This window comes from Winogradskyella pacifica (assembly GCF_003386275.1).
Taxonomy (GTDB): domain Bacteria; phylum Bacteroidota; class Bacteroidia; order Flavobacteriales; family Flavobacteriaceae; genus Winogradskyella; species Winogradskyella pacifica.
Window position 1 is genome coordinate 865,071 of the sequence record NZ_QREI01000001.1, and the last position, 57,671, is coordinate 922,741.

A 57,671-nucleotide genomic window follows, 5' to 3' on the forward strand; every position below is an offset into this window, starting at 1 on the left:
ACCTAATACAGAACTTAAACCTTCTGTAATGGTAAAGTCTGCATTTGATGCACCAACATCGTTTGATGTTAACGTCAATGCAAGATTCTATAAGAAATTTGAAATTGGTGCGTCTTATAGATTAGACGACTCATTTTCAGGTTTAGTTAATTTTGCTGTTACACCTTCTTTGAGAATAGGTTATGCTTACGACGCTATATCGTCAGATATTAAAGCGTACGCACCAGCATCTCACGAGGTCATGCTATTGTTTGATCTTAATTTTTCGAAACGTGTTTCTCGTTCACCTAGATACTTTTAATCAGTTAAGCTAAAACAATTATGAAAAACTATAGAATATTATTATTAATTACTCTGATGAGCGGCTTTTACTTAACTGCTCAGAATAAAGATACTAAAAAAGCAGATAAGCAATTTGCTCAATACGAATTTGTAAAGGCCATAGAAAGCTATAATAAGCTCGTAGATAAAGGTGAAGCTGATGCTTATGTTTACGCACAACTTGCTGAAAGTTATTACAACATCTTTAATACTGAAGCTGCTGAACGCTGGTACGCCAAAGCATTGGAGACATCAGATAAACCAGAGATGGTATATAAGTATTCACAAATGCTAAAAGCAAATGGAAAGTACGAAGCTTCTAATGTACAAATGGAAAAGTTTGCATCTATGCGTCCTTCTGATCATCGTGCTGCTGCATTTAGAAAAAACCCTAATTACCTTCCTAAAATATTAGAACAAGGTAAAAAGTTTAATGTTCAGAATGCTGACTTTAACTCTGAGCAGTCAGATTTCGGTGGGATTATGAACGATGGTAAATTGTACATTACATCGGGTCGTAACGATAGTCGTAAAACTTATGGATGGAACGATCAACCATTTTTAGATATTTATACAATTACTAAAAATACAGATGACACATTCCAAGAAGCTGAGTTAGTGAATAACAAAATTAATACGAAATACCACGAAGGTTTAGTATCATTTTCACCAGATGGTAAAACCATGTATTTTTCTAGAGAAAGCTTTTATGAAAAAGATTTTCAAAAAGATTCTTTAAGTAACAGAAAATTTAGTCAACTTTATTTATTTAAAGCTACTAAATTAGGTACGGATTGGGATACTGTTGAAACGTTATCTGTTAATAGCGAAAACTACTCAGTTAAAAATCCAGCGGTAAGTGCAGAAGGTAAAACTCTATATTTTGCTTCAGATATGCCAGGAGGTTTTGGTGGTTTTGATATTTACAAAGCACCAATAAATAACGACGGTACTTTAGGTGAAGCAGTAAATTTAGGTCAAAAAGTAAATACAGAAGGACAAGAAATGTTCCCTTATGTTAGTAGTAATAATACACTTTACTTTTCATCTACAGGTCATTTAGGTCTTGGTGGATTAGACGTTTTTTACACAAAAGAAATTGATGGAAAAATGGCACCTATCCGTAACCTAGGAATTCCTATCAACAGTAACGGAGATGATTTTGCATTCACTATTGACGAAGATAAGGATGAAGGATTTGTATCTTCTAACAGAGACGGCGGAAAAGGTAGTGATGATGTATATTCATTTAAAAAACTACAACCACTATGTGACGTATTAATCACTACAACAGTATTAGACGATAAAACTCGCGAACCTCTAAGTGGAGCATCTGTTTCTTTATTTGATGCTGAAGGAAATAAAGTAGTTTCAAAAACAACTAACGCAGAAGGTGTTGTAGAATTCATTGTAGAATGTGAAGAAGACACCGAGTTAGAAGTTGTTATGGACGGTTTTGACAGTAAAAAAGTACAAGTAAAAGGTACTAACGAAGAAGAAAATAATGTTCAGATTTCTTTAGATCCTATTGAGAAGTTAATTGCAGCTGAAACAATTGATTTAGCCCCAATTTTCTTCGAGTTTGATCAGTCTAACATCACAGCTCAAGCTGCTTTTGAATTAGATAAATTAGTTCAAATAATGACTAAGTATCCTGAAATGGTTATTAAAGCAACATCACATACAGATAATAGAGGTCCAGATTCTTATAATAACGCACTTTCTGAGCGTAGAGCAAAAACTACCGTTCAGTATGTAATATCTAAGGGAATCGATGAAGCTCGTATCTCTGGTGAAGGTAAAGGAGAAACAGAACCTAAAGTAAATTGCGCAACAGGTTGTACTAAAGAACAACATGCAGAAAACAGACGTTCTGAGTTTATTATTGTTAGCGGAGCACTTGCTGCAGAATAAACACTATTATTATTGAATGAAAAAAAGCTCTGAATTATTTCAGAGCTTTTTTTATTAACGCAATTTATAACCTTTAGCTGCCCACCACGGATGCATTTCAATGATTAAACGACCTGCCTTAACCATTGGGTCAGAATTAGCTAAACTATCCGCCATTTTTTGTGTTGGCACATTATAAATAGTAATGCCTCTTATATCACCATCATCACCAAAGGGTCCTGAAATATCTGCATAACCTAAATCGTACATTTTGCCCAAATGAGCCAAATGCTCTTCTTGAAGAATAACAACTTCTTCTTCATTTTGGTTTCGGATTGGTCCATCTTTAAGAAAGGCCATAAAATATTGTTGCATTAATACAGTATCATTTGTTTTCTCATTTACATAATCAAAAACTTTAAAGCCTCTTGTTGTTAATTCCTCTTTAAGAGCCGCGATAGATTGTTTTTCTAATTTAGGAGCTTCAGGTTCTTCAGTAACTTTGTCCATAGGCTCTACAACAATTGGTTCTTCCGTAATGATTTCTGATTTAACTTCCTCTTTACATGAGACAATGCCAAAAATAAAAACCAATAAGACTAGTACTCGTTTTAATGTTTCCATAGTTTATAAGGGGTTTTAATTAATAAAGAATTATAATATTTTAGATCTCCAGTGACTTCTTTACCAAGCCAATATGGTTTTTTATACGATTCATTTTCAGCATTTAATTCAACTTCAGCAACAATTAAACCTTCATTATCACCATAGAACTCATCAATTTCAAAAACATGATTATTAGACTTTACTTCATATCGCGTTTTATTAATGATTCCAGGTTCGCATAGTTGCAATAAGGCTTCAGCTTCAGGTTTTGAAATTTCTTTTTCCCACTCAAAACGCGACAAACCATTCGCTGTAGACTTACCTTTAACCGTTAGATATCCTTTGTCATTTTTTAATCTTACTCTAACTGTTCGCGCTTTATCACTATTTAAAAAACCCTGTTTTATAACGTAGGAAGTATGTGCTTCTGTTTTAAAAGCATCAGAATTTACCAAAAATTTTCGTTCTATTTCAATCATTACAAGTCTTAATAATTACAATTTAAAAGGCATTTAATGCCTAAATTTACAGTATGATTAACGATTTACCAATAAGAAAGATAATTCATGTAGATATGGATGCATTTTATGCCTCTGTAGCGCAGATGGATAATCCCGAACTTAAAGGTAAACCTATTGCTGTTGGAGGTGGTGGAACACGAGGTGTTGTTAGTGCTGCGAGTTATGAAGCTCGTAAATTTGGAGTAAAAAGTGCGATGTCTGGTCGGTTGGCTATAAAACTATGCCCCGAACTTATTTTTGTAAAAACAGACTTTGAACGTTACACTGAAATTTCTAAGCGTATTAGAAAGATTTTTTTAGAATACACAGATTTGGTAGAGCCTTTATCGCTAGATGAAGCTTATTTAGACGTCACAGAAAATAAAATAGGATTCCCTAGTGCATCATTAATTGCAGAAGAGATACGACAACGGATTTTTAATGAAGTAGGCTTAACGGCTTCCGCAGGTATCTCTATTAATAAATTTATTGCTAAAGTAGCTAGCGACTATAATAAACCCAACGGACAGAAAACAGTAAATCCAGAAGATGTCTTTCAATTTTTAGAAGATTTAGACATTCGCAAATTTTATGGTGTAGGCAAAGTCACAGCCGAAAAAATGTATCAAAAAGGCATTTTTACGGGTAAAGATTTAAAAGCAAAATCCTTAGAGTATTTAGATAAAAACTTTGGTAAATCTGGACGCTACTACTATGATGTTGTACGCGGTATTCATTTCAGTGAAGTTAAACCCAACCGGATTAGAAAATCATTAGCAGCAGAACGTACGTTTAGCAAAAATCTATCATCAGAAATTTTTATGCTCGAAAAATTAGAGCATATATCAGAAGAGGTTTCAAAACGACTTACTAAAAGTAAAGTCTCGGGTAAAACCATAACTTTAAAAATAAAATATAGCGACTTTACGTTGCAAACACGAAGTAAAACGTTACCCTATTTTGTAAGTGATCAATCTATTATACTCGAAACCGCTAAAGATTTACTTTATCAAAATAAGTTGAATAATTCTGTTCGGCTTTTAGGCATCTCTTTATCTAATCTAAATACCGAAAAGCCTAAAAAGCCCAAGTCATCAGATCAAGAAAAAAAAACCGTTAGTGTTCAGTTAAAATTTAGCTTTTAACTTTTATATGATTTTATACAACCGAAATTAAGATTAAACCATACATTTTTCAACATAAAAAATGCAGTATCGTTTAACAACAATACTGCATTTCTTTTATCTTAATTATTAAGGCTAGTCTCTAAAAACTACAACTTTCAATTTCTGAAACTCGTAATGTATTTACCATTCCTTTATCTTGTATTGGCATTGCTGCTAAACTAATTAACATGTCACCAACTTCTAAATATCCTTTTTTACAAGCAATTGCGTTTACATCTTCAATCGTTTCATCTGTACTTACAAATTTGTCATAATAGAACGCTGTAACACCCCAAAGTAAACTTAGTTGCGTTAAAATACGTCTGTTTGATGTAAATACTAAAATATGAGCAGATGGTCTCCATGCCGAAATCTGAAAGGCTGTATAACCACTATTTGTTAATGTAGAAATTGCTTTTGCATTTATCTCATTTGCCATATTAGCCGCGTGATAACAAATAGCTTTAGTAATATATCGCTTTGTACGAATATGCGGTGGAGATTGTGGCACTTCAATAAGTGGAGAATCTTCTACACTTCGTATGATATTTGACATTTGACGAATAACCTGAACCGGATACTGTCCAACAGATGTTTCACCAGATAACATTACAGCATCTGCACCATCCATAACAGAATTGGCAACATCATTAACCTCTGCACGTGTTGGTGTTAAGCTTGTAATCATGGTTTCCATCATTTGGGTCGCAATAATTACAGGAATTCTAGCGCGTTTAGCTCTTAGCACTAACTGCTTTTGAATTAACGGCACTTCTTCCGCAGGAATTTCAACACCTAAATCACCACGAGCTACCATTAAACCATCACAATACGCAACAATTTTATCGATATTCTCAACAGCTTCTGGCTTTTCAATCTTAGCTATAATTGGAATTTTATGATCACTATGTTGAGAAATCAACTGTTCTAATTCCATTAAATCTTCTGCATGACGCACAAATGATAAAGCAATCCAATCCACTTTTTGCCCAATGGCGAAAATAGCATCTTCAATATCTTTTTCTGTTAAAGCAGGTTGCGAAATATTTGTATTTGGAAGGTTAACTCCTTTTTTAGATTTTAAAGGACCTCCTTGTATAACTCTTGCTTTTACTTCAGAAATTTTATCTGTAGAAACAACTTCAAAAATTAATTTTCCATCATCTAATAAAATACGTTCACCTGGTTTTGCATCTTGTGGAAACTTATCATACGTCATATAGACGCGTTCTTTAGTTCCTTCGAAACGTTCGCCTGTAGCAAAAATAATTTCGTCGCCAGGATTTACAAATACTTCACCTTTCATGGTTCCGACACGTAATTTAGGACCTTGAAGATCTCCTAAAATTGAAGCATTGTACCCAAACTCTTCATTGAGTTCTCTAATCATTTTTATACGTTCTTCAACGTCTTTATAATCTGCATGAGAGAAGTTAATTCTAAATACATTACACCCTTCATCTAGCATTGCTTTCAATACTTCTTTGGTGCTCGTTGCAGGACCTAGTGTGGCTACTATTTTTGTTTTCTTGTTTGACATCAATTCAAAAAATTAGATGGTCTTTCGACCTTATTTTTAACGGATCTACCGTATAACTTGTTATAATTTGCGGAATGGCTTTTAACTTATTTAGAATAAGATTTTCGTCTACATTCTGTATTTCGTCTGAAATTTTAATGAAATAGTCTACCTTCTTAAATTCAGGAATTAGGTGAAACGTTTTAAGTACTTTTTCAGTATCGCTAAACAATGTTCCTGTGCTGTGCAAACTATCTTCCTCCTTCTTACAGACGTTAGAAATTAAATTCCACATCACGTATTCTGTCTCATTATCCCATTCAAAAATACTGTATGAGGACTCTAAATATTTAAAGTCTATATCTGCATCCTTACGTTCTAACTTAAGCTCTAAATGCTTGTTCAGCAAATAGGCCAATCGATAATCTTCTACCCTACAATGAATCGCAATTAGTTTATAGGAATCATCGTAGAAATCATCTACCTGAAGTTTGTGTAAAGCCATACAATTATAACTTTGAAGTGTAAATATAGTATAATAATAACTTAAGTTTATTAAGAAAATGCTAAGATTAGCTCTTAAAATCTACGAAAACGTTATAGTTCTATTGATTTAATTTTGTTGAGAGATTAAATACTATTGAAGCTTGGTTATTTGATTTTGTAAAGCAAAAAATGCGCGTTTAGAGGCTTTTTCTTCCGCTTTTTTCTTAGATGTTGCTCGTGCCTTAGAAACCACTTTATTATTTATGGTAAGTTTTACAGAAAAATGCTTTAACTCATCCTTACCTGTATCTTCATACACATCGTAATCGAAAGTATTTTTCTCTTTTTGGCACCACTCTATTAGTAAACTTTTATAGCTAATAACTTTTCCTTCTAAAGATTCAATATCTACATGTGGATTAATAACTCGCTTATAAATGAATTTTTCGCAAAAGCGATAGCCTTTATCTAAGTAAATAGCCCCAACTAAAGCTTCAAAAAGATTGCCATGAATATTATTTCCAAAATTAGATGTTGGTATTTTACTTTCAACAAGATTGATAAGTCCTAACTCTTCACCCAACTTATTAAGATGTTCTCTACTAACAACCTTAGAACGCATTTTTGTGAGATAGCCTTCATCTCCATGCGGTACTTTTTCAAATAGATATGCAGCAATTACAGATCCTAGTATGGCATCCCCAACAAATTCTAAGCGCTCATAATTAATGGTATTACCTTTATCGTCCTTTAAATTCATAGAACGATGGGTAAAAGCAGTGATGTAGAGTGCTTTAGTCTTAGGTTTAAACCCAAGGATCTCCTTAATTTTTAAAAAAAAATTCCCGTCTTCTTGAGAGCGGGAATTTAATATGTTACGAATGAAACTCATTCAGGATTAATCTAGTTTTTTAAATAATACACAGGCGTTGTGTCCGCCAAATCCGAAGGTATTACTCATCGCGACTTTAATATCTCGTTTCTGAGCTTTATTGAGCGTTAAGTTTAATTCTGGATCGATGTTTTCGTCAACCGTTTCATGATTGATTGTTGGTGGTACAATACCATGTTGCATAGCTAATATAGAGGCAATAGACTCAATAGCACCAGCAGCACCCAACAAGTGACCTGTCATCGATTTTGTTGAATTAATATTAATGTTTTTAGCATGACTGCCAAATACTTCAGATATAGCTTTTAACTCCGCAACATCACCTAAAGGTGTTGAAGTTCCGTGTGTATTAATATGATCTACATCTTCAGGATTTAAACCAGCATTTTCTAAACAATTTTTCATTACCGCAACAACACCAATTCCGTCAGGATGTGGAGCTGTCATATGATAAGCATCTGAAGATAAACCTCCACCTACAACTTCTGCGTAGATTTTAGCTCCTCTTGCTTTTGCATGCTCGTACTCTTCTAAGATAATCGCACCAGCACCTTCACCTAATACAAAACCGTCTCGGTTAGCATCAAATGGTCTAGAAGCTGTTTGTGGATCATCATTTCGCGTACTCATGGCATGCATAGCATTAAACCCTCCCATACCAGCGATAGTAACTGCAGCTTCACTTCCTCCTGTAATAATCACGTCACAAGTACCTAAACGAATTGTGTTTAAGGCATCGATCATTGAATTTGCAGAAGACGCACATGCAGAGACTGTAGTATAATTAGGCCCCATAAAACCATATTTTATAGATATGTTTCCTGGTGCTATATCAGCAATCATTTTTGGAATGAAGAATGGGTTAAATCGAGGTGTTCCGTCACCAGCAGCAAAGTTTAACACTTCGTCTTGAAATGTTTCTAAACCACCAATACCAGCTCCCCAAATGACTCCGACTCTTAATTTGTTTACAGCGTCTAAATCTAGTTTTGAGTCTGCAATTGCTTCGTCCGAAGCGACCATTGCATACTGTGAAAACTTATCCATTCGCTTTGCTAACTTTCTATCAATAAAGTCAGTAACCTCAAAGTTTTTTATTTCACAAGCGAACTTTGTCTTGAACTTTTCAGGGTCAAAATGTGTCACAGGAGCAGCACCACTCTTTCCACTTATAAGAGCTTCCCAATATTCGTCTTTGGTATTTCCTATTGGCGTAAGTGCACCTAAACCCGTTACTACGACTCGCTTTAATTCCATAAAATTTGAGTTATTATTTTGCTCCTTCTATATAAGAAACCGCTTGACCAACTGTAGCAATGTTCTCAGCTTGATCGTCTGGTATTTGAATATCGAATTCTTTTTCGAATTCCATTATTAATTCTACAGTATCTAATGAATCCGCTCCTAAATCGTTTGTGAAGCTTGCTTCAGTTACAACTTCGTTTTCATCAACACCTAATTTATCTACGATAATCGCTTTTACTCGTGATGCAATGTCTGACATAATTTTTTAATTTTAAGTTTTAATTAGACGGCAAAAATAAAAAACTTTATTTGAATATTCATCTTTACCGATAAAATGTGTTTTTAATTTAGTAAAAATAAACAGAAGTATTTTAAGTTATACCTTAATTGTTAATTATTATTCTTTTTTTTGTTTGAATAATTTGAAGAAATATACCTGTAAATGAAACGTGTTGTAATTTTTGCGTCCGGAAGTGGCTCTAATGCTGAAAATTTAATTAAGTTTTTTCACAACAGCGATAATGCGTCTGTTATCCAAGTACTAACTAACAATCCTCATGCCAAAGTTTTGGATCGCTGTAAAAAACTAAATATTAGCGCCTTATCCTTCAATAGGATTGCGTTTTCTAAGTCTGAAGATGTCTTAAACATCCTAAAAACGTCTCAACCAGATCTTATTGTATTGGCTGGTTTTCTCTGGAAATTTCCAGAGTTCATACTTAAAGCATATCCTAATAAAGTGATAAATATACACCCTGCATTACTCCCAAAATATGGAGGAAAAGGCATGTATGGTATGAATGTTCATAACGCTGTTGTAGAAAATAAAGAGACCGAAACTGGCATTACAATACATTATGTAAACGAAAATTATGACGAAGGAGCCATTATTTTTCAAGCAAAATGCACTGTTTTGTCTTCCGATTCAGCAGAAGATGTCGCTGAAAAGATTCATTTATTGGAAATGGAGCACTTTCCTAAGGTGGTTGAGAAAATATTAAATCAATAATTCAGATGTCGTACTAAGCGAGTTGAAGCATCCTTTCTAGATGCTTCATTTCATTCAGAATAACATAAAGAGACTCCCGTTTTCACGGGTGGTAAACATGAGTAAAAAGAAAAAAAAATACTATACTGTTTGGCAAGGCCATAAAAAAGGAGTCTATAATACTTGGAATGCCTGTAAGGCCCAAATTAAAGATTACCAAGGCGCACAATACAAATCATTCGCTACGCGTGATGAAGCCGAAAAAGCATTAGAAGGAAATTACTTTGATTATATAGGAAAGAATAAATCGTTTTCGAGTGGACTTTCCGAAGCTGAGCTAAAAAAAATAGGACAACCTAATTACAATTCCATATCAGTAGATGCCGCATCAAGCGGAAATCCTGGTATTATGGAATATAGAGGTGTAGATACAAAGACAAAAAAACAACTCTTTATTCAAGGCCCTTTTGAACAAGGCACTAATAATATTGGTGAGTTTTTAGCTTTAGTTCATGGCTTAGCTTTTTTAAAACAACACAATAGCGAGCGTATTATGTATACGGATTCTAGAACGGCTATGAGTTGGGTACGTAAAAAAACTTGTAATTCGAAGTTAAAACGTAGTGCTAAAAATAAACCGGTTTACGACTTGGTAGATCGTGCTGTAGAATGGCTAAAGACTAATGAATATTCTACAACTATAGTGAAATGGGAAACTAAGGCTTGGGGAGAAATTCCTGCGGATTTCGGCAGGAAATAAATCTATTTTGTATTGCATTAATTGATGTTTCACAAGGAATAAATTTTACGTAAATTTGCACTTTAATCCAAACTACTTTTATGAGTAAATTAGTAATTGTTGGCACTGTAGCCTTTGACGCCATTGAAACACCTTTTGGTAAAACCGATAAAATCCTTGGTGGTGCAGCAACATACATAGGTTTATCTGCTTCAAATTTTAATGTAGATTCTGCAGCAGTTTCTGTTGTTGGTGGAGATTTTCCTCAAGAATATTTAGATCTATTAAAAAACAAAAATGTAAATATTGAAGGTATCGAAATTGTAAAAGAAGGCAAAACCTTCTTTTGGAGTGGCAAGTATCATAACGATATGAACTCTCGTGACACGTTAGCAACTGAGCTAAATGTCTTAGAGCATTTTAATCCTATTGTTCCAGAAAACTATAAAGACTCAGAAGTTGTGATGTTGGGTAATTTACACCCACTTGTACAGCAAGGTGTATTAGACCAAATGTCTAAGAAGCCGAAGTTAGCCATTTTAGACACTATGAATTTCTGGATGGACATCGCTTTAGATGATTTACTTTCTGTGATTAAAAACGTCGATGTTATTACCATTAATGATGAAGAAGCAAGACAATTAACTGGAGAATATTCTTTAGTGGTTGCTGCGAGAAAGATTCATGAAATGGGTCCGAAATATGTAGTTATTAAAAAAGGAGAACACGGAGCATTATTGTTTCATGATGATAATGTATTCTATGCTCCTGCTTTACCTTTAGAAGAAGTATTTGACCCAACAGGTGCTGGTGATACATTTGCTGGTGGTTTTGCTGGTTATTTAGCTAAAACAGGTGATTTCTCTTTTGAGAATATGAAAACAGCAGTCATCTACGGCTCAACTCTAGCCTCCTTTTGTGTCGAAAAATTTGGCACCGAGCGCATGCAAAATTTAACAGATAAAGAAATTTACAAACGTCTAGACCAATTTAAGAGTCTGACTCAATTTGATATAGAATTAACATAAACTAACGCGCTCAGAAATTGAGCGCGTTTTTTATTTCACATAAAATAAATAGCGGAAAAAATTAATCATGAGCGATGCGTTAAAACATGAGTGCGGAATTGCACTTATTAGACTTTTAAAACCATTAGAATACTATAAAGAAAAGTATGGAAGTGCTTTTTATGGTGTTAACAAAATGTATTTAATGATGGAAAAACAGCACAACCGTGGACAAGACGGAGCTGGTTTTGCAAGTATTAAATTAGACGTAAAACCAGGTGAACGTTACATCAGTCGTGTGCGATCTATTGCTCAGCAACCGATACAGGATATTTTTGCTCAAATTAACGAACGTATTAACCACGAGCTCACTACTCACCCGGAATACCAAGACGATGTTGATTTACAGAAAAAACACATTCCGTACATTGGCGAAGTATTATTGGGGCATGTGAGGTATGGTACATTTGGTAAAAATAGTGTAGAAAGTGTTCATCCGTTTTTAAGACAAAACAATTGGATGCACAGAAACCTTATTGTTGCTGGTAACTTTAACATGACTAATGTTAATGAACTTTTCGATAATCTTATTGAAATCGGTCAGCATCCAAAAGAGAAAGCAGACACCATTACAGTAATGGAAAAAATAGGTCATTTTTTAGATGATGCTGTTTCAAAAATTTACAAAGACCTTAAAAAAGAAGGCTACAATAAAAATGAATGTTCCCCCTTAATTGCTGAACGTTTAAAAGTTGGTAAAATATTAAAGCATGCAGCCAAAAATTGGGATGGTGGTTATGCTATGGCAGGTTTATTAGGCCATGGTGACTCTTTTGTATTAAGAGATCCGTCTGGAATTAGACCAGCTTACTATTATAAAGATGATGAGATTGTTGTCGTAGCATCAGAACGTCCTGTAATTCAAACCGTTTTTAATGTTCCTTTTGAAGCGGTGAAGGAATTGGATCCAGGCCATGCTATTATCACAAAAAAATCTGGTGAAACAAAAATTAAGAAGATATTAGAGCCTTTAGAACGTAAAGCTTGTTCTTTTGAACGTGTTTATTTTTCTCGTGGTAGTGATGCTGAAATTTACCAAGAACGCAAAATGCTTGGTCGTTTATTAATGCCGAAAGTACTTGAAGCGATTAATAATGACACCAAAAATAGTGTGTTTTCATATATTCCTAATACGGCGGAAACGTCATTTTATGGTATGATTGAAACCGTTGAAGATCACCTCAACGAAAAGAAAACAAAATCTATACTTGATGGGAATGGAAAACTATCTTCGGATCGTGTTACCGAAATTTTATCTGAACGGCCAAGAATTGAAAAAATAGCCATTAAAGATGTGAAGCTAAGAACCTTTATTACCGAAGATAGTAGTAGAGATGATTTGGTTGCACACGTCTATGATGTTACATATGGTGTTATAAAGCCTACAGATAACTTAGTGATCATTGATGATAGTATTGTAAGAGGTACAACGCTTAAAAAGAGTATCATTAAAATGATGGACCGATTAAACCCTAAGAAAATTGTCGTGGTTTCTTCTGCTCCTCAAATTCGTTATATTGATTGTTATGGTATAGACATGGCAAACCTTGAAACACTAATCGCTTTTAAAGCTGCTTTAGAGCTATTAAAAGACAATAACCAATACCATATTGTCGAAGAGATTTATAAGAAATGTGTAGCGCAAGTCCAAATGAAGGACAAGAATATTGTAAATTATGTAAAAGAGATCTATGCTAATTTTACAGATGAACAAATTTCTGATAAGATTTCGGAATTATTAGGTGGTGAAGATATAAAAGCAGAAGTTAAAATTATTTTCCAACCTGTTGAAAACCTGCACAAAGCATGTCCTAAGAATTTAGGAGATTGGTATTTTACAGGAGATTATCCTACACCAGGTGGAAATAGAGTTGTAAATAGAGCTTTTATTAATTTTTACGAAGGAAATAAAGAACGCGCATACTAAAACCGAGCACAAAAGGCCTTTTATCCGATAAAACATGTATTTTATCGGATAAAAACGCACTTAATCCGATTGTTGATTCGTTTTAACAAATTAAATATACATTGGTATCACCATAACATAAGTAGGTTAAGTTCATGGTAGATTTGGGGCAAAAAAAGGTGAACTTCGTTCACCTTTTTTTATGCCCTTTACTGAAATAACACTTTAAGACCTATATTTATACATAATGTGTATTTATACAGTTATTTTCTTATAAACACTGCACTTTCCACGCTTAGACTAATATATAGGTCGTTTATCCAAAAAATGCAATACTTACAATATTGTCCGCTTATATTTGACTCACCATAACATAAGTAGGTTAAGTTTATGGTAGATTTGGGGCAAAAAGGATGAACAACTGTTCATCCTTTTTCATTTTTAATAATCTCATAATCAGCAACTTTAATAACGACCTCTCCTTTTCATTAAAAAAAAAGCAGACCAACCGAAGTCAGCCTACTTTTTATCCCTTTCTACGGTTTACTTTCTATTTCGTTTTTTCTTCTCTCGTCTTACCTTCCAAGGTGCATTCTTTTGCCAATCGCCAGCCATAATACAACCATAAGGCATAACTTCGTCAATGACTTTACCTAAACCGTATTCTTCCATTTGATTTCTTACGTTTTGTGCATTTTTATAAGCAGATGGCAACTCGGTAATATCAATTTCTTTTGAGAAAAATCGGATATCTAATCCACGCGTTTCCTCTTTAAAGATTTGCATTGTAGTTCCCGTTTTACTTTTTCTATGTTGTGTTCTACTCACGTTTCTACCTGCACCATGTGGTGCAAAACCTAAATTGGTATTTGTGGTATTACCTTCAACAATAAGTACAGGTTCAGACATATTCAACGGAATCAATCGTGGTCCTGTAATGTCTGGCATAAACCTCGCATCCAAAGGTGTTGCTCCTTTGGCATGGTAAAATAAATCACCATCTTTAAAGACAAAATTATGCTCGTTCCAGTAGCGGTTTTCAATAGCTATTTCTAAAGATTCTGCAACTGAATTATGCAACACTTCGTGATTTGTTTTTGTCCAGTCTCTTATAATTTGAAGTGCCTTCCAATACGATTGTCCTTCTTCAGTTTCAAAAGGAATCCACGCATTTTGTTTCTTAGTATCTGGAGACAACTCTTTTCTGAATCGTTCCGCGATTTTCATACCTTTGGTATACAAACGTGCTCCAGGTCCTCTAGAGCCATGATGTGTTACTATCATTGTGTTTCCTGTTTTTTTAGAAGTTCCAACGAATAAAAAATGATTACCATCTCCTTGAGTTCCTAAGTGCGATCGTGCTATTTGAATCATATTACCATCATTTAAGAAGTAATTAGATTCAAAAGCTTCTAACAATTCCTTCGGAAACCTAAACTGCGAATCTCTATCCCGTCCTCCAGGACCAAAATGAGTATTAGCATGTGCTGTATCTAAGATATCTTTTGGATCTGCTTTTCCGAAATCGGTTAGCATTACAGAACAACAAATATCAGCACTATGCATTCCTGGATGAATTGCATTTTTTGCTACTGCAACACCACCTACAGGGATTGTTCCGTCTGGACCAGCTGGGCAAGCATCTGGCATAATGGCGCCATCAACCAATGTTGGTGTTTTCATCAGTGTTTGCATTGAGTTAATCACTTTAGCTACGTTGTCTTTTTCTTCTTCGTTTTCTGCTTTGATGTTTATAGAAAAGTCAATAGGTGTTTTATGTAGGGCAATAGGATCTGGTGATTTAAATTGCTCTAAATACGTTTCCATTTCTTCTCCTTCTAATTTGTTGTCGTTAATATAAGTAATGGCTTCTTTCATCCATTTCCCTTGCGTAAAACCTAAGGCTTTTAAATCGTGACCTGTTATTCTAGTTTTCATGTTTTCTTTCTTTTGTGAGATTCTTCGCTTTGCACTTCGACTGCGCTCAGTGTGACACCCTGAATGACATCTTAATAACACTACAAATATTATAGTGTGCTACGCAATATTTTTGCGTACTTGAATTTTATTTATCCTGCAAGGTCTTTTTTTTGACCTTGTAGGTTTGGCTACTTATAATACCTACAAGGTTTTTGAAACCTTGCAGGATTATAGAATTTACTTATTCACAGAGAAAATATCTTTTAATTGTTCAATCACATTACCGTTACCAGCAACTGTGATTTCGCCAATTTTATCAGCAATTTTCTCAACATATTCCATCTCTTTTAATTTAAACAACATGTTGTTGTCTTCCATTAATTTCGCTGTATTCAACAAGCTACGAGTAGAAGCTGTTTCTTCTCGTCTGGTTACTACATTAGCTTGTGCTTTTTTCTGAGCAATCAAAACTTGGTTCATGATGTCTTTCATATCACCTGGTAAAATGACGTCTCTAACACCTGCATGCAATACATTAACACCTAATTTGGTGGCTTGTGTTTTTACGTTTTTCAAAACAGCTTCGGCAATCGTTTCCTTTTGCTCTAACAATTCGTCTAAAGTGTAAGCGCCAACAAATGCTCTTAATGCCAATTGCAAAATTGTGTACAATTGCTTTTCGAAATCTTTGTTTTGCATTAACGCCGTTTCAATATCTGTAACTTGGTATTGTGCATAAAAGTTAATACGAACGGTCGCTTTGTCTTTGGTCAATAATTCTTGACCAGCAACTTCTAATTGCAATTGACGCATATCGGCTTTTGCGATTTTAATGGTTTGCTCGTTTTTCCAGAAATGGTAAGTCCCATGTTCAAGAATTTTAACAAACGTATCATTAACAATCATAATGGCTTTTTCAAAAGCGGCAACTTCAAAAGTTCTAATATATTGGCGCAATTGCATATTGCTATACAAGGCTTTACTGATATCTTCTGTAATTTCGATTTTACTTAAATCGGCAGTTACAAATTTGTAGTCAATTAAGCTGTTCCAAAATGTATAACGACCAGCAGTTAAGATGCGTTTAAAGTTTTTGTTTTCGTAAACCAAAACAATCTCATTATCCTTTACATCAATTAGAGTTAACATTGCTGCTAAAACCTCATCTTTAAGCAAGATTTCTAATGCTTTTGGCGCACTGAAAGCTTGTGACAAATCGCATCTTAAGACTTGCTCGCTAAATTTTATCCAATGTTTTCCTTCTGTAATAACACGCGTGTAATTACCATTTTTAAACACCAAACCTACTGTACCTGCATGAATTCTTTCTCTATTCATTTGTTCTGCTTTATTGTTATTTAATTATCAAATGGTGCATCCATTTAATCACCTGAACCAGACGACTAACTTATAGTTATGGATGGTTCATGATTTCTAATTTTTTGTCCTTTAGTTTTTTTTTTACTTCAGAACGGTTATACATTTATAATAGAATTCCGTTTTCCGGAATGACTATTCAATTAAAACAAAGCGAAAGAAAACCATCTTTCTAACTACGGAAATACAATAGATTTTAAGTGTTTTAAGACTTGTTTTGCAGATGATTTATCAATACAGAAACGACTATTTCCGAAACGTTTATTGAAAAATGAATCTTTAAAAGAATACCTAAAGCGACCTATAATACATTTTGTATGTCAAGGTGTTTTCTAGACTGCGCTAACAACAAGTTGCTATTGCGAGTTTTAGTTCACTTTGTTTTTGCCATTTAAAGTGTGACGCACTTGGTGGTCCTTTTTGTGAGTTGACCAGCTCTGGGATATGGATTATGAGTCCATTACATACTATCTAAAAGGGTAGAGTCTTCGACCACTCGACCATCACACATTTGTGTGAGTAGGATTCGAACCTACGATGTTTCTATTGTTCTAACCAAACTGAACTATCTCAAGCGAATTGAGAATGGGATTCGAACCCATGACCTATAGAGGGGATTATTATTTGGCTAATAACCGAAGCCTTCAAGTCAAGTTGCATATAAAAACCTCATACTAAACAGTAAGGATTTATACAATAGTGCTATACAGAAACACTTAACAAGACTTGCTTGATGTGGAAGCAGTAGGACTCGAACCTACACGTTCATTATGAAATCAGATTTTAACTCAACAATTTTTATTTTTATAAATAAGATTCGTTGAATGCGTAAAAACGCATTTCAGTCAGGCGAGCCAACCAATTGCTCAATGCTTCCGTTTTTTATTATGTTAAAGAACTTTTATTAAGCTCTGCTAGATTCCTTTTCTAGCAGAGCGCTACTTTTAAAGTCTGATTCCAAAAGACTTCTAATTAATTACACTGCAAATATTTCAAGCTATTACGCAATGTTTTTGCGCAGTTAAATTATTTTTTATTTTTATTCTTCTTTTTCTTCTTGCCCTTGGTTTTTATAGTCTTTTTAGGCTTCATTTTGTTTTTGATTCTTTTCATTTCAGAATCTATAAAGCTGATGTAACTGTTATTGTAACCTAATCGCTTTGCGAGCTTTAAAGCCTTTAATGCTTTCTTATATTTCTGAAGACATTCAAAAACGCAGCCTTGAAATAGTTGGATTTCACTTTTATAAACTCCTTTTACAGTCAATGCGAAATCAATTAATTTTTGAGCTTCGTCGTAATCTTCATTCCATATTAAAACTAAAATGTAGTGCGCATACACTTTGTGAAAATCTAGTTTGCTTGCCAAAGCCTCTGCATAATACTGCTTGGCTTTTTCGTAATCGCCAAATTGTTCGGCTTGTAAACGCCCCATTAAATACAAAGCATAAGCATTGTTAGATTCATAGGATAAGGCGTAGTTTAGATTTTCTACAGTTTCTTCTAATTCGTATGGATAAGCATCTATGGCTTTAAGCACGTAATTGTTTAACAAATTCGTGTCCATGGTTTTCATTGTCCTGAACTTGATTCAGGATCTTTTTTAATTATTAATAAATTCGTTTGAACTATACATGAGATTCTTCGCTGTGCTCAGAATGACATAATGTTCGTTTTATAATTACTGTTTGTGGAAATGTGTTTAGCAGAATCGCTAATAGTGGAAAACAAAAAATCCGAAACAGTGTTTAACTGGCTTCGGATTTTTCATTTATAAATTTGAAAAGTTTATCTAACGATAATCACGAAGCATCACAAAAGGCAGAATTCCTTTTGGATCGTTTTGATATGTTATACATAAACTCATAGTTTCTAATTTTTAATCTGATTTTGGTTGCAATTTAGCTCACTTCGACTTCGCTCAGCGGCCAAAATATTAATTTATTGCGATGCAAATATTTAGCTTTTTTTTTGACTTTACAAAATTTATTTTTCAAATCGCTTGAAATTGAGCACCATAATACGAAGTATTATATTTTTTTGAGAAATGCAAATAATTTTTGAACTAAGGTTAATTTTTTATTGCTTTGTAAACTTTTAAACTCTAAAACATTGATATTTTCCTCGTCATTTTCGGGTTCTTTTTTAAGCTTAAGCGTTTTAATTTTTTCCTCAATACTATTACAATTTTTCAAGCTTTTTAATAGTGAATTTGCTAAATGTTTGGTTTTTGAATTTAGATTATTGGATGATATGTTTTGATATTGATTATAATCATAACCATCAAAAGAGTAGTAGATATAGTAAAACTCCCCAAAGCCTTCAAAGTCATTGTCAAATTCAAAATCCTGAATTATGTTTAGAACATATTTTTTATAGTTTTTAGTATCTTCCGAGTTAACTATCTTGTAACAATTATATTCTAATTTAAAAATTAAAAGTTCTTCTTCTGAAAAATTTTTTAAGCTCAAATTTTTTAGGATTTTCAAAGAATTTTCGAGTCTATAATTAATATTTATGACATCAAATAATAATGAATCTGCTTTGATTTCAGTTTTCATATATTCAGAATTATATAACCAATTTTCAAATTCTGAAATGGTTATTTCTTCTTTTAATACATCGTATATTTTAAGTTTTAAAGTTTCCATTGATTTAGTATTTGAGACAAATATTTGATTGATATGCGCAATGTTTTTGCGTAGTGAATATTTTCTTTTAAATTTAAGGATTGAAACCTTACAGGAACTTTAGCTCAAATTAATAAAATGGCAGTAAACAAAAACGCATTAATACGCTATAAAACCATTGATAAATGTCTTCAAAACCAGTTTAGACAATGGACGCTTAACGATCTAATTGAAGCGGTATCGGATGCTTTATACGAATACGAAGGCAAAGCTGTTGATGTCAGCAAAAGAACTGTTCAGTTAGATTTACAAATGATGCGAAGCGACAAGCTGGGTTATAATGCACCCATTGTGGTTTATGATCGTAAGTTTTATAAATATGAGGATGCTGATTATAGTATTATTAATATTCCTGTAACCGATAAGGATATAAAAGTGATGAATGAGGCGATTCAGTTACTGAGACAGTTCAAAGATTTTTCGTTATTTAAAGAAATGGATGGTGTTTTACAACGTTTGGAAGACTCCGTAAATTCATCACAGAAAGACAAACGTGCTATTATTCATTTAGATAAAAATGAACAGCTAAAAGGGCTTGAATTTATCGATGTTTTATACGATGCTATTCAAACTAAAAAGGTGATTGAAGTAACTTATCAATCTTTTAAAGCTCGTAATGCTAGTGTGATGATTGTACATCCACAATTACTAAAAGAATTTAATAACAGGTGGTTTTTATTAGCTAATCAGAAAGGAAAATTTATCACTTTGGCTTTAGACAGAATGACTGAAATTGTATCGCTTGATGATGAAATTTATGAAGATTTCAAAATTGATGGTGACGTCTATTATAGAGATGTTGTTGGTGTTACGGTTTCAAATTCTAGAGCTGAACGGATTCAATTTAAAATAGATCATAAAAACGCTCCTTATGTCATTACAAAACCTTTTCATCCGTCGCAGCGTATTATTGAAGAAAAAGAGGACGGTGTAATTTTCAATATTTTTGTGCAAATTAATTTTGAATTGGAACGTCTTATTTTAGGCTTTGGTGATACTATTGAAGTTTTAAAACCACTAAAATTGAGGAACAGAATGCTAAAAAAACTAAAAACTTCATTAAGAAATTATGAAGAGATTGAAAATTGAATTTCCGCATCTTTTTTTAACTCCAAATTATGCTCAATAAATATTGATTCAGATTTATAATCCGCTTCAATCAACCACGAACTTCCATTAAAATAAGACGTTTTCACAACAGCTTTTAAATCTGAGTCGTCTACAATTTGAATCTGATTAGCATATACAATCCCATAAGATTCTATAACATTAAATTCGCCAAAAAATGAGGCGATTAATGGTTGCTTAGGATTTTTATATAAATTTTGAGGTGTGTCTTTAGCTATGATTTCAGCCTCATTAAGCACTATCATTTCATCAGCAAAGCCAAGCACATCATTTCTGTCGTGAGTCGCAACAATACACGCTATATGTTTTGATTTTAAGTAATTAAAAACATTACGTCGCAAACCTTGTTTTTGAAAATTATCAATATGACTAAACGGTTCGTCTAGTAATAAGATTTCAGGTTCTTTTGCTAATGCTCTAGCAATGGCCACACGTTGTTTTTGTCCGCCACTTAAGAATTTTACTTTGGTATTTGCAAAGGCTTCAAGTTCTACCACTTTTATTAATTCCTCAGTGCGTTTTTGTTTTTCTTCAGGGTAAAAGCGTGATAAGTGTTTACCTATATTTTCTTCAACTGTAATCACCGGCATTAAGTCGAATTCTTGGGTCACGTATTTCATAAAATCGTAACCCACAACCAGATTATATTTTGGACCAAGAATCTCTTCATCTTTCCAAAAAATCTGCCCTTGTTTTAAATCGTACTCGCCGTATATAAGTTTTAACAGCGTGCTTTTACCAGAGCCACTTTCGCCAATAATAGCAAGGTTTTCTCCGGCTTTAACATTAAAATAAATAGCTTTTAAAACCTTAGTTTTAGAATACCCGAAAGTGACATTTTTTACTTGAAGCATATTACAAAAATACTACATCGTTAAAGAATTGTCATAAAAAAAACCGCTTGATTTCTCAAACGGCTTTAAACTATTTATAGTCTAAAATTATTTTTTTATAAACTTTCGTTTTATAATTTTCCCTTCAGATTCTAATCTTAAAAAGTAAATTCCACTAGTTAGATTTGAAACGTTAATAGTATTTGAATCTAGTTTTTGGCTAAGAATACGTTTCCCATTAATATCAAAAACTGTTGCGATTTTATTAATAACGTTTGCAGAAGTTTTGATCGTAAGTTCTGCTTCCACCGGATTAGGGTAAATAGAAACATCTACTAAAGTTTCATCTATAACGGTCAAGGCAGAACCTTCAACAATAGTATGTGCTGTATTTATAGCCGGATTTGAAATAAAATCTACAGTACCAGACGGCCAGTAAATAGTGATATTATTAATACTTGTTGAATTACCAATTCCGAAATGTGTGTTTAACGAACTCATATACTCAAAACCTTCTCCACTCCTCACATCTCTTATTTGTGTGCCGTTAGATGTTTGTATTTCTACTCTAGCACCAATACCATTGATATTACTTATTGTTCCTACGGTATTTATCTTTATCCAATTATTGGCATTTGTATTGTTTAAATAAATATTTCCATTCCGAAAAACATCTAAAAAGCCATCATTATTTACATCTCCAATAGCACCACTTGGGGGCATATTAGAGGAGTGATTAGTAAATGTGAAATCCCCGTTATTAAATAATATGTCTCCATTACTTAAAATATCTACGTAACCATCATTGTCAAAATCCGCCGGCGCATTTTCTATTCCCATTGTTGCCGATAGAACCCCAGAGCCAGCAGTTACATCTGTAAAAGTGCCATCTCCATTATTCTGCATCAACTTAGAATACCCGTCAGAAGTACTACTCGCCCCAACATAAACATCCATATCTCCATCGTTATCAAAATCTGCCCAAGCAGAAGACCATGTTTGTACTAAGTCTCCTAAATTAGAAGAATTATCGTGACCTACACTTGGATAATTTGTGTCGTACCAACCATTACTATCTGCAATATTTACAAAGACACCATTACCGTCATTTCTCCATAGTTCATTGATACTAATTGAAGACCCCCCTCTACACTTTGCAATAAATAAATCCATATCTCTATCATTATCAAAATCGATCCAAACAGTACCATAATTACCACCACCTGGCACTAAACCTATTCCGTTTGGCAATACGGCACTTTGACCTTGATGGAATGTTAAATTTCCAGATCCGTCATTAATATAATAGACATTGGGATCTACATCATGACAAACAAAGGCATCTAAGTGACCATCGTTATTAATATCCACAAAATTAGAACGTTGAGAGAACACATACTCTGATCCTGATATTGGACTATAGCCTGTACCTGTATTATTGGCTTGTAAAAAAGTAACACGCGCACCACCTCCGTATAAAAGGTCATTATAGCCATTACGATCAAAATCACCTGCAGCCAAACTCCAATTTGGTCCACTAGTAACACCTGGCGTTGGTATATTTGTCATATTAAAACCACCAGAAGCCACTTGATAATGTATATTTAAACTATTAGTACTTACAGAAACAACATCGTCTAAAAAATCCCCATTTAAATCTACAAGTGCAATATCATATACACCTATTGTATTTATCGGGTTGGTAGTGAATGATACTGGATCTCCCGTATTATTTGTTCCAGTCGTAAAACTTACGGTTTCCCAATAACTATAACCATCAGCAACACAATTTGCTCTAATATAAATCCTATAAGCTGTTCCTGGCGAAAGGTTGGTAAAGCTATAATTAGTAATTGCCGATGTCGTACCAGATGTTGGCACTCCATCTGTAGCTAATTGAATTACTACTTCCCATGACGTTTCTGACCCACCAGCAGTCCAACTAGCCATAGCACTAACCGTATTGATATTGCTTAGAGAAATCGATGAAACATTTGGACAAGGCAACAATGCAGAAGAACTTATCGTAGGAGAATCAATACAAAAGCCCCATCCGAAAGAATCATTATCGTCATATAACATGCGGTACTTAAACCCTGTTAATTGCGTGTTTGAAAACCCAGAAATATCTAATAATTCGCTAGAATAGTTTGTAGAACTAGCATTGCAAAAATTGCCTTGAGTTGATGAATTAGGCAAAATTTCGGTCCCCCAATTAACCCACTGACTAGTACTATTATCCCAGTATTGTAAGAATAAAGATTGATCATTTTGATATATATTATAAACATATGCAAACTCCACTTTTATTTCAATTTCATTGGCATTAAAAGCGTTAGTTAAGTCTATAATAGGAGATTCAGCAGCAATGGTATTATCAGAAGCTCCTCCTGCTTCATCATCATTAAATGAAAATGATGCGCTCGTTGTTGTTGGATCTGCATCTAAATATGCTGCATCATAAGTGCCAGACAGCACCCACTGATTGTTAGGCCAATTCGCAAATTTGTTTAATTCCTGGCCATAACTGTGAGCGCAAAACAACGTTAGAACCAATGTAATAAGTAGTGTTTTTTTCATATCAATTTTATTAATTACAGTTTATGTTTAATGTGTTTATCCATTCTTCTATTAATTGAACACCTTCTTTATGCACAATTGTACGCGACAACAGCGGCATTCTGTTTGAAACTTCAGTAGAATTCACCCTAAAGTACAGTACAGAATTCCTAGCGTTTCCAGGCTCTACAATGTGACCAAGACCAAATCCTAGATCGGTTTCTGCATCTACACATACTCCCATATTTGTTGCGTCTTCTGTAGACAAATAATCTAGTCGCATTGGTCTATATGAGCAATGTGTACTTTCTGAATGGCAATGCGCACAATTTATTTCTAAATAACCTCTTACTCGTTGATCCAATGACGCATTAGAATCATTATAATCTGGGAGTTTTGCTATTGTTTCAGGAAGTGTATTTTCTAAATATCCTAAACTAACCCATTTTTCTAATTGATTAGACGCTCCATCATTGTAAATATAAGGTAAATTTAAATTTCTAACCTTAGGCCCAATAGGTTGCGCAATTTCGTTCACTTTATGGCAGGTGTGACACTCGGGACCTGATGGAATTCTATATTCTACAGATTTAGTTATGCCCTCTTGTTGCCATTGTAAATCTATATAACTTCCATTCATGTCTAAAGCAGCTTCAGACTGCTCAGTATTCCATGCATAATTTGCAAAAACCCAACCTTCGTGTTTTTTAATTATAAGTCGTGTTTCTATAATTTGCGTTGTGTTTTCTGGTAGTACATTATCGTAGTAAAAATTCTTTATTAAAATTGTTCCAACAGGAAAATCTAAAAGTTCGTTTTCATTTACAAACAACGCTTTATTATTATTTGGCATCCAAATAAAACGCTTCTTCTTTGCGTAATCACTGAACAAAGTGGAGTTTAAGGTATAAGGTATAACACCATTAGTCGGCTCTAAATTTTTTAAATCACCATCAAAAAATTGATAGTCGGACAGCGCTTGAAACGGCATATTCTCTAAATCATAAAGCACATTAGAGCTCGTTGTAATGGTAATTGATACTGTTTCTGTTTTGCAATCACCCGAGACACTACAAATAGTATATTCAAAATTATCTAAACCTACTTCATTTGGGTTTGCCGTATATTTTAAATGGTCATCACTCGGGTTATTGGGAGTATTATTACTATCAATTACAACCACATTACCTTTGGTGGGGTGGCTTAATGATAATTCCCCATTTGAAGGAATGTTGGAATCGTTTAGGAATATAAAAATTTCAATTTCTGAATTTTGTGCTATGGTTAAAGTATCAGGATGTGTTTCAATAGCCAAAGGGATTAAGCCATCATCATTGCCACATGAAAACAGAAATAAAGTTAGGAGAAAAAATAAAAAGTATTTTTTTTTCATTTGCAATAATTACACACTAATAACAAGACAGTTAAAGATTTAAAAGTCCTACAAAAAATATCAAATATTTAATATGTTCAAATTCTTTTACTCCCTAAATTACAGTATGACACCTGAAGGCAACTCAACTAACTAAGTTAATAGGTTCTAATTATTAGCCCTTTACTTTTTCCTCTGTTTTAGTTGGTAATACTTCAAATCCCATATTATATAAGGTAAACCCAAAAATATCTGTATACTCTTCAATCGTTTTGCTTACAGGTGTCCCCGCTCCATGGCCAGCATCTGTTTCAATTCTAATAAGTGTTGGGTTAGTACCGGTTTGCTTACTTTGCAATTCTGCAGCAAATTTAAAACTGTGTGCTGGTACCACACGATCATCATGATCTCCTGTAGTAACTAATGTTGCTGGATATTTCACTCCTTCTCTTACATTATGAACAGGCGAATAGCCTTTTAAATACTCAAACATTTCCTTATTATCTTCAGCAGTTCCATAATCGTAAGCCCAACCAGCTCCAGCTGTAAACGTATGGTAACGTAACATGTCTAAAACACCAACAGCAGGTAAAGCCACTTTCATTAAATCTGGACGTTGTGTCATTGTTGCCCCAACTAACAAACCTCCATTAGAGCCACCTCTTACGGCTAAGAAATCTGATGAGGTATACTTTTCTGATATAAGGTATTCTGCTGCCGCAATAAAATCATCAAAAACGTTTTGTTTTTTAAGCTGTGTCCCTGCATCGTGCCATGCTTTTCCATATTCACCACCACCTCTAAGGTTTGGTACTGCATAGACACCTCCTTGCTCCATCCAAACCGCATTTGCGATACTAAAACTTGGAGTTAAGCTGATATTAAATCCACCGTAGCCATAAAGAATCGTTGGATTTTTACCATTGAGCTTTATACCTTTTTTGTGCGTAATAATCATGGGTACTTTTGTACCATCCTTAGACTTGTAAAACACCTGTTTGCTTTCGTAGTCTTCTGGATTGAAATCAATACTCGGCTTTCTATATAATTCTGAAGTCCCGTTTTCTATATTGTATTTATAAATACTTCCTGGCGTTACATAATTAGCGAATGAATAATATAGCTCTGTTTCGTCCTTCTTTGCACCAAAACCAGCAACCGTACCTATTCCTGGTAATTCAACCTCTCTTATTAGTTTTCCGTTATAATCGTACTGCGATACTTTTGAAACCGCATCTACCATATAGTTGGCAAAAAAGTAACCTCCAGCAGTTGAAGGGCTTAAAACATTTTCTGTTTCAGGAATAAAATCCACCCAATTTTCTGGAGTTGGATTTGAAGCATCTACGGTTATAATTTTTTGATTTGGCGCACCCAAATTGGTCATAATGTAAAGCTTTGAACCTACATTTTCGATAATGTGAGAATCACTATTTGTGTGATCTAAAATAGTTACAAGTTTACTATTTGGTTGTGATAAATCTTTGATAAACAACTTATTTCCAGAAGTTGAAACACTTGCGACAATAACCAAATACTTATCATCTTCCGTAACTCCACCTCCAATATATCGGTGCTTTTCTTCAGGGGTACTACCAAAGACTAATTTATCTTCGGATTGTTTTGTTCCTAATTTGTGATAATACACTTTATGCTGATCCGTTTTAGCAGATAACTCGCTTCCTTTTGGCTTATCGTAGCTAGAGTAATAGAAACCTTCATTTTTATACCAAGACATACCGCTGAATTTTATATCAACCAATGTGTCTTCAATAATCTCATTAGTTTCAGCATTTAATACCAAAACTTTTCGCCAGTCGCTTCCACCTTCAGAAATCGCATAAGCTAATGTCTTTCCGTTTTTAGAAAAGCTCATACCTCCTAACGAAATTGTTCCGTCTTCTTTAAACGTATTTGGATCCAAGAAAACCTCAGCTGTTTTAGGATCACCTCCTGTTTTGTATCTATAAATTACGGATTGGTTTTGCAAACCATCATTTTTAGAGAAATACGTATAATCTCCTTCTACAAATGGTGCACCGATTTTTTCGTAGTTCCAAAGTTTTGTAAGACGTTTTTTTAATTCTTCGCGATAAGGAATCTGCTCTAAATAACCAAAAGTAACGTCGTTTTGATTCTTAACCCAAGCTTCAGTTTCTTTACTTCTATCGTCTTCTAGCCATCGGTAGGGATCTGCTACAGACTCACCAAAATATGTATCTACAGTATCTATTTTATTCGTTTCAGGGTAATCTATCGTAGTCATTTTCACAGTTTCGCTTTCATTTTTACAAGACCCAAAAATTGTTAGCACTAAAGCAGAAAGAAGTATTTTTTTCATAACTAGATTTTTTTAAATAAGCACTCCATTTTAAATGTAAGGTTTTAGTTGCTTGTTAATAACAAACCACTAAGAGTATATTTGGAATGACAATATATGCAGAATTTCAACTAATTACACAAATAATCGGTTGAAATCCTTGAATGTACGCTATTTTAAAATAATCTAATCTGCTTTAAAAGAAACTATATTAAAGCATTTTTAATAAGATATTCTGCTATCTGAACGGTGTTTGTCGCCGCTCCTTTTCTAAGGTTATCACTAACCACCCACAAATTTAAAGTGTTAGGTTGAGAGCCATCTCGTCTAATACGACCAACAAAAACATCATCCTTACCATTAGCATACATAGGCATAGGATATACGTTAACATCTAAATTGTCTTGTATTGTAATTCCATCTGTATCGTTAAGTAATTGTCTTACCTCACTAACATCAAAATCATTATGAAACTCTACATTGATTGCTTCACTATGACCACCAGCTGTAGGAATTCTAACTGCAGTTGCTGTTACTGCAATCGATTTATCATTAAGAATCTTTTGAGTTTCATTTACCAATTTCATCTCTTCTTTGGTATAACCATTCTCCTCAAAAACATCACAATGTGGAATTGCATTTTTATGAATTGGATACGGATATGCCATTTCACCTTTTATACCTGCAATTTCATTTTCCATTTGCTCAACAGCTTTTACACCTGTACCAGATACAGATTGATATGTTGAAACAACAATACGTTTAATTTTATACTTCTTATGAAGTGGTGCTAATGCCATTACCATTTGAATCGTAGAACAGTTAGGATTAGCAATAATTTTATCTGTTTTTTCTAACTCACCAGCATTAATTTCTGGAACTACCAATTTTTTTGATAAGTCCATTCTCCATGCTGAAGAATTATCAATGACTGTTGTACCAACTTCTGCGAATTTTGGTGCCCATTCTAAAGACGTGTTACCACCTGCTGAAAATAACGCAATATCTGGACGTTTTTCGATAGCAGTAGGAATACTAATCACTTCAATATCCTTACCCTTAAATTTTAATTTACTACCTACAGAACGTTCTGAAGCTACTAGTAATAACTCATCTAAAGGAAAATTACGTTCCTCTAATACTTTAAGCATTACGTTACCAACCATGCCTGTTGCACCTACAATTGCTACTTTCATAAAACATATTTTTAGAACTCTCAAAATTATAATATTTCTTTAAGTAAAGCCTTCAATTAGTCTTAAAATTCTAATAAAAATAAAGGGTATAAATTATTGATTTTGTAATTACAAAAAGAAACCCAGACTGTTACAGTCTGGGTTTAGTTAAAAATAGTAGTGTAGCGATGACGCTATACGTGATTTATTTTTTTAATGAATCTCTGATTTCGATTAATAACTCAACCTCAGATGGTCCTGCAGGCGCAGCTGGCGCAGGCTCTTCTTTCTTTTTCATATTATTAACACCTTTTACCACAAGGAACATTACAAATGCTACAATGATAAAATCAATTACATTAGTTAAAAATGTACCGTATTCTAAGAAAACATCACCAACCATTTCGCCAGCATCATTTAACGTTCCCTCTTTTAACTGGTATCTCAACGCTTTAAAGTCTGAGTCGAAAATCATCCCAATTAATGGAGATACAATACCTCCTGTAAATGCGGTAACTACTTCTTTAAAAGCGGCACCCATTACAAAACCAACAGCAATGTCTATAAGGTTGCCCTTCATTGCAAATTCTTTAAATTCTTTTAACATAATCTCGTGTTTTTAATAGTTAGTTATTAAGTTAATCAGACACAAGGTAATTAAAAAAGTCACATTTTAAAAAACCAATAGCTTATGAACGCTTAAAAACGCGATTAACACGTTGCGATATTGCGGTTAGAATTTCGTAAGAAATTGTATGTGCTGATTCAGCTAAGTTACTTGCTGTATAAGTAGAATCGAAAACAATAACCTCATCTCCTTCTTTACAATTGATATCTGTAACGTTTACCATTATCATATCCATACAGACATTACCAATTATTGGTGCCTTTTCCCCATTGATCATTACATAACCATTTCCATTTCCATAAATACGGTTAATACCATCAGCATGCCCAATTGGTATGGTTGCTGTTCTTTCCAATCCTTTAGAAATGTAAGCTCTGTTGTAACCTACGGTTTCTCCTTTTTCAATCTCGTGAATTTGAGAAATCACAGATTTTAAACTTGCTATAGGTTTGAGGTTTTTATCTTCCTCATCAGAATTTCCAAATCCATAAAGTCCAATACCACTGCGCACCATATTAAAATGCGCTTCAGGATAGTTAAGAATACCAGAAGTGTTACACATATGTAACCAAGGTCTATCACCTATGCCTTCTTCAAAATTTTCTGCGATTGTTTTAAACCGTTCAATTTGAAGATTGGAAAACTCTAATTCGTTGGGATCTTCACTAGCCACTAAATGTGAAAACAGAGATTTCACTTTAACTGATGACGTGTTTTTAAGCGAAGTAACAATGGTTTCAATATCGTTATTTTTAAAACCGAGTCTATTTAATCCTGTATTAAATTTTATATGAACCGGATAATTTTTTTGAGATTGCGCTTCAGCAGTTTTAATAAATTCACTTAAAACATGCGCACTATAAATGCTAGGCTCTAAACATCTATCGATAAGTATATTTGCATTTACAGACTGTGGATGAAGTACAATAATGGGAGTTGTAATTCCTGCATCTCTTAAAACTACTCCTTCTTGCGTGTAAGCAACAGCAAAATAATCTACGTTTAATTTCTGAAGATGTTTTGCAATTTCTACAGAATCGCTACCATAAGCGAAGGCTTTCACTACGGCTAAAAATTTTGTTTCCGGCTGAAGTTTCGACTTTAAATAATTGAAATTATGCGTTAGCGCACTTAAATCAATTTCGAGAATAGTTTCTAGAGCTTTAGACATTACGATTTTCGTCTTTAGAATCTATTTCCTCTGCATCATTCACATTCATTTGTCTTACTTTATCTCTTTGCATACTTTTATAATAAGCAGCTCTACTTAAAGGTTCGTATTCGTCAACTTCTCCAAGTAAAACCAAATCATTACTCAATGCTTTTCTATAACTGTATTGTGCTAAATTTCCGGTTTTTGTACAAACGGCATGTACTTTAGTAACATACTCTGCTGTCGCCATAAGATTTGGCATAGGCCCAAAAGGATTGCCTTTAAAGTCCATATCTAATCCTGCAACAATAACACGTACACCTTTGTTGGCCAAATCATTACAAACGCGAACAATCTCATCATCAAAAAATTGGGCTTCATCAATACCAACAACATCACAGCCATCTGCTAAAATTGGGATATTGGCAGCTGCAGGCACTGGCGTAGAACGGATTTCATTCGCATCATGAGAAACAACCATCTCTTCATCATAACGAACATCTACAGCAGGTTTAAAAATTTCAACTCTTTGTTTTGCAAATTGGGCACGTTTTAATCGACGAATTAACTCTTCCGTTTTACCGGAAAACATAGATCCGCAGATGACTTCAATCCACCCAAATTGTTCTTTCTGATTTACTGTATTTTCGAGAAACATTTTGTAATTTTAGCACTAAATCAAAGTTGATCTTCGATTTTATAAAGGTGAGACAAATTTATTAAAAAATCGAAAGCAAAACTTACGAAAAGAGCATAAAGAAATTATATTCTTATTTTATAAGACATTCAAAATAATTTCGAAAACTCAAAAGCCTTAAAGTGCTTCAATATAAAAATTTAGAACTATGAAAAAGAAATTAGAATCAGAATTAGTTAGTATTGCCCATAGGATTCTAAAATTAACAGGCAGAGAAGACATTAATAAACTTCATGACGAAGTCGCTGTACTCTATGAAAAACTAACTGTTTTAAAATTTGCGCAAGAAAATTTTGAAGACAGAATTCCTAAAATTGGTCACGACTCATCGTTTTTTGACATGTTAGATACTGCATTCAATAATAAATATAGTGATAACATAGAGATTGAAGATAAAACTTACGTTCATTTAGATGAAACTGAAGATGATGGTATAATGGAACCTGTAATGTCTAAAATTAAAGACTTAGTATCACATATGCCTGATGAAGACGTTGAAGAAAAACATGTAATAGAAAAAACAACTACATCAGAAAAAGTCTTACCTAAAGAAACTAACGTAGAACAATCTTCTATTGATTTTGAAGATATCACCTCTGGTTTTGATGAAATGCCAGAATTTGAACCTATAGAAGTTGCTCAAAAACGTGACGTAGAAATTGCAAATAAATCTTTAAATGATAAGTTAAAAAGCCAAAATCTAAAAATAGGACTAAACGATAAATTAGCTTTTATTAAACATTTATTTGAAGGAGAAAATGAAGATTATGATCGTGTTATTTCTCAAATTAACACCATTGGATCTTTGACTGAAGCTAAATCATTAATTTTAGAAATGGTAAAACCTGATTATAATAATTGGGTAGGGAAAGAAGACTATGAAGAACGCTTTCTTCAATTAATAGAAGGAAAATTTAATTAATGAGAGTCAAACAAATTATTTATTGGTTCTGTACCATTGTGTTGTGCCTAATTTTTCTGTATTCAGCACAGATGTATCTATTAAATACCGAAATGATTAAGGGCTATTTTGAAGGTCTTAATTACCCAAGCTATTTTGTAATACCACTTGCTATTTTAAAACTTCTTGGTATTGCAATGGTTTTGTGGCGAAAAAGTAAATGGCTAACAGAATGGGCTTATGCAGGTTTTTTCTTTGATTTAGTTTTAGCAACCGCAGCCCATCATTATGCTGGTCATGGTATTTTTGGCTTTTCTTTTTACGGATTAATAGTTCTTTTTCCGTCCTATTTTTTAGGTAAATATTTAAGAGACTAGATAATAATTTTAAAATATTCTCATTTTTTCGAGAAATAAATATGGGTAAACTTTACTTAGTACCAACACCAATTGGAAATTTAAAAGACATCACTTTTAGAGCTGTCGACGTTTTAAAAGAGGTCGATTTAATTTTAGCTGAAGATACCAGAACATCTGGAAAACTTTTAAAGCATTTTGAGATCACCACGCAAATGCAAAGTCACCATATGCACAACGAGCACAAAACGGTGAACCATTTAATCGAAAAATTAAAAGCAGGAATGACTATCGCTGTCATTAGTGATGCAGGAACTCCTGCAATTTCAGATCCTGGTTTTTTATTGGTACGAGCTTGTGTAGAAAACAATATTGAAGTGGATTGTTTACCAGGCGCAACCGCATTTGTCCCAGCACTAGTCAATAGTGGATTACCTAACGATAAGTTTGTGTTTGAAGGCTTTTTGCCTGTAAAAAAAGGACGACAAACACGATTATTACTCTTAGCCGAAGAAACTAGAACTATCATTTTTTATGAAAGTCCACATAAGCTTATAAAAACACTCGGCCATTTCTGTGAATATTTTGGAGAAGATAGACTAATCTCTGTATCGAGAGAAATAACAAAATTGTACGAAGAAACTATTAGAGGAACAGCAAAAGAAGTTTTAGATCATTACACCAACAAACCACCAAAAGGCGAAATTGTAATTGTCGTAGACGGAAAACAGAAATAGCCTTATGATTTTAAAAGATTTTTTAGAGACACTTAAATCTACTCCTAAACAGATTGAATTTTCTGAAACCATGAACATCATAGAAGCCCATTACGAGTTTACTCCAACAGCTTTTAAAAATGGAACATTAAACAATGATAAAGATGAAAACTCAGGCTCTTGTAAACTATTCGCCTTTGCTGTAGATCAAAATTTAACAACAGAAGAAACCTTAGCTTGTTTTGGCAACTATTATTTTGAAGATGTTTTAATACATCCGGACGGAACAGGACATCAAAACATCCGAAATTTTGTTAAAACAGGCTTTGAAGGTCTCTACTTTGAAACCTTTCCGTTAAAGAAAAAATAAAAGCACGTTTCGTAATTGGGTTAACCTTTACAGCGACAGCATCAGTCATTATCATATTCTTTCCTTAATTTTCTAATTCAAACTTAAATTATGGAGACTAAACATTATAATGTATTTGTTATTGGTAGCGGTATTGCAGGCCAAACAGCGGCAAAAGCTTGTATCGCAGCAGGATTAACAGTGGCTATTTCAGATAAACGCGAATTTGGAGGCACCTGTGCAACACGAGGTTGCGATCCTAAAAAAATACTAATGCAATTTGCAGATTTAGTGCAACACTCCAACCAACTTAAAGGTTTTGGGATTAAGAAGTCACCTAAAATTAATTGGAAATCTGTTCAGAAATTTAAAACGTCCTTCACGAAACCTGTACCATCTTCAACAGAAAATGACTTAATGGATTTAGGCATTGATTTATATCATCAATCCCCAAAATTCATTAGTAAAAATGAAATTACAGTTGAAGGAAAAACCATTTCGGCAGATAAATTTGTAATCGCTACAGGTTACGTTCCAAGAACTTTAAAACTTGAAGGTTCCGACTTATTAAAAACTAGTGATGACATTCTCAATTTAAAAAAAATTCCGAAATCAGCCATATTTATTGGTTCGGGTTATGTTGGAATGGAGTTTTGTTATATGCTTTCAACGTTGGGATGTGACGTTACTATGATTGAAGTTGGAGATAGTCCGTTAACACAATTTGATTCCTTTTTGGTTGAAAAATTAACCAAGGTTTTAGAAAAAAATGGAGTTAAGTTCATGTTTAATACAACACCGATCTCCATAGAAAAATTGAAGAAAAACTTAAAACTGACGTATGAAAAAGGCGGTAAAACAAAATCAATAAAAGCCAGAAAGATATTTAATACTGCAGGTCGTGTGCCAGCAGTAGAAAAATTAGATTTAGAAAATGCTGGTATAAAAGCTGATGAATCTGGGGTTTTGGTTAATGATTTTATGCAAAGTACGAGCAACGTAAATGTGTACGCTTGTGGAGACGTTTCGAGTAAATCTTTACCGTTAACACCCTTATCAGGATTACAAGGTTATATTGCAGGCCATAACATTATAAATGGTAATGCTAAGGCGTTTGAAAACCCATTAGTACCTTCTGTTGTTTTTACCAAACCGCAATTGGCGAGTGTAGGTTATTCTGAAGAAGAAGCTAAAAGCAGATACAAAAATGTGATCGTTTATAAAGGAGATGCTTCGGATTGGTACAGTTCTAAAAAAGAAAATGCCGATGCTTACGCTTATAAAATTATTGTTAATGAGCGTACTCAAAAAATTGTGGGTGCCAATTTATTAAGTTCTCAAGCGAATGAAACGATTAATATCTTGACTCTAGCCATGAATGAAGGTTTAACAATTCGTGATTTTAAAAAGCAGATATTTACATATCCATCTTATACTAATGATCTAAAGAGTATGCTGAAGGATGAGGATTAAAAAATGAAAGAATTACTTCATAATATAAGTCAATGTACCATTTGTAAAACGCATTTACCTTTAGGACCAAGACCTGTAGCAACTGCAAACCCAAAATCTAAAATTGTAATTATTGGTCAGGCGCCAGGAACAAAAGTGCATGCCTCTGGAATTCCGTGGGACGACCAAAGCGGAAAACGATTAAGACAGTGGCTCAACGTAACTGACGAACAATTTTATAACACCGAAAATTTTGCGATTATACCAATGGGTTTTTGCTATCCTGGAAAAGCAAAAACGGGCGATTTACCACCAAGACCAGAATGTGCACCACAATGGCATCAGCAATTATTAGATAAAATGCCTAATGTTGAGTTGATTATTTTAATAGGCGCTTATGCGCAGAAGTATTATTTAAAAGAGAACGCAAAACGAACACTAACCGAAACGGTTGGAGATTATAAAGAGTATTTACCAACCTATTTTCCGATTCCGCATCCATCACCAACTAATCGATTTTGGAGAAGTAAAAATCCTTGGTTTGAGGAATTGGTGGTGCCTGAACTAGAGAAACAAGTAAAGAACATACTCAAGGAATAGATGGAGCTAAAACCTAATTAAAATATGCAGCGTATTTCATACCTTCTTCAGGATTAGCCTTAACATTCACGCGTTTTACTTCTTTTCCGTTGTCATCTAATTCTATAATATACATCGTATCATTTTCTTCTTCTCTTTGTAAATAAATTTTAGTACTTCCATCTTCATTATAAAATTTTATAGTTTCATAGCTATCGTAATTAGAGGATACCATTTCAGAATAAACTTTTCCTTTAACAATTCCCTGAGTTATTGTCCTACCATCTTTTATAAAACGTTGCGATACAATATTTCCTAATACATCAAAATGTTGTGTTTCTATAGATTTACCATCTTCAATTTTAGATTCTGATAACACTTTTCCACTATTAAAATACGTGTATTTACTCCCTACTAATATGTCATTATTATAAGTGTTTTTGCTGTTTAAAACACCATTAGGATAATACATTAGTTCATCACCATGTCTTTTCCCTTTAGAATATTTGGTATGAGAAAACATCTCACCGTTGGGATGAAACACAATATAATCGCCATTTAACAACCCACCATCAAACTCAAATTCCTCCCATTTAGCCATTTTATTTCCGACAACATAGTAGCCATCCATAAATTTCTTAGTCTTGTTAAGCCTATAATAATCTAGTCCATTATAATTATTAATAGTGTAAGCATGCCTTTCTATAAAAGTAAAAGAATCATCATTCTTATCCTTTTCAGAAGATTTACATCCAAATAATAACAAAACATTTATTAAGATTAGAAACGTGAATTTTGATAGCTTCATAAAAAAAATTTTAATTAATACTGAGACCCATCATGCTTACCAACCTCATAACCATGTTTCCCTAAATACTTATTTCCACTTTCCACAGCTCCTTCTTCGATATTAGTGCCCATAGAATCATTCCAACGGTTTAAGTATCCAAAAAGAGAAATGACGCCTAACATTTCTACAATTTCTCCTTCATCCCAATGTTGATACAAGCGTTCTTTTATCTCGGCATCCACAGCATTTGGTACCATTGAAGCTGCTAAACTAAAGTCGAGAGCTGCACGTTCTGCATCAGAAAAAGCAGCATGCGTTTTATATTCCCAAATATTATCTAATTGTTCTTGTTCTGCTCCATAGCGTTCTGCTGCTCTAATGGCGTGTGCTTGGCAATAACGACAACCTGTAGCATTACTACTCACCCAAGCAATCATACGTTTTAAAGCTGAAGTTACTTTGCCTTCATTGGCCATAACTGCTTTATTTAAATTGATGAACGCTTTACTTATTGCTGGTCTGCGCTGCATGGTTAGAACCGAATTTGGACAAAATCCAAGCGTTTCATTAAAGAATTCCGCTAATTCTTTGGTTTCTAAATCATGGTCCGCAGACAATGGTGTTACTAATGCCATAGTTATTTTTTTAGTGTTATTTTTGAATGAACTAAGATAGTATTTTAAGTTTTGTCACTTACCAGAAATGCTATTACTATTTATAATTTTTAAATTCTAAAAAAAATGATTTCAAATAAAATAACAACACAGTGGAAAGGCGGATTAACCTTTGAATCTGATAACCCAAGCGGAAAAACCGTAATAATGGACACAAATATTGAAGGTACTGACAAACGTAATGGCTTATCACCCAAAGCCATGATGTTATCTTCTCTAGCCGGTTGCTCTGGTCTAGATGTTATTTCTACGTTAGATAAAATGAAAGTAGAAATAGATGATTTTAAAATGGATGTTACAGGGGAATTAACCGATGAACACCCAAAATACTACCACACTGTAGTAGTAGATTATCATTTTTACGGTGCGGATTTAAATCAAAAAAAATGCGAACGTGCTGTAAATTTATCCGTTGATAAATATTGTGGTGTGATGGAAATGTTTCGTCGTTTTGCAACTGTTGAAACTAATATTTATTTTCACGAAAGTACAAAGTAATAATCGCGATATAAGACATTATGCGTTGGACATTAAAACCAAAACCAGAAGCCACTCAAGTGGCATTGATGAAAGAAGCACTTCAAGTCGATGATATTGTAGCAACATTATTGTTGCAACGAGGTATTGACACGTTTGATGCTGCCAAAACATTTTTCAGGCCGAGTTTTAGCGAGCTTCATGATCCATTCTTAATGAAAGATATGGATAAAGCGGTTGAACGCATTGAAAAGGCAATCAAAGCTGGTGAAAATATAATGGTTTATGGTGATTATGATGTGGATGGCACAACATCTGTAGCTTTAATGTCTTCGTATTTAAAAACGAGAACTCTAAACGTTACCACATACATTCCTGATCGCTATGATGAAGGCTACGGAGTGTCTTATAAAGGTATTGACTTTGCTGACGATAATGAGTTTTCGTTAATTATTGCGCTCGATTGTGGTATAAAAGCCATAGAAAAAGTAGCTTATGCCAAAGAAAAAGGCATCGATTTTATAATCTGTGACCACCATAGACCAGGATCCGAAATTCCAGATGCGGTGGCTGTTTTAGATCCCAAACGCGACGATTGCGATTATCCGTTTAAAGAACTTTGTGGTTGTGGTGTGGGCTTTAAACTAATTACTGCTTTAGCTGCAAACCAAGGGCAAACGGTAGAAGATTTAACCGAATATCTCGATTTAGTAGCTACTGCCATTGGTGCAGATATTGTACCCATTGTAGATGAAAACAGAGCTTTGGCCTATATGGGTTTAAACATTATAAATACCAACCCAAGACCTGGAATGAAAGCGATTATCGCTGAGGTTAAAAAGGACATTCTTACCATAACAGATGTCGTTTTTATTATCGCCCCGAGAATTAATGCCGCCGGACGAATGAAACACGGTAATCATGCTGTTACCCTTTTAACTGAAACCGATTTTAATTTAGCAGCAAAATATGCCGTAGAAATTGATGATTTTAATACCGATCGTCGTGAAACGGACAAACGTATCACAGAAGAAGCTTTAGTTCAAATTGAAGAGAATAACGAGCAAGAAGGATTTACCACTGTTGTTTATGACGAATCATGGCACAAGGGAGTGATTGGTATTGTAGCATCACGTTTAATAGAAACCTATTACAGACCCACACTTGTTTTTACCAAAAGCGGAGATAAATTAGCAGCATCTGCACGTTCCGTTTCAGGTTTTGATGTGTATAATGCATTAGAAGCCTGTAGCGAACACATTGAACAATTTGGAGGTCATAAATATGCCGCAGGCTTAACTTTAGATCCCAAAAATTACGACGCCTTTAAAGCTAAATTTGAAAGTGTGGTTAAGGAAACCATTGACCCAAAATTGTTAACACCAGAGCTTAAAGTTGATTTAGAAATAGAACTTGGTCAAATTAATGATAAACTCATGCGAATCCTAAAACAATTTGCACCATTTGGCCCTGGGAATATGTCACCAACGTTTATGTCCCAAAACCTAAAAGATACTGGCTGGGGAAAATGTGTAGGTGAAGATGATAAGCACATTAGATTAACAGTGACGCAATCCTTCAATGATAAAATTGTCTGTATTGGTTTTGGCTTAGGCGATAAAATTGATATTATTAAAAGCAAACGACCATTTAGTGCTGCCTATGCTATTGATGAAAATCATTGGAATGGCAACGTCAGTTTACAGTTGAAATTGAAGGATATAAAAGAATAAAACTCATAACTCTTCGTTGATTGTATATGAAACAACCAGTCGTATTGCTCTTCTTTCTTTGTGGCTTTATTTCAAATAGTCAAAACTTAGTTTTAAATCCAAGTTTTGAACACTTCTATGATTGCCCTAGAGATATGAGCTTATTTCATAGGAATGTAAAAGACTGGACGATTCCCAATAATGGCACAACGGATTATTTTAATTCGTGTAGCGAGAAAATGGGTTTCCAAAACTTCAATGGTTATCAAAAAGCCAGAACCGGAAATGGTTATGCTGGTATATATGCGTATTTCAAGAAAGACTATAGAGAATATGTTCAAGGTACATTAAAAACTACCTTAGAGCGAGGGAAGAAATATCAAGTTAAATTCTATATCAGTTTAGCGGAAAACTCAAGATATGCCCTCAAAGAATTGGGGATTATGATGACGTCTGAGAAATTCAATGCATCCAAAAGCAAAGTGAATATCAACGCAAAAAACTTTGCAAAACGAATTCCTAATTTAACATTTCGACCAACGTTCAGCAAAGAATTCTACGATAATGATAAAAACTGGATGGAGGTTTCCTTTCTATATACCGCAAATGGTTTTGAAAATTACTTTGCTATAGGAAATTTTAATACAAATACCGACACTAAAAGAAGTAAAGCTAGACCAACTAAATATGAATCGTTTTCCTATTACTATATCGATGACGTTTCCATTGAACCCTTAGAAAAAGAAGAAGAGAATATCAAAAAAGAAACCCTTAAAACGCTTGAAGAACCTATCATTAAAACTAATGAGATTTACACCTTCAAAAATGTATTATTCGATTTTGATAAAGCCGAATTGTTAGCTGTTTCAAAAGAAGAACTCAATCAACTTTACAAACATTTAGAAACTAATTTTACATTAAATATTGAAATCTATGGTCACACAGATACTATTGGATTAGAAGCCAGAAACCAAGAATTATCAGAACAACGTGCCAAAGCAGTTTTAGATTATTTAATTGAAAAAGGATTAGATGTCACACGCATTACATCCTTTGGTTTTGGAAGTACACAACCTATTTCAACTAATAACACAGAAGAAGGACGCCAATTAAATAGACGTGTTGCTTTTAAGTTGATACAAAAGTAAAATAAGACCTTTGCTTATTATACATTTGTATTGAATCAATTGCAGACCTGCTAGGTTTTTAAAACCTGCTAGGTCTAGTAACTTTAAACCAAATTGGCGAAAAACGATCCATACGCAGCATTAAGAATCAAAGAATTCAACATCTTTTTATTGGTTCGGTTTGCTTTGGTTTTTGGTTGGTCTATGCAATTTATTGTCATCGAATGGCAAGTGTATTCTTTAACTAAAGATCCATTGTATTTAGGTTTAGTTGGTTTAATGGAAATAATTCCAGCTTTTTCCATGGCGCTCTTTGCTGGGCATATTGTAGATCAAAAAGAGAAACGCAATCTTTTTGCACTTTGTATTGCGGCATTTTCCTTAATTAGTTTAGGCCTATTTTTCTTAACATGGGACAGAATAGTTGGAGATTGGGAAACACAAACCATCTTAATTTTTATTTATATTTTAGTGTTTTTTGGTGGCTTCTTACGATCGTTTTTTGGTCCCACGATATTTTCATTAATTGCTTTAATTGTTCCTAAGAAAATTTATCCGAATGCAGCAACTTGGAGCAGTAGCACTTGGAAAGCCGCTACAGTTTCTGGAGCTTTATTCGCCGGTTTTTCTATTGATTGGATTGGTGTACACACCACGCTTTGTATCGTTTTTGCTTTAGTAACACTGGCATTAGGCGTTACCTTTTTTATTAAGAAGAAACCGATTTTAAACCCAAATATTGGAGAGTCTGTAAAAGAAAGTTTGAAAGTTGGACTGCGATTTGTGTTTAGTAATAAAGCTATTTTAGGTGCTTTATCTTTAGATATGATTGCGGTTTTATTTGGAGGAGCTGTAGCCTTATTATCTGTTTTTGCTCAAGATATTTTACACGTTGGATCTAAAGGTTTTGGGATATTAAATGCTTCTGTTTCTATTGGCAGTATACTAACCATGTTCATAACAACGTATTTACCAGTAAATAAAAACGCAGGCAAAAAACTACTGATTTCCATTTTTGGATTCGGCATATGCATTATCATTTTTGGGTTTTCAGAATTGTTTTGGCTGAGTGTTTTAGCCTTGTTCTTTTCTGGTGTTACAGATGGAGTGTCGATGGTTATAAGACAAACCATTTTGCAAATAAAAACTCCAGATCATATGCGTGGTCGTGTAGCATCTGTTAATTCTATGTTTGTAGGTTCTTCAAACGAACTTGGTGCTTTTGAAAGCGGTATAGCAGCTAAAATTTTAGGCCCTTCTGTTGCCGTTATTTTTGGTGGAGTTATGACACTAATAACCGTTGCGGGAATAGGAATTAAAAATAAAACGCTACGAGAATTAGACCTTACCGTGGATATTGAAGAATTTGAAAAAGAGGACGTGTAAAATGACCACTAAGCCTTATCATTTTTATTACTTTTGCCAGCAAAATATTTAAACATTTCATTTAGCATGATTCTAAAACTGCTTAAAATAGCTTTAGAAAAAGACATCGTCATCTCTTCGATTAAAGTCGCTATAGTGGTTGGCTGTATTTTAAATATTATCAACCAAGGAGACCTTTTATATCATTTAAATTTTGAAAAGGTAAATTGGTTAAAGCTTGGCTTATGCTTTGTGGTGCCATATTCTGTATCGACCTATGCTTCTGTTAAAGTAAAAACAGGACAAAATTAATAGGTTTTCAGCTCAAAATTTTCACCGTCAAAAACTCCATAGGTATAATACTGAATCCAGTCCCCTAAATTAATGTACTTAGACGTTTCATTTAAGTCAATTTCTAAAGGCAAATGTCTATGACCAAACACAAAATAGTCTCGGTGTTTATCTTCAAGCTTACGTTTACAATATACCGCTAACCATTCATTGTCTTCTCCTAAAAACTTTGCATCATCATCGCCAGAAATCATTTTGTTTTTTACAGACATATACTGTCCTATTCTGATTCCAATATCAGGATGCATCCATTTGAATAACCACTGAAAAAAAGGACTCGTAAACACCTTTTTCATGCGTTTATAGCCTTTATCTCCTGGTCCTAAACCATCACCATGACCAATAAAAATGGTTTGGTGGCTGAGCGTAGTCGAAGCGCCATAACTAAACGTAAATTCTTCAGGTTTATGATATACAGGAATACCTAATTCTTCTTCAAAATAGCCATTCATCCATAAATCGTGGTTACCCACGAAATAATGAATCGGAATTCCGGAATCACTAATTTCTGCGAGTTTCCCTAAAGTTCTTGTGAAGCCTTTTGGAACAACAGTTTTATACTCGAACCAAAAATCGAAGAGATCTCCCATTAAAAAAATAGCAGCAGCATCATGCTTAATCTCATCTAACCAAGCTACGAATTTTTTTTCTCGAGGACGAGAGGCTTCACTTGTAGGTGCTCCTAAATGATTATCTGATGCGAAATAGATCTTTTTTCCGTCGGCAATATGTATGTGATTGGATTTATTCATTATCACTAGCAAACCATTCGGCGAAAGAAGACGCTGTTTCAGATAGTCTTAATGAATGTAATTTGATGTTATCAGGTAAACGCTGTTTTATTTTTTCCGCAAAATCAATGACCATCATTTCACTTGTTGGCTGGTAATCTACTAATAAAACGTTGTGATCTCTATCTTGTAATTCTTTGGCTAAATCAACGTGTGGTGTGTTCTTATTAAAAACCGTAGCATGATCGAAAACATCTACAATATCCTCTTTTACAATTTTCTTTAAATCACCGAAATCGATCACCATTCCGAATTTCACGTTAGAAGCATCCGAAATTGGAGTTCCAATTACAGTTACATAAAGTCGGTAACTATGGCCATGTACATTTTTACACTTACCATCGTAACCATAAAGTGCGTGACCTGTTTCAAAAGAAAACTGTTTTGTAATGCGAATTTTGCTCATGCGATTCTAAATTATAGTGCAAAGATATTATAAATGTAAAAGGAATCGGTTTTTAGTCTACATTTGACTACTTTTTTTAGAAACTATGAAAACTAATTCTTGGCTTAGCCTAACGTGAGCAGTCTTTTTGAAGCTATTCCGTTTGTTGAAAATACGCTTTATGAGCGTGTTATTTCAGATATTTCATCGCAAAAATATAGTATTGTTGATGATTTTTTTTCAGAGGATGAAGTTATTGCTTTAAGACACTCGTTGCTTTTAAAGTATGAAGAAGATGCGTTTAAAAAATCGGCTATTGGAAATAAAACTAACGAGCTGGTTAAAAAAGCTGTACGTGGTGATATTATTCTTTGGATAGATGAAAACGTCATCAATTTTGCCGAACAATTATTCTTCAATAAAATTAATGATTTAAAAGACTACTTAAATCGCACCTGTTTCCTCGGTATTAATCAGAAAGAATTTCATTATGCCATTTACCCTAAGGACACCTATTACAAACGTCATTTAGACACGTTTCAGAATGATGATAGGCGTAAATTATCTTTTGTGTGTTACTTAAATAGTGAAGATTGGAAACCTGAAAACGGTGGTGAATTGGTCCTTTATTTAGACGGTGAAGACAAGATTATTTATCCATTTCCTGGCAAAGTAGTTATTTTTGAAAGCCAAGAATTAGAGCACGAAGTAAAACCTGTAAATACACAAAGATTGAGTATTACAGGTTGGTTAAAAACCCGCTAAATGCTTTTAGCGTCTTTTATTTTTATTATAGAAATAGACAATAATAAGCACTATTCCTAAAATTAGGAATAAGCCATTTCCACTAAAAAAACCAAGTATATCCATGTTATTCGTCTTTATATCTGTTTTTGTTATACCTATAAACTATATAAGCAAGTCCGACCAAAATTAAAAAAGGCAAGAGCGAGCCTATAAAAACACCGACGCCATAACCACTATCTGGCGCACCTTTTAGTTTTTCGTCAATATTAACCTCTTGAAGTATTGTTATAATCAGGTTCATTTACTTAAAATAATTTATGATTCAAATTTAATTGTTTTGGGCAAGTGTTATAAATGTTTTTCGAAATTTTATAATTAATGGTAAACCGCGAGCAATCATCCAAAATGTAAATGCTATAAAAATGCCGTAAAGTTTATAGTCTAAAGCATCCGTCCAAAAGATAATAGGTACAAAAACAACAAGCGTAGAAAAAACCAGGACATTTCTGAGGTATTTCATTTTACCAAGTCCTTTAAAAACACCATCGAAAATAAAGGCTAAGGCACATAGAGGTTGCATGGCCAAAACAATCCAAAATACGTTGTAGAATTCAGTCAATACTGCTTCGTCATTGCTAAAAAGGTTTCCTAGAGGATAGTAGAATATAGCCCCAATTACTCCAATAAAAAGCCCAACGAAAATACCATATTTAATCAGTTTATTGCTTAATTCTAAAAGGCTTTTATAATCTTTTGCACCTAACAATTTTCCTGATAAAATATTACCAGCACTTGCATAACCATCAATAAGAAAAGCTCCTAAAAACCAAAGATTTATAGCAATAGTATAGGCTGCGATATAACTCTCACCATATTTTGTAGCGAAACTAGTTCCAAAATACAAGGCAATATTTAGCGCGATAGTTCTAATGAATAAATTAAGAATCATTAGCGTAAAACGTTTCATTTCAGGATTAAAAGGCAACTTTGCGATTAATGGAATATCCGTTTTTTTAAGTAAATAATATGCTGAAAGTAACGCCATAATCAATTGAGCAATAACACTAGCATAAGCCGCACCTTTGATATGCATGGCAGGTATAACCCCTTCAATACCATAAACAAAAGCAAAATCTAAAATAATATTCGCCAATGCACCAGAAATAGCAATTAACATTGGGAAATAGGTGTTTTGAAGCCCTCTAAAAGTTCCAAAAACAGCGATGGTAAACAAGGTAAAGGGAAATCCAAAAACCCGAATTTGATAATAGTCTACACTATAATTTAGAATGTCGCCCGAGGCATTGTAAAGTTTAAAAATATGCGAAGCTAAGGGATAGGTAATAGCTATAATTAAAAGACTGAGTGTTGTAATTACAAAGATAGCTTGGGCAGGTAAATTCTTCACTGCTTCCACGTTTCCGGCACCTAAGTATTGCGAAATAATTGAAGAAATAGCACTTCTTGTTTGTCCCAACACCCAAATTAACATGGATAAAAATGTCGTTACAATACCAACTGCCGCTAAAGATGTTGTGGCGTTCTGTTCCATATTACCAATGATTGCAGCATCAGTTAAAGATAAAATAGGCTCAGACACTCCCGCAATTAAAGCAGGAATCGCCAATTTGTTAATTTGTTTTAAAGTTATAGATGTGCTCACAATACTAGTTCGTAACAATGAAAAGGGAATTCACTTTGCTTTGGAAAATGAATATTTCCTAATCGTTTATAACCGCGAAGTTCGTAAAACTTTTGGTTTCTTTTGTTCTGCGAAAAGGTATCTAATCGAATAGAGCTATAGCGGTTGTCAATAGCAAATTGCTCTGCAAACGACATCAGTTGCTGCGCACAACCCTTGCCTTGAAGTTCTGGATGAACAGCCAATCGATGAATATAAATATTGTTTTCATTTTTAGTCAACCACTCAATAGGTATATATTCTGAATCCATAAGTGTCGAAATCACAATGCAACCTTTAACAACCTTATCTAACTCTAAAACATAAAGCTCGTTACGCTTTATATCATTTTGAAAAGCAGACAAATTTGGATATTCGTCGTTCCATTGAAAAACACCATTAGAAATCATGGATTTAGCACAAGATTTTGTGATTTCTAAAATTGTTTGAATATCTTTTTCTTCTGCTAAACGAATCATTTTATTGTTTACTTTTACTAATCTATTATTAATAATTATTTGGGGATGTAGCTCAGTTGGCTAGAGTGCTTGACTGGCAGTCAAGAGGTCGTCGGTTCGAGCCCGATCTTCTCCACAAAAAGCGTGCGTTAGGCATGCTTTTTTTATTTCACAAAGTCAATAATACTGTTTATTACTGTGTTTAACTCGCCTGAAGGATTATTTTCGTTCCAAGGATGTTTGGTATTAAACACATGATCCGCTCCAGTAATAATTTCTAACTTGCTATTTCTGCTCGATTCGTAAATACTGTAGGCTTCATTTATATTTACAGCAGTATCGTTATTACCATGAATAATGAGAATTGGAATGTCTATTTGTTTGGTGGCAGATTCAATATTCAGGCTTTTTTCATGCGCTTTAAAATCTTCAAAAAATTGATAATAATGAGGCATTTGCTGTTTCGTTCTACCGTTTACAACATACTTAACACCATCTTCTTTCCATTTTTTAATCACTTCTTCTGTACCAAATCTATTTTCAAAATTACTAACACTTGCTAATGTGATAAGCTTGGTGATTCGTTGATCTTCCGAAGCTTTTAATATCGCAATACCTCCACCACGACTGTGCCCTATTAGACAAATAGCATTCGTGTTTATCTTTATATTAGATTCGAAACGATTTTGAGACCAAGTAATAACTGCATCTAAATCATCTAATTCTTTAGTGTAATTGTTATTTCCAAAAGCTTCCAAATCCGGAAAATCAATAGGATTTTCCATAGTACCTCCATTATGAGAAAAGTTGAATTTAATAAAGCAAAATCCGGCTTTAGCAAAAGCTTCTGCCATTAGGTTCCATGCTCCCCAATCTTTAAACCCTTTATAACCATGGCAGAATATGATGATAGGCTGATTTGTTTTATCTTCAGAATAAAAGGCATCAATTAAGATCGGTTTTTTACCGTCTCTTTCTAAAATTATGTTTTTATCAATTATCATTAGTCGAGTTCCTTTTCAGTAAAATTAAGCTTTGGATTACAGATTTCTAAAATCAGTTTTTTGAGTTCTATTTCAAAATTATCTAAGGTTTCATTCGTAATTAATTGGTCTTTTGACCTGGCATGAGACGACGCTTTTTTTCCGAACTTCAATAAGCCTTCACCTAAGTTTTTAAACGAAATAATTCCAGCTTCAATAGGTAATTGTATCAAGTTTTGTTGTCGCATCATATAGGCATAACACAAAATTTGAAACGATTTACTGTACTTATCGTAATCTGAAGTCAAGTCTTCCCAATTAACAATTTCAACTTTATTTTGTTCCACCTTACCAGATTTATAATCTACAACTCTAGTCATGCCATTAAAGCTATCAATTCTATCCACTTTCCCTTTTAGCTTAATAGGAAAATCTAAACCTTCAATTTTAATGTTGATAGCTTCATCAGCTTCAATAGAAAGAATTTTAATCTCATTGCCTTGTTTAATACTCTCTAGTTCTAAGTTTAAGAAATTTGAAATGTAACGTTGGGCAATTTCAAAAATGATAAGATTTTTACCTTGAGAAAAACCACCTTTGTTGTAGAGTTCTTCAAAATGCTTGGTGACCATTTGTTTAGTGCGACTTTTGAAATCTTTAAGATGTTCTACAGTTAAAATAGAGCCTTCTAGTGGCTTGTAAAAATCCTCTAAGGAATTATGAATAACAGAGCCTAAAGTATTCGCTGCGATGTTTTCCTCAACCTCATCAAATTCTTTAATTCCTAAAATTTTGTCGTAATAAAAATCCATAGGATTTCTAATATAGCTTGTTAATGACGACGGGGAGTAGCCTTTACCAGATAATACTTTTATTTGTTCAATTACTGAAGGCGTTTTTATTATTTCGATTAGTTTCTGTTCTATAATCGGAACATCTGGTGATATAATTGTGTTCTTTATATCATGAATGCCTTCCACTTCTAACTGTGTTAAAAATCTACTTTTTTCACCGCCTTTTAAAGCATCAATTTCTGTGTTGTATAAAATGTATACGTTTTTAGCACGTTGTAAAAGTCGGTAAAAGTGATAGGTGTAAACCGCATCCTTATCTTTAAAGGTTGGTAGTTTATTTTCAATTTTTACATCGAAAGGGATAAAGGAATTATTTGTTTTTCCGGAAGGAAGAATACCTTCATTTACAGAACTTATAATCACTGTTTCAAAATCTAAAACACGAGATTCTAACATCCCCATAATTTGAAGTCCTTCTAATGGTTCTCCTTTAAAATCTAAAGTTTCTGAGCTTAGCAGTTCTTTGTAAATAGATTGTAGTGCTATAATTGATTTAAGGTGCTTGTAGGTCGTATCTAACTCGGACAGTTGATTAAATAAGGTATTAAAGCGATATAAATATTCTAACTCTAAACTGTGATTTTGTTTCTCGCTATCGAAATTTGCTTTCATTTTTAAAATCAATTCAGAACAATACTTTAAAGCTGTTTCCGGATTATCGTTCCATGATTGAAAGAGTAATTCTATAAGTTCTTTATGCGAACTTGTAAGTTCCCTAAGCTCGTGCACAGTAATATAAACCGTGTTATTTTTTTGAATATTTGCTACTATAGCACTTGAAGCGTTTGTGGATGTAGTTTCAAACAATGGATAAACGGAAGGATGCAACAGTAAGCCAATAACATCTTTATAATAAAATTGTTTCGGATTGTGTTTATGAACGGTAAATAATTGCTCAAAAAACGACGCCAAAGGTACAAATTGTAATGGCAAACCCATGGTAACATTGAGTTTAGTTATATTCTTAGGTATTGAATTTAATACCGGAAGTAATAGTTGTTCTTCACCTAAAACGACAGCAATATTGGATAAATTAGTCTCCTTTTCTGTTAATTCCTCTAAAAGCTGACCAATATATTTAGCTTGGCCAACCAATTTAGGAATCCCAATCGCTTGGATATTCTTTGGCTCGTTATAATGATTACTGACCCAATTAAAAGGTTGCGTTTCAAAGTAATTCCATTGCTTTCTATGCTGTCTCGTAAATAAACCAGCATCATGTATTGCATCATCAATAAATGCTTTATCAATATCCCAATAAATATGAGCCAAATCGTTTTTCAGTAAACCCTGAATAATTTGAGACTCAGCGGTATTCAAAGCATTAAAACCTAAAAACACATGGATTTTTCCTTTGCAATTGCCCATGTAAGATTCTAAATTATCTACAGCTTCCCTATAAATTAAACCTTGATACCCTTGTTTTGATTGCAATAGATTATCCGTAAAGGCCGTGTAATAATTTTTAAGCTGTTTCCAAAACTTTAAATGATTTTTAACCAGATCGGTTTGGTCAGGATCTAAAGACCAATGATGAAGCTCTTTGATAGCGTTTAAGTAATCAAAAATGTGTTCTTGAGGTATAAGATAACGATCAATCTCGTTGAAGTCTTGTAATAAGATTTGAGCCCATTTAGAAAAAGACTCAAAAGACTCTTGTTCCTCTTCATTAGTTAACGCTTTATACGTTTCGTAAAGTCTAAATAGTAAATCTGTATTCGGCAGGTTTTGTAAACCAGATAACTCTTCTACAAATTCTTCACTACTGAGTATTTGAGGAGCAAATATAGGCTGATCTATTAATGTAGAAAGGTGGTGCTTCAGAAAAACACCAGCACGTTTGCTTGGTAGAATGAAATATAGATCATCTAGTTTTAAGCCTTGCTTTTGAAGATCTACGAGTACCGATTTTATAAAACTTATCATTCTATAAAAATAGAAAACGCCCCGAATATCGGGGCGTTTTTTTAATATATTTTAGATGTGATTAGTTTTTCAACTTCACCTCTACACGTCTGTTTTCTTTTTTACCAGCACTTGTACTGTTACTAGCGATAGGATTAGACTCACCGAAACCAGCAGCAGTTAATCTATCAGCACTAATACCATTAGCAATTAAGTAATCTCTAACTGCACTTGCTCTTCTTTCAGATAAAGCTTGGTTCATTGATTTAGAACCATCAGAATCAGTATGACCTTCTAAAGAGAAGTTAGCTTGTGGGTATTCTTTAAAGATAGCTACCATTGACTGTAATACTTGATCTGTTTGCTTCTGGAAAGTTGCCTTACCTGAATTAAATAAAATAGATCTTGCGTATTCATTTAAAGTTTCCATTACTGGAGCAGTTGGCTTAACTTCTGGACAACCATTGTTTGCAACAGTTCCTGCTTCGTTAGGACACTTATCATCTTTATCTAATACACCGTCACCATCAGTATCTGGCCAAGGACATCCACTGTTTGCAGCAGGACCTGCTTCGTTTGGACAATTATCATCAGCATCAGCAACACCGTCACCATCAGCATCTGGACAACCACCTAAAGTTTTTAAACCAGCAACATCTGGACACTTATCATCTTTATCCATTACACCATCACCATCAGAATCAGGACAACCATTAAATTCAGCTAAACCTGCAACATTTGGACAATCGTCTTTTGAATCTTGAATACCATCGTTATCAGAATCTGGACAACCATTGAAGATCTCTAAACCAGCTTCTTCAGGACAAGCATCATCTTGATCATATATACCATCACCATCTGTATCAGTACCACCAAACTTAAACGTAAGACCAACTGAATGTTGGAAATGTGTTGGTAAATAATCTTCGAAAGAATGCTTATAAGTAGACTGAATATCTAAACCTAAACCTTCAGATAACCATACTTTAAATCCTAAAGTACCATTTAAAGTTCCAGCTCCAATTTCATCAACCCAAGTGTAACCACCACCAACACCTAAGTAAGGGTCAATTGTATTGGAGTTAATAATATCCATAAAGCTATAAGAAACTCTACCATCTAAACCGTAGTATGTTAAATCATCAACTTTATTCGTTGTTTCAGCACCTGTAATAGGGTCAGAGTTAGAACCAAATTTATCTATTCTGTTTATAGAACCTTTAGCAGTAAATACAAAACCGTCACTAAGGTATCTTGATACTGAAAGTGTTGAAATTGAAGGTAGAATATTCCAATGATCAGATACGTTGAAGTATTCGTCAAAATAGTCTCCTTGTGGTGCGTCTTCTCCTACTGGGTAAAAGTCAACTGCGTTGGCTCCAAATGTAATGGCCCATGGATTGTTCTTGTCTTGTGCATTAGAAGTGCTAAAACTTGCGATAAGCACTGCGACAAAAAATAATCTGCTAAGATTTTTCATATTCTAATTAATTTAAATTTTAAGTGTTAATTGTTGGCAAAAATAAGTTGTTAAACTGTATTAACAAAGACAAATATATAAAAATATTGCAAAACCGCCCTAAAATAAGGCGATTGGGTTAAAATTATAATGGTTTCAGATAACATTTAGCTCTTTTCCTACTTTTACAAAGGCCTCTATGGCCTTATCCAGCTGGCTTTTGTCGTGAGCAGCAGAGAGTTGCACTCTAATTCTAGCCTTATCTTTTGGAACTACAGGAAAAAAGAAACCTATAACATAAATCCCCTCCTCAAGTAGCTTATTAGCCATAGTTTGAGACAGTTTGGCATCGTATAACATGACTGGAACTATAGCTGAATCTCCATCGACAATATCGAAGCCTGCCTCTTTCATTCCTTTCTTAAAATATTTGGTATTCCAATCTACTTTATCTCTTAATGTTGTATCGTTTTTAAGCATGTCAAAAACCTTTATAGAAGCTCCAACAATTGCAGGAGCCAAAGAGTTTGAAAACAAATAAGGTCTAGAGCGTTGACGTAAAAGCTCAACAATCTCTTTTTTGGCTGTAGTGTAACCTCCCATTGCTCCCCCTAGTGCTTTTCCTAAAGTTCCGGTAATGATATCGATTCTACCTAAAACTCCTTTTTCCTCAAGAGTTCCTATTCCTGTTTCACCGATAAATCCTGTAGCATGACATTCGTCAATCATCACCATAGCATCATACTTATCTGCTAAATCACAAATTTTATCTAAGGGTGCTACTAAACCATCCATAGAAAACACACCATCGGTTACAATAATTTTGAAACGCGCTCCTTTCGCATTTGCATCGATTAATTGTGTTTCTAAATCTGCCATATCGCTATTTTGGTAACGATATCTTGCCGCTTTACACAATCTTACACCATCTATTATTGACGCATGATTTAATGAATCTGAAATAATAGCATCTTCTGCTGTTAATAAAGGTTCAAAAACACCTCCGTTAGCATCAAAAGCTGCAGCATATAATATGGTGTCTTCAGTACCATAAAAGTCCGCAATTTTTTGTTCTAACTCTTTGTGAATATCTTGTGTTCCACATATAAATCGAACTGAAGACATACCAAAACCATGGGTATCCATTGTATCTTTAGCTGCTTGTACAACATCTGGGTGTGAGGATAAGCCTAAATAATTATTCGCACAAAAGTTTAAAACTTTCTGTCCTGTAGTAAGCGTTATTTCTGCTCCTTGTGGAGAGGTAATAATACGTTCTTCTTTAAAAAGACCAGCGTCTTTTATTGATTCTATTTCTTGTTGTAAATGATTTTTTATATCTCCGTACATTGCGTTTGGTTTTGAATATGAAACAAAGATACTATGAAAAATTAGACTTCAAGAACTTCAATTGTATCATTTATATAAACCACCAACTTATGCGTTACCTTTAAATTCATTTGGTTCAAAACAGCTTCGTAATCACTTAATTGTGCTGCATGAAATCTTTTAGCATCACCCGTTTTATAATCAATAATTATAGCTTCGTTGTTAGCGTTTATATTTAATCGGTCTGGCCGTAATAGTTGACCAGTACTCGTAATAATATCGCGTTCATTATAAACCTTAAAATTATCTTGATAATACGTCTTTAACATGGGATGTTCTATAACATTTCTAACTAAAGTCATTAACTCTTCTTTGTTTTCGGTTGTTACATCTCCCGAAATCAATAAATCATTAAAAGCGAAATCAACATCATCATCCGTTATAATTTTAGATAATATTAAATGTACTAAATTTCCGCGTTCTATAGCCGCTTCTTGTTGTGTGTCCCAAAGTAAACCTGATTTGGTGACAATATTTAAATTGTGAGCCTCTTTGGCTACAGAAATAAATTTTAAAGGATTAGCAGTAATTTCCTTTTCGGAACTATTGTCGTTCGGTTTTAAAGTTCCAAAACTATAATTGAGTTGGTTGTCGGTCCACTTATTTTGATGTTGTAAAAAATTAATAAACATACCAGCATAGGTATTCTTTTTCACCTCACCTTTTGTCGTAATATCTTTTTTCGAAATAATATATAATTGCTCCACAGCTCTAGTCAACACAACATACAATAAATTGATATTATCTAATTCTAATTGCGATTGATGTGTGTTATAAATAAGTGATCCTGTCTCTTCAAAATGCTCTACCTCTTTATTATAATTAAGAAGTAAGGTATTGAACCCACTATAATTTTCAGCCTGTACAGGAAACCAAACTTTGGGTTCTATCTCTCTATAAATATCGAGATCCGCATACGGAAATATGACCACAGGAAACTCTAGTCCTTTAGATTTATGAATGGTCATAATCTGAACGGCATTCATATTTTCTGGAGTGACAACACTTAATTTATCTGCTTTATTTTCAAAATAGTTAACAAATGCAGCGACATCCGAATTTTGTTTTTGAGTAAACTCTAAAACAACATCTAAATAAAACTGAAGATAGGCGTCTGAACTTTCATTAAGATGGAGTAATCGTACAACATGTTCTACCAATTCATAAAGCGGTAATTGTAAACATTGATTAATGTCTATATATAAATCTAACGCTTTTAAACCCACAAACATCTCGTTTAAGTCATCCGTGAGGTAAGTGATAAAAAACTGATGTTTATCTTTAATCTGAAGTTGCTCCGCTAAATAGGAAAGCACCTCCACCTTAAGACTGTCGTTATTGGGTTGAGTCAGTAATTTTAAAAATGAATTGATAAAATTAACCTTATCAGAATTTTTTAAAAGTAGGGTTTCTGATGAAGTGATTTTAATACCATTTTCATTTAAATAATTAGCTATCGCAACTCCTTCTTTTCGTTTTCTCACCAATACACAAATATCATCTAACGGAAAGCTGTTATCTTGACATTGTTTTATGGTTTGTAAAACTTGACTTGCGTACATTTCGTGAATGTCATCCTCTTTTTCAACATTTAAGAAATTCAGATTCACATAGCCTTCAGATTTATTATGAGTTTTTTGACTGGCTAACTTATAAAGTTCCGCATAAGCGACTTCACTAAAAGTACTCGCACTAAGAAATTCAAAAAATGAATTATTAAATTCAATAACCGCTTTTGCACTTCTATAATTGGTATCTAAAGCTAAAACTTCGGCTTCAAGCTGAAATGGATTATCAATTTTATTATACAGTTTTATAAACTGTTCGGCTTCACCACCTCTCCATCTATAAATCGCTTGCTTAGCGTCACCAACGAGCATCGCAGAACCATTAGCGGTTGATAGTGCATTTTCTAACAAAGGCACTAAATTATCCCATTGCATTTTTGAGGTATCCTGAAACTCATCTATAAAATAATGCTTAAATTTTTCACCTAAACGTTCATATATAAATGGTGTAGGTTGATTTTTAATTTCTTTACTTATAATAGTATTAAATTCTGAAATCAACATTTTGTTTTGATCAGCCTTTAAGGCATCTAACTCATTTTTTATAGCGTTTAATACGGACAGCGGAGTGATATTTCTATAAAATCCTTTTTTAAGTTTTAACTCGAAAATTGCTTTTTTAGTAGCAACGAAAGCCGCTGATAAGTGAGATTGAATACTTTCTATGGTTGAAGCAACCGTTTCCGAAACACGTTTTGGATACAGGGTATTACCCTCAATTAAGTCGTTTTGCCATGCCGATTCAAAGTTAATACTGAAGCGTTTGTTTTTTAAATTTTCAAAATGCTTGGGCAATGAACTTCTATTAAAATCATTAAATTGTAATCCCGATTCCTCAATTAAGGTTAACGCTGTTACAGCGGTATTTATAATGGTTTCTTCTTGCTGTTGAATTTCCTGAGATAATTGTTGCTTTAAGTTTTTAAAATCTTCAAGTGTCTTCTTCTTTAAGGTTTGAATGGCAAACACGTCATTCTCATTTACTAGTAATTTTGAAATTTTATTAAAGTCATAACTAATATCCCAACTTTTATCATCATCGGCTTTTTCAATCGCAAAATCCACTAAGACTTTCGTTAAAGTTTTATCACTTCCCGCTTTAGCGATAAGGCTATCCACCGCTTCATTGAGAAGTCTTTCTTGGTCGAGCTCCACTTCAAAATTTATAGGCAGTTTTAAATCGTGCGCAAAAGTTCTAATCACTCGATGCGTAAAGCCATCGATGGTAGAAATATCAAAAGCACCATAATTATGAATTATATGTTTTAAGATGCGATTCGATTTTGTTTGAAGCGTTTCTGGTGCTATTTTTAGTTCCTCGCAGATAGCCACAAACATGGGGTGGGGATTTACTAAGCTGTTTTCCGAAGAAAATGATTTTAGCATATCTACAATACGCTCTTTCATTTCACCAACGGCTTTATTGGTAAATGTTATGGCTAAAATAGATTTAAACTGATCGAGACTTGTGGACTGAATCAGTATTTTTAAATAGGCTTTGGCTAATGTAAATGTTTTTCCACTGCCTGCAGAAGCGTTATATATTTTGAAGGCTGAATTTTGCAAGAGATAATTTTTATACCAAAATAGGGAATCTTAATAGTTTATTAAGAGAAAATCAGTGACAAAATTGTAAATTTGGGTTGAGAGAATTTATAAACCAATTAAAACATTAAGATTATGGCTTTCGAATTACCGAAATTAAAATATGCTTATGATGCTTTAGAACCAAATATTGATGCTCGCACAATGGAGATTCATCATACTAAACATCATCAAGGCTACACATCTAAATTAAATGCTGCTATTGAAGGAACTGATTTAGAAGGAAAAACTATAGAAAACATTCTTATTAACCTAGATATGGATAACAAAGCCGTTAGAAATAATGGTGGTGGATTTTACAACCATTCTTTGTTTTGGGATGTTATGAATCCTGAAGGAAAAGGCCGCTTATCTGGTGAGTTAAAAGATGCTATTGAAGCAAAATTTGGTTCTTTTGAGGCCTTTAAAGATGCATTTTCTAAAGCAGCTGCAACACAATTTGGTTCTGGTTGGGCATGGTTATGTGTACATGAAGGAGGAAAAGTTGAAGTGTGTTCTACACCAAACCAAGATAACCCATTAATGCCAGGTGTTAAATGTGAAGGTACACCAATTTTAGGATTAGATGTTTGGGAACATGCATACTACTTAAACTACCAAAACAGAAGACCAGATTATATTGACGCATTTTTTAATGTGATTAACTGGAATGAAGTAGAAAAGCGTTATGCTGAATCTAAGTAAGCAAAACTTAGATTATATCTATTAAAGAATCCGAGTCTTAAAAAAAGATTCGGATTTTTTGTTTCAATAACCCAATTCTTGCTTTAGGTTATCGTCAAAATTTCAAAACCTACTAAATTGCATAAGCGCCAAAATGGCCATGATGCGTTAAACTCACATGTATATTTACGGAATTACACAGTACTGTAGGGATATTAAATTCTGATTTTTGAAATTTTAAATCCTCTTTTGAAAGCTGATATAATTCTGAAAGCGTAATTAATAGTGCATTTCTTAAAACAGCACTCTGATTTTTGTAGGTTTTATCTTTAAATTCTATGACTTCGGAAGTCATGCGGTCATCAAGAAGTCTGGCTTCAGATAAAATGTATTTTGAAGTGATGCTAGTCTTAATTTGACATTCGAAATTTTTATACTTTACATTACCGTTTTCAAATTCAAATTTACACTCAAAACTTTTCGGACTATAAAATTGGCTTGGGTTTACTTGCACATATAATTTATATGCAGCTTCTTTCATGCTCCATAATCTCCAAACCACATGAAATGGATTCGTACAGTTCTTAATTAATTGCTGTTCTGTCTCTGTAAAAATTTTTTCTAAATAACGCGGTCGTTGCCAATGAGAAGTAAATTTCGCTTCCTCTAAATCCACGATATCATTGCCAACCATTAGGCCTTTAATTTTGTGTTTATAATTAGCATAGCAGCTTTAACATCTAACATTTTTTCCATGTCCTCATTTTCTAATCTAATATTAAATTCATCTTCAATATCTAAAATGATATCCACAAGATTTGCTGAATTAACCTTTAGATCATTAATAAAGTCTGTGTCTTCAGAAAGCGTTTTAAAAGCTACCTCATCTTGAATATAAGGTTCAATAATGGTTTTTAGTTTTGTAATAAGTTCGTCGTTAGTCATAATTATTTCTGTTGAACACGGGATTCTTGTCTAGTTTAATTTTAGTTTGAATATATAAAGTTACGTAAAGTGATAAAAACGTAATAACGTTGCTTTTTATAAATCTATTTAATAGTTAAATTTCTTAAAAATTACGCAAGCATTGACATCACCAAAACCAAAACTCGCCTTCGCTATAATATCAAAATTGAAATCGGTTTTTTCTGTTGG

At 33.7% G+C, this 57,671-nt stretch carries 55 protein-coding genes and 3 tRNA genes (2 of these 58 cut by a window edge); 22 read left to right on the top strand and 36 right to left on the bottom strand.

Annotated features, from left to right (window positions below):
• Together DFQ09_RS03720 and DFQ09_RS03725 are read left to right on the top strand one after the other, a co-directional pair.
• Nucleotides 1-301, top strand: partial view of a PorP/SprF family type IX secretion system membrane protein gene (locus tag DFQ09_RS03720; RefSeq protein ID WP_115808299.1) — the 3' end only. It extends 608 nt beyond the left edge of the window; 301 of the gene's 909 nt are visible here — the last part of the coding sequence; its start codon lies off the left edge, out of view; it ends in the stop codon at nucleotides 299-301.
• Between the two features lie 20 nt (nucleotides 302-321).
• Nucleotides 322-2,235 (top strand): OmpA family protein, encoded by a 1,914-nt coding sequence (locus tag DFQ09_RS03725; RefSeq protein WP_115808300.1) that lies wholly within the window; start codon nucleotides 322-324, stop codon nucleotides 2,233-2,235.
• A 54-nt stretch (nucleotides 2,236-2,289) separates the two neighbouring features.
• Here DFQ09_RS03725 and DFQ09_RS03730 read toward each other — a convergent pair whose 3' ends face one another.
• Together DFQ09_RS03730 and DFQ09_RS03735 are read right to left on the bottom strand one after the other, a co-directional pair.
• Entirely contained in the window at nucleotides 2,290-2,838 is a 549-nt protein-coding gene (locus DFQ09_RS03730) for a YciI family protein (protein WP_181897137.1), read from the bottom strand.
• Nucleotides 2,826-3,299 (bottom strand): CYTH domain-containing protein, encoded by a 474-nt coding sequence (locus DFQ09_RS03735; protein WP_115808301.1) that lies wholly within the window; start codon nucleotides 3,297-3,299, stop codon nucleotides 2,826-2,828. Before DFQ09_RS03735 ends, DFQ09_RS03730 begins: the two co-directional genes overlap by 13 nt.
• A 53-nt stretch (nucleotides 3,300-3,352) precedes the next feature.
• On the opposite strand from DFQ09_RS03735, the gene dinB reads away from it, so the two are divergent.
• Nucleotides 3,353-4,465 (top strand): DNA polymerase IV, encoded by a 1,113-nt coding sequence (gene dinB, locus DFQ09_RS03740; protein ID WP_115808302.1) that lies wholly within the window; start codon nucleotides 3,353-3,355, stop codon nucleotides 4,463-4,465.
• A gap of 121 nt (nucleotides 4,466-4,586) precedes the next feature.
• On the opposite strand, the gene pyk is transcribed toward dinB, so the two are convergent.
• The 5 genes from pyk to DFQ09_RS03765 form a co-directional block, all read right to left on the bottom strand.
• On the bottom strand, nucleotides 4,587-6,029 hold the full coding sequence (gene pyk / locus DFQ09_RS03745; RefSeq protein WP_115808303.1) for a pyruvate kinase: 1,443 nt from the start codon (nucleotides 6,027-6,029) through the stop codon (nucleotides 4,587-4,589).
• Nucleotide 6,030: 1 nt separating this feature from the next.
• The gene (locus DFQ09_RS03750; protein WP_115808304.1) at nucleotides 6,031-6,510 is read right to left on the bottom strand and encodes an IPExxxVDY family protein; all 480 of its coding nucleotides are present in this window, start codon (nucleotides 6,508-6,510) and stop codon (nucleotides 6,031-6,033) included.
• 132 nt (nucleotides 6,511-6,642) lie between these two features.
• On the bottom strand, nucleotides 6,643-7,383 hold the full coding sequence (gene rnc / locus DFQ09_RS03755) for a ribonuclease III (protein ID WP_115808305.1): 741 nt from the start codon (nucleotides 7,381-7,383) through the stop codon (nucleotides 6,643-6,645).
• A gap of 6 nt (nucleotides 7,384-7,389) precedes the next feature.
• Nucleotides 7,390-8,640: a beta-ketoacyl-ACP synthase II gene (gene fabF, locus DFQ09_RS03760; protein WP_115808306.1), complete on the bottom strand. Its 1,251-nt coding sequence runs from the start codon at nucleotides 8,638-8,640 to the stop codon at nucleotides 7,390-7,392.
• 13 nt (nucleotides 8,641-8,653) lie between these two features.
• Entirely contained in the window at nucleotides 8,654-8,887 is a 234-nt protein-coding gene (locus DFQ09_RS03765) for an acyl carrier protein (protein WP_020897533.1), read from the bottom strand.
• 183 nt (nucleotides 8,888-9,070) lie between these two features.
• Here DFQ09_RS03765 and purN point away from each other — a divergent pair, with 183 nt between their 5' ends.
• The 4 genes from purN to DFQ09_RS03785 all read left to right on the top strand — a co-directional run bounded on the left by purN (nucleotide 9,071) and on the right by DFQ09_RS03785 (nucleotide 13,349).
• A complete protein-coding gene (purN, locus tag DFQ09_RS03770; protein WP_115808307.1) occupies nucleotides 9,071-9,637 on the top strand; it encodes a phosphoribosylglycinamide formyltransferase in 567 nt (188 codons plus the stop codon).
• A 97-nt stretch (nucleotides 9,638-9,734) separates the two neighbouring features.
• The gene (locus DFQ09_RS03775) at nucleotides 9,735-10,376 is read left to right on the top strand and encodes a ribonuclease H1 domain-containing protein (protein WP_115808308.1); all 642 of its coding nucleotides are present in this window, start codon (nucleotides 9,735-9,737) and stop codon (nucleotides 10,374-10,376) included.
• Nucleotides 10,377-10,456: 80 nt separating this feature from the next.
• On the top strand, nucleotides 10,457-11,383 hold the full coding sequence (locus DFQ09_RS03780; RefSeq protein WP_115808309.1) for a PfkB family carbohydrate kinase: 927 nt from the start codon (nucleotides 10,457-10,459) through the stop codon (nucleotides 11,381-11,383).
• Nucleotides 11,384-11,450: 67 nt separating this feature from the next.
• Nucleotides 11,451-13,349, top strand: a complete 1,899-nt coding sequence (locus DFQ09_RS03785; RefSeq protein ID WP_115808310.1) for an amidophosphoribosyltransferase — start codon at nucleotides 11,451-11,453, stop codon at nucleotides 13,347-13,349.
• 522 nt (nucleotides 13,350-13,871) lie between these two features.
• On the opposite strand, the gene DFQ09_RS03790 is transcribed toward DFQ09_RS03785, so the two are convergent.
• The 6 genes from DFQ09_RS03790 to DFQ09_RS03805 all read right to left on the bottom strand — a co-directional run bounded on the left by DFQ09_RS03790 (nucleotide 13,872) and on the right by DFQ09_RS03805 (nucleotide 19,275).
• The gene (locus DFQ09_RS03790; protein ID WP_115808311.1) at nucleotides 13,872-15,266 is read right to left on the bottom strand and encodes an RtcB family protein; all 1,395 of its coding nucleotides are present in this window, start codon (nucleotides 15,264-15,266) and stop codon (nucleotides 13,872-13,874) included.
• A 219-nt stretch (nucleotides 15,267-15,485) separates the two neighbouring features.
• Nucleotides 15,486-16,586: a slipin family protein gene (locus tag DFQ09_RS03795; RefSeq protein ID WP_115808312.1), complete on the bottom strand. Its 1,101-nt coding sequence runs from the start codon at nucleotides 16,584-16,586 to the stop codon at nucleotides 15,486-15,488.
• A gap of 550 nt (nucleotides 16,587-17,136) precedes the next feature.
• Nucleotides 17,137-17,200 (bottom strand) — tRNA-Ser (locus DFQ09_RS18830).
• Between the two features lie 161 nt (nucleotides 17,201-17,361).
• A tRNA-OTHER gene (locus tag DFQ09_RS18835) sits at nucleotides 17,362-17,502 on the bottom strand.
• A 149-nt stretch (nucleotides 17,503-17,651) separates the two neighbouring features.
• Nucleotides 17,652-18,200 (bottom strand): tetratricopeptide repeat protein, encoded by a 549-nt coding sequence (locus DFQ09_RS03800; protein ID WP_245940300.1) that lies wholly within the window; start codon nucleotides 18,198-18,200, stop codon nucleotides 17,652-17,654.
• Nucleotides 18,201-18,654: 454 nt separating this feature from the next.
• Complete coding sequence (locus tag DFQ09_RS03805) at nucleotides 18,655-19,275, bottom strand: hypothetical protein (RefSeq protein WP_115808313.1); 621 nt, start codon at nucleotides 19,273-19,275, stop codon at nucleotides 18,655-18,657.
• A 117-nt stretch (nucleotides 19,276-19,392) separates the two neighbouring features.
• Here DFQ09_RS03805 and DFQ09_RS03810 point away from each other — a divergent pair, with 117 nt between their 5' ends.
• Nucleotides 19,393-20,403 carry a helix-turn-helix transcriptional regulator gene (locus DFQ09_RS03810; protein WP_115808314.1) on the top strand — a complete coding sequence of 337 codons (1,011 nt, stop codon included), beginning with the start codon at nucleotides 19,393-19,395 and terminating at the stop codon, nucleotides 20,401-20,403.
• On the opposite strand, the gene DFQ09_RS03815 is transcribed toward DFQ09_RS03810, so the two are convergent.
• The 8 genes from DFQ09_RS03815 to DFQ09_RS03850 all read right to left on the bottom strand — a co-directional run bounded on the left by DFQ09_RS03815 (nucleotide 20,382) and on the right by DFQ09_RS03850 (nucleotide 31,140).
• Nucleotides 20,382-21,296, bottom strand: a complete 915-nt coding sequence (locus tag DFQ09_RS03815) for an ABC transporter ATP-binding protein (RefSeq protein WP_115808315.1) — start codon at nucleotides 21,294-21,296, stop codon at nucleotides 20,382-20,384. The two genes, DFQ09_RS03810 and DFQ09_RS03815, sit on opposite strands and share 22 nt — an antisense overlap.
• A gap of 87 nt (nucleotides 21,297-21,383) precedes the next feature.
• Nucleotides 21,384-23,855 (bottom strand): FG-GAP-like repeat-containing protein, encoded by a 2,472-nt coding sequence (locus DFQ09_RS03820; RefSeq protein WP_115808316.1) that lies wholly within the window; start codon nucleotides 23,853-23,855, stop codon nucleotides 21,384-21,386.
• 10 nt (nucleotides 23,856-23,865) lie between these two features.
• Nucleotides 23,866-25,227 (bottom strand): Ig-like domain-containing protein, encoded by a 1,362-nt coding sequence (locus tag DFQ09_RS03825; RefSeq protein WP_115808317.1) that lies wholly within the window; start codon nucleotides 25,225-25,227, stop codon nucleotides 23,866-23,868.
• Between the two features lie 154 nt (nucleotides 25,228-25,381).
• Nucleotides 25,382-27,547, bottom strand: a complete 2,166-nt coding sequence (locus DFQ09_RS03830) for a prolyl oligopeptidase family serine peptidase (RefSeq protein ID WP_115808318.1) — start codon at nucleotides 27,545-27,547, stop codon at nucleotides 25,382-25,384.
• A 185-nt stretch (nucleotides 27,548-27,732) separates the two neighbouring features.
• Nucleotides 27,733-28,722, bottom strand: a complete 990-nt coding sequence (locus tag DFQ09_RS03835; protein WP_115808319.1) for an aspartate-semialdehyde dehydrogenase — start codon at nucleotides 28,720-28,722, stop codon at nucleotides 27,733-27,735.
• A gap of 184 nt (nucleotides 28,723-28,906) precedes the next feature.
• Nucleotides 28,907-29,308 carry a large conductance mechanosensitive channel protein MscL gene (gene mscL, locus DFQ09_RS03840; protein ID WP_115808320.1) on the bottom strand — a complete coding sequence of 134 codons (402 nt, stop codon included), beginning with the start codon at nucleotides 29,306-29,308 and terminating at the stop codon, nucleotides 28,907-28,909.
• An 82-nt stretch (nucleotides 29,309-29,390) separates the two neighbouring features.
• Nucleotides 29,391-30,500, bottom strand: coding sequence for an alanine racemase (gene alr / locus DFQ09_RS03845; RefSeq protein WP_115808321.1), 1,110 nt, complete (start codon nucleotides 30,498-30,500; stop codon nucleotides 29,391-29,393).
• On the bottom strand, nucleotides 30,493-31,140 hold the full coding sequence (locus DFQ09_RS03850) for a thymidine kinase (protein WP_115808322.1): 648 nt from the start codon (nucleotides 31,138-31,140) through the stop codon (nucleotides 30,493-30,495). The genes alr and DFQ09_RS03850 overlap by 8 nt, the downstream gene beginning before the upstream one ends.
• A 187-nt stretch (nucleotides 31,141-31,327) precedes the next feature.
• Between DFQ09_RS03850 and DFQ09_RS03855 the strand changes: the two genes are divergently transcribed.
• The 6 genes from DFQ09_RS03855 to DFQ09_RS03880 all read left to right on the top strand — a co-directional run bounded on the left by DFQ09_RS03855 (nucleotide 31,328) and on the right by DFQ09_RS03880 (nucleotide 35,553).
• The gene (locus DFQ09_RS03855; RefSeq protein ID WP_115808323.1) at nucleotides 31,328-32,101 is read left to right on the top strand and encodes a hypothetical protein; all 774 of its coding nucleotides are present in this window, start codon (nucleotides 31,328-31,330) and stop codon (nucleotides 32,099-32,101) included.
• Nucleotides 32,101-32,457: a DoxX family protein gene (locus DFQ09_RS03860; protein ID WP_115808324.1), complete on the top strand. Its 357-nt coding sequence runs from the start codon at nucleotides 32,101-32,103 to the stop codon at nucleotides 32,455-32,457. Before DFQ09_RS03855 ends, DFQ09_RS03860 begins: the two co-directional genes overlap by 1 nt.
• A gap of 41 nt (nucleotides 32,458-32,498) precedes the next feature.
• The gene (gene rsmI, locus DFQ09_RS03865; RefSeq protein WP_115808325.1) at nucleotides 32,499-33,173 is read left to right on the top strand and encodes a 16S rRNA (cytidine(1402)-2'-O)-methyltransferase; all 675 of its coding nucleotides are present in this window, start codon (nucleotides 32,499-32,501) and stop codon (nucleotides 33,171-33,173) included.
• Nucleotides 33,174-33,177: 4 nt separating this feature from the next.
• A complete protein-coding gene (locus DFQ09_RS03870; protein WP_115808326.1) occupies nucleotides 33,178-33,522 on the top strand; it encodes a HopJ type III effector protein in 345 nt (114 codons plus the stop codon).
• Nucleotides 33,523-33,612: 90 nt separating this feature from the next.
• Nucleotides 33,613-34,974, top strand: a complete 1,362-nt coding sequence (locus tag DFQ09_RS03875) for a dihydrolipoyl dehydrogenase family protein (protein ID WP_115808327.1) — start codon at nucleotides 33,613-33,615, stop codon at nucleotides 34,972-34,974.
• Between the two features lie 3 nt (nucleotides 34,975-34,977).
• A complete protein-coding gene (locus DFQ09_RS03880) occupies nucleotides 34,978-35,553 on the top strand; it encodes a uracil-DNA glycosylase family protein (RefSeq protein ID WP_115808328.1) in 576 nt (191 codons plus the stop codon).
• Between the two features lie 13 nt (nucleotides 35,554-35,566).
• On the opposite strand, the gene DFQ09_RS03885 is transcribed toward DFQ09_RS03880, so the two are convergent.
• Nucleotides 35,567-36,340: a toxin-antitoxin system YwqK family antitoxin gene (locus tag DFQ09_RS03885; protein WP_115808329.1), complete on the bottom strand. Its 774-nt coding sequence runs from the start codon at nucleotides 36,338-36,340 to the stop codon at nucleotides 35,567-35,569.
• A gap of 14 nt (nucleotides 36,341-36,354) precedes the next feature.
• Nucleotides 36,355-36,957 carry a carboxymuconolactone decarboxylase family protein gene (locus DFQ09_RS03890; RefSeq protein WP_115808330.1) on the bottom strand — a complete coding sequence of 201 codons (603 nt, stop codon included), beginning with the start codon at nucleotides 36,955-36,957 and terminating at the stop codon, nucleotides 36,355-36,357.
• Between the two features lie 108 nt (nucleotides 36,958-37,065).
• Here DFQ09_RS03890 and DFQ09_RS03895 point away from each other — a divergent pair, with 108 nt between their 5' ends.
• The 5 genes from DFQ09_RS03895 (at nucleotide 37,066) to nrtS (ending at nucleotide 41,989) form a co-directional block, all read left to right on the top strand.
• Nucleotides 37,066-37,494, top strand: coding sequence for an OsmC family protein (locus DFQ09_RS03895; protein WP_115808417.1), 429 nt, complete (start codon nucleotides 37,066-37,068; stop codon nucleotides 37,492-37,494).
• A 20-nt stretch (nucleotides 37,495-37,514) separates the two neighbouring features.
• Nucleotides 37,515-39,206, top strand: a complete 1,692-nt coding sequence (recJ, locus tag DFQ09_RS03900) for a single-stranded-DNA-specific exonuclease RecJ (RefSeq protein ID WP_115808331.1) — start codon at nucleotides 37,515-37,517, stop codon at nucleotides 39,204-39,206.
• A gap of 26 nt (nucleotides 39,207-39,232) precedes the next feature.
• Nucleotides 39,233-40,333: an OmpA family protein gene (locus DFQ09_RS03905; protein ID WP_115808332.1), complete on the top strand. Its 1,101-nt coding sequence runs from the start codon at nucleotides 39,233-39,235 to the stop codon at nucleotides 40,331-40,333.
• A 93-nt stretch (nucleotides 40,334-40,426) separates the two neighbouring features.
• The gene (locus DFQ09_RS03910) at nucleotides 40,427-41,698 is read left to right on the top strand and encodes an MFS transporter (RefSeq protein ID WP_115808333.1); all 1,272 of its coding nucleotides are present in this window, start codon (nucleotides 40,427-40,429) and stop codon (nucleotides 41,696-41,698) included.
• A gap of 66 nt (nucleotides 41,699-41,764) precedes the next feature.
• Nucleotides 41,765-41,989: a nitrate/nitrite transporter NrtS gene (nrtS, locus tag DFQ09_RS03915; RefSeq protein WP_115808334.1), complete on the top strand. Its 225-nt coding sequence runs from the start codon at nucleotides 41,765-41,767 to the stop codon at nucleotides 41,987-41,989.
• On the opposite strand, the gene DFQ09_RS03920 is transcribed toward nrtS, so the two are convergent.
• Nucleotides 41,986-42,762 (bottom strand): UDP-2,3-diacylglucosamine diphosphatase, encoded by a 777-nt coding sequence (locus DFQ09_RS03920; RefSeq protein WP_115808418.1) that lies wholly within the window; start codon nucleotides 42,760-42,762, stop codon nucleotides 41,986-41,988. The genes nrtS and DFQ09_RS03920 overlap by 4 nt on opposite strands.
• A 10-nt stretch (nucleotides 42,763-42,772) precedes the next feature.
• A complete protein-coding gene (locus DFQ09_RS03925; protein WP_115808335.1) occupies nucleotides 42,773-43,225 on the bottom strand; it encodes a 6-pyruvoyl trahydropterin synthase family protein in 453 nt (150 codons plus the stop codon).
• Nucleotides 43,226-43,339: 114 nt separating this feature from the next.
• On the opposite strand from DFQ09_RS03925, the gene DFQ09_RS03930 reads away from it, so the two are divergent.
• Entirely contained in the window at nucleotides 43,340-43,969 is a 630-nt protein-coding gene (locus tag DFQ09_RS03930; RefSeq protein WP_115808336.1) for a 2OG-Fe(II) oxygenase, read from the top strand.
• 106 nt (nucleotides 43,970-44,075) lie between these two features.
• On the opposite strand, the gene DFQ09_RS18840 is transcribed toward DFQ09_RS03930, so the two are convergent.
• Genes DFQ09_RS18840 through DFQ09_RS03940 form a run of 3 tightly spaced genes read right to left on the bottom strand, consistent with a single transcriptional unit; the run spans nucleotide 44,076 to nucleotide 46,111 of the window.
• A complete protein-coding gene (locus DFQ09_RS18840; protein ID WP_181897138.1) occupies nucleotides 44,076-44,252 on the bottom strand; it encodes a hypothetical protein in 177 nt (58 codons plus the stop codon).
• Nucleotides 44,253-44,279: 27 nt separating this feature from the next.
• Complete coding sequence (locus DFQ09_RS03935; protein WP_115808337.1) at nucleotides 44,280-45,614, bottom strand: MATE family efflux transporter; 1,335 nt, start codon at nucleotides 45,612-45,614, stop codon at nucleotides 44,280-44,282.
• Complete coding sequence (locus tag DFQ09_RS03940; RefSeq protein WP_115808338.1) at nucleotides 45,611-46,111, bottom strand: GNAT family N-acetyltransferase; 501 nt, start codon at nucleotides 46,109-46,111, stop codon at nucleotides 45,611-45,613. Before DFQ09_RS03940 ends, DFQ09_RS03935 begins: the two co-directional genes overlap by 4 nt.
• A gap of 41 nt (nucleotides 46,112-46,152) precedes the next feature.
• Here DFQ09_RS03940 and DFQ09_RS03945 point away from each other — a divergent pair.
• A tRNA-Ala gene (locus DFQ09_RS03945) sits at nucleotides 46,153-46,226 on the top strand.
• Between the two features lie 28 nt (nucleotides 46,227-46,254).
• Here DFQ09_RS03945 and DFQ09_RS03950 read toward each other — a convergent pair.
• From DFQ09_RS03950 to DFQ09_RS03970, 5 genes are all read right to left on the bottom strand, one after another.
• Nucleotides 46,255-47,094 carry an alpha/beta hydrolase family protein gene (locus tag DFQ09_RS03950; RefSeq protein ID WP_115808339.1) on the bottom strand — a complete coding sequence of 280 codons (840 nt, stop codon included), beginning with the start codon at nucleotides 47,092-47,094 and terminating at the stop codon, nucleotides 46,255-46,257.
• On the bottom strand, nucleotides 47,094-49,853 hold the full coding sequence (locus tag DFQ09_RS03955; RefSeq protein ID WP_115808340.1) for a PD-(D/E)XK nuclease family protein: 2,760 nt from the start codon (nucleotides 49,851-49,853) through the stop codon (nucleotides 47,094-47,096). Before DFQ09_RS03955 ends, DFQ09_RS03950 begins: the two co-directional genes overlap by 1 nt.
• Nucleotides 49,854-49,914: 61 nt before the next feature.
• A complete protein-coding gene (locus DFQ09_RS03960) occupies nucleotides 49,915-51,312 on the bottom strand; it encodes an OmpA family protein (protein ID WP_115808341.1) in 1,398 nt (465 codons plus the stop codon).
• 135 nt (nucleotides 51,313-51,447) lie between these two features.
• Nucleotides 51,448-52,641 (bottom strand): glycine C-acetyltransferase, encoded by a 1,194-nt coding sequence (kbl, locus tag DFQ09_RS03965; RefSeq protein ID WP_115808342.1) that lies wholly within the window; start codon nucleotides 52,639-52,641, stop codon nucleotides 51,448-51,450.
• Between the two features lie 41 nt (nucleotides 52,642-52,682).
• A complete protein-coding gene (locus DFQ09_RS03970; protein ID WP_115808343.1) occupies nucleotides 52,683-55,814 on the bottom strand; it encodes a UvrD-helicase domain-containing protein in 3,132 nt (1,043 codons plus the stop codon).
• 114 nt (nucleotides 55,815-55,928) lie between these two features.
• On the opposite strand from DFQ09_RS03970, the gene DFQ09_RS03975 reads away from it, so the two are divergent.
• On the top strand, nucleotides 55,929-56,537 hold the full coding sequence (locus tag DFQ09_RS03975) for a superoxide dismutase (RefSeq protein ID WP_115808344.1): 609 nt from the start codon (nucleotides 55,929-55,931) through the stop codon (nucleotides 56,535-56,537).
• A 112-nt stretch (nucleotides 56,538-56,649) separates the two neighbouring features.
• Here the strand turns inward: DFQ09_RS03975 and DFQ09_RS03980 are convergent, their stop codons facing one another.
• The 3 genes from DFQ09_RS03980 to DFQ09_RS03990 all read right to left on the bottom strand — a co-directional run.
• Complete coding sequence (locus DFQ09_RS03980; protein ID WP_115808345.1) at nucleotides 56,650-57,210, bottom strand: 4'-phosphopantetheinyl transferase family protein; 561 nt, start codon at nucleotides 57,208-57,210, stop codon at nucleotides 56,650-56,652.
• The gene (locus tag DFQ09_RS03985) at nucleotides 57,210-57,461 is read right to left on the bottom strand and encodes an acyl carrier protein (RefSeq protein ID WP_115808346.1); all 252 of its coding nucleotides are present in this window, start codon (nucleotides 57,459-57,461) and stop codon (nucleotides 57,210-57,212) included. The genes DFQ09_RS03980 and DFQ09_RS03985 overlap by 1 nt, the downstream gene beginning before the upstream one ends.
• A gap of 108 nt (nucleotides 57,462-57,569) precedes the next feature.
• On the bottom strand, nucleotides 57,570-57,671 hold the end of the coding sequence (locus tag DFQ09_RS03990) for a beta-ketoacyl-[acyl-carrier-protein] synthase family protein (protein ID WP_115808347.1). 1,173 nt of this gene lie beyond the right edge of the window; the window shows 102 of its 1,275 coding nt (coding positions 1,174-1,275); its start codon lies off the right edge, out of view — the gene reads right to left on this strand; the stop codon is at nucleotides 57,570-57,572.

Coding starts and splice junctions, on each gene's coding strand:
- DFQ09_RS03975 (WP_115808344.1), top strand. CDS start 55,929: ATGGCTTTCGAATTACCGAAATTAAAATATGCTTATGATGCTTTAGAA.
- DFQ09_RS03850 (WP_115808322.1), bottom strand. CDS start 31,140: ATGTTTCTCGAAAATACAGTAAATCAGAAAGAACAATTTGGGTGGATT.
- DFQ09_RS03860 (WP_115808324.1), top strand. CDS start 32,101: ATGAGAGTCAAACAAATTATTTATTGGTTCTGTACCATTGTGTTGTGC.
- DFQ09_RS03925 (WP_115808335.1), bottom strand. CDS start 43,225: ATGAGCAAAATTCGCATTACAAAACAGTTTTCTTTTGAAACAGGTCAC.
- DFQ09_RS03830 (WP_115808318.1), bottom strand. CDS start 27,547: ATGAAAAAAATACTTCTTTCTGCTTTAGTGCTAACAATTTTTGGGTCT.
- DFQ09_RS03905 (WP_115808332.1), top strand. CDS start 39,233: ATGAAACAACCAGTCGTATTGCTCTTCTTTCTTTGTGGCTTTATTTCA.
- DFQ09_RS03890 (WP_115808330.1), bottom strand. CDS start 36,957: ATGGCATTAGTAACACCATTGTCTGCGGACCATGATTTAGAAACCAAA.
- DFQ09_RS03750 (WP_115808304.1), bottom strand. CDS start 6,510: ATGGCTTTACACAAACTTCAGGTAGATGATTTCTACGATGATTCCTAT.
- DFQ09_RS03985 (WP_115808346.1), bottom strand. CDS start 57,461: ATGACTAACGACGAACTTATTACAAAACTAAAAACCATTATTGAACCT.
- DFQ09_RS03785 (WP_115808310.1), top strand. CDS start 11,451: ATGAGCGATGCGTTAAAACATGAGTGCGGAATTGCACTTATTAGACTT.
- purN (WP_115808307.1), top strand. CDS start 9,071: ATGAAACGTGTTGTAATTTTTGCGTCCGGAAGTGGCTCTAATGCTGAA.
- DFQ09_RS03950 (WP_115808339.1), bottom strand. CDS start 47,094: ATGATAATTGATAAAAACATAATTTTAGAAAGAGACGGTAAAAAACCG.
- DFQ09_RS03820 (WP_115808316.1), bottom strand. CDS start 23,855: ATGAAAAAAACACTACTTATTACATTGGTTCTAACGTTGTTTTGCGCT.
- DFQ09_RS03885 (WP_115808329.1), bottom strand. CDS start 36,340: ATGAAGCTATCAAAATTCACGTTTCTAATCTTAATAAATGTTTTGTTA.
- nrtS (WP_115808334.1), top strand. CDS start 41,765: ATGATTCTAAAACTGCTTAAAATAGCTTTAGAAAAAGACATCGTCATC.
- DFQ09_RS03855 (WP_115808323.1), top strand. CDS start 31,328: ATGAAAAAGAAATTAGAATCAGAATTAGTTAGTATTGCCCATAGGATT.
- DFQ09_RS03825 (WP_115808317.1), bottom strand. CDS start 25,227: ATGAAAAAAAAATACTTTTTATTTTTTCTCCTAACTTTATTTCTGTTT.
- DFQ09_RS03795 (WP_115808312.1), bottom strand. CDS start 16,586: ATGAATAGAGAAAGAATTCATGCAGGTACAGTAGGTTTGGTGTTTAAA.
- DFQ09_RS03940 (WP_115808338.1), bottom strand. CDS start 46,111: ATGATTCGTTTAGCAGAAGAAAAAGATATTCAAACAATTTTAGAAATC.
- DFQ09_RS03955 (WP_115808340.1), bottom strand. CDS start 49,853: ATGATAAGTTTTATAAAATCGGTACTCGTAGATCTTCAAAAGCAAGGC.
- rsmI (WP_115808325.1), top strand. CDS start 32,499: ATGGGTAAACTTTACTTAGTACCAACACCAATTGGAAATTTAAAAGAC.
- DFQ09_RS03875 (WP_115808327.1), top strand. CDS start 33,613: ATGGAGACTAAACATTATAATGTATTTGTTATTGGTAGCGGTATTGCA.
- DFQ09_RS03730 (WP_181897137.1), bottom strand. CDS start 2,838: ATGGAAACATTAAAACGAGTACTAGTCTTATTGGTTTTTATTTTTGGC.
- alr (WP_115808321.1), bottom strand. CDS start 30,500: ATGTCTAAAGCTCTAGAAACTATTCTCGAAATTGATTTAAGTGCGCTA.
- recJ (WP_115808331.1), top strand. CDS start 37,515: ATGCGTTGGACATTAAAACCAAAACCAGAAGCCACTCAAGTGGCATTG.
- DFQ09_RS03735 (WP_115808301.1), bottom strand. CDS start 3,299: ATGATTGAAATAGAACGAAAATTTTTGGTAAATTCTGATGCTTTTAAA.
- DFQ09_RS03780 (WP_115808309.1), top strand. CDS start 10,457: ATGAGTAAATTAGTAATTGTTGGCACTGTAGCCTTTGACGCCATTGAA.
- DFQ09_RS03880 (WP_115808328.1), top strand. CDS start 34,978: ATGAAAGAATTACTTCATAATATAAGTCAATGTACCATTTGTAAAACG.
- DFQ09_RS03765 (WP_020897533.1), bottom strand. CDS start 8,887: ATGTCAGACATTGCATCACGAGTAAAAGCGATTATCGTAGATAAATTA.
- DFQ09_RS03980 (WP_115808345.1), bottom strand. CDS start 57,210: ATGGTTGGCAATGATATCGTGGATTTAGAGGAAGCGAAATTTACTTCT.
- dinB (WP_115808302.1), top strand. CDS start 3,353: ATGATTAACGATTTACCAATAAGAAAGATAATTCATGTAGATATGGAT.
- mscL (WP_115808320.1), bottom strand. CDS start 29,308: ATGTTAAAAGAATTTAAAGAATTTGCAATGAAGGGCAACCTTATAGAC.
- fabF (WP_115808306.1), bottom strand. CDS start 8,640: ATGGAATTAAAGCGAGTCGTAGTAACGGGTTTAGGTGCACTTACGCCA.
- DFQ09_RS03790 (WP_115808311.1), bottom strand. CDS start 15,266: ATGAAAACTAGAATAACAGGTCACGATTTAAAAGCCTTAGGTTTTACG.
- DFQ09_RS03810 (WP_115808314.1), top strand. CDS start 19,393: ATGGCAGTAAACAAAAACGCATTAATACGCTATAAAACCATTGATAAA.
- kbl (WP_115808342.1), bottom strand. CDS start 52,641: ATGTACGGAGATATAAAAAATCATTTACAACAAGAAATAGAATCAATA.
- DFQ09_RS03815 (WP_115808315.1), bottom strand. CDS start 21,296: ATGCTTCAAGTAAAAAATGTCACTTTCGGGTATTCTAAAACTAAGGTT.
- DFQ09_RS03870 (WP_115808326.1), top strand. CDS start 33,178: ATGATTTTAAAAGATTTTTTAGAGACACTTAAATCTACTCCTAAACAG.
- DFQ09_RS18840 (WP_181897138.1), bottom strand. CDS start 44,252: ATGAACCTGATTATAACAATACTTCAAGAGGTTAATATTGACGAAAAA.
- rnc (WP_115808305.1), bottom strand. CDS start 7,383: ATGAGTTTCATTCGTAACATATTAAATTCCCGCTCTCAAGAAGACGGG.
- DFQ09_RS03800 (WP_245940300.1), bottom strand. CDS start 18,200: ATGAAAACCATGGACACGAATTTGTTAAACAATTACGTGCTTAAAGCC.
- DFQ09_RS03805 (WP_115808313.1), bottom strand. CDS start 19,275: ATGGAAACTTTAAAACTTAAAATATACGATGTATTAAAAGAAGAAATA.
- DFQ09_RS03725 (WP_115808300.1), top strand. CDS start 322: ATGAAAAACTATAGAATATTATTATTAATTACTCTGATGAGCGGCTTT.
- DFQ09_RS03835 (WP_115808319.1), bottom strand. CDS start 28,722: ATGAAAGTAGCAATTGTAGGTGCAACAGGCATGGTTGGTAACGTAATG.
- DFQ09_RS03960 (WP_115808341.1), bottom strand. CDS start 51,312: ATGAAAAATCTTAGCAGATTATTTTTTGTCGCAGTGCTTATCGCAAGT.
- DFQ09_RS03775 (WP_115808308.1), top strand. CDS start 9,735: ATGAGTAAAAAGAAAAAAAAATACTATACTGTTTGGCAAGGCCATAAA.